Raw genomic sequence first — 57671 nt, forward strand, 5'->3', positions numbered from 1 at the left:
TGGGACAACCGCCGATCGTTCTGGATTCAGCGCGAATACCTGCTTCAGGCGATGAAAGACGTCGGATTCGACCTGGTGTTGGAGGAGTACGCCAACCTGGAGCCCAGCATCGCGGAGTCGTTGCTCGGCGGTTCATACGCGGCGAATCTGCGCGGAACCTTCATCGGCATCAAGACCAGTTGACTTCGCGGATCGTCGCGGCGGCATTAAGGGGGAATTCGGTGACGTCGGCTCCGACCGTCTCGGTGATCACGATCTCCTTCAAAGACCTCGACGGGCTGAAGCGCACTGTCGAAAGCGTGCGGGCCCAGCGCTATGAGGGACGCATCGAGCACATCATCATCGACGGCGGGTCCGGCGACGAGGTGCGCGACTATCTGTCCGGGGTGGAGCCGCCGTTCACGTATTGGCAGTCCGAGCCCGACGGTGGACGCTACGACGCGATGAACCAGGGCATTGCGCGAGCCTCGGGTGATCTGTTGTGGTTCCTGCATTCCGCCGACCGTTTCTCCGAGCCCGACGTGGTCGCATGCGCGGTAGAAGCGCTTTCCGGCAAGGGTCCGGCCCGCGACGTGTGGGGCTTCGGCATGGATCGCCTGATCGGGATGGACCGGGTGCGCGGGCCGATACCTTTCAGCCTCCGCAAGTTCCTGGCCGGCAAGCAGGTGGTCCCGCACCAGGCTTCGTTCTTCGGGTCTGCGCTGGTGGACAAGATCGGCGGCTATGACCTGGATTTCGGAATCGCCGCCGACCAGGAATTCATTCTGCGGGCGGCGTTACAACGCGAGCCCGTCACAATCCAGCGGGTGTTCTGCGAGTTCGACACCACCGGCGTGGGATCGCACCGGGAACCCAGCGCGGTGTTCGGCGACCTGCGCCGCATGGGCGATCTGCATGGCCGCTATCCCTATGGGGGAAAGCTGCTTTCGCGGGCGTACCTGCGCGGTCGCGAGCTTTACGCCTACAACAGCCGATTCTGGGAGAACGCGTTCGGACGGTTGTCGGCGCGTAACACCGGTTAGCGGCGCGCGCGTTCAGGTCAGTCGCTGCCCCGGAAGAAGATGCCGTCGGCCTGCAACATTCGGCCGTTGCGGGGATCTGTGAAGCCGGGCACCAGGCCGGCGAGGGTGAAGCCCAGCGATTCCACCAGCTCGAGCGCTTCCCGGATCAGCATGCCCCCCTCATAGAGGGGCTGGAAGGACAGCTCGAGCTGCATACCGACACAACGGTCGCTCACTGTCGACTTAGCCCCGTCTATCACATGTTTCTCGAAGCCTTGGACGTCGATCTTCAGGAACGCAACATCGTTCGGCCCCAGAATCTCCGGAGCAACGGAGTCAAGGCGATGAATCGGTACCTGTTCGGTGCCAACGTAATTGGCCGGCGGAAACGCGTCCTGGTGCCGCTGCAACATCGGCAGTGCCGAGCTGCTGGCGCCCTCGTTGCCTGCGACGTTGATGGAAATGGTCCCGTCGGTGTCACCCAGTGCGCAGTGCCGGGTGTCCCACTTGGGGTCGGCCGAAGCGCTGCGCTGCATCACGGAATACGGCCCGGAGAGCGGTTCGAACGACACGATGCGGCCGGTGTATCCGGTCTCGCGCAGACCAGTGGCGTACTGGCCGGAGTTGGCTCCCACGTCGAGCACCACATTGACCTGATGCGCGTGCAGTTGACGCAGAAAGTTGAGTTCCCAGTCCAGCTCCGGGAAATAGTGCGAAACCTCGATGCCTCTGCGACGCAGCGTGTTTCGCAGAATGCGCTCCAGCCTGTTCACTGCCGGACCGTGTCCGCATGCTCGCGATACCAGGCCACCGTCGCCTCAACCCCCTCGCGCAGCCCGACTTTCGGCTGCCATCCTGAATTCCGCAGTAGTGAAACGTCAAGCAGCTTGCGCGGTGTCCCATCGGGCTTGGTTGTGTCCCAACGGGTTTCGCCACTGTATCCCACCGCGTCGGCGACCATCTGTGCGATCTCGCTGATGGTGTGGTCGATGCCGGTTCCGACGTTGACCTGGGTGGGCCCGTCGAAGTGCTCGAGCAGGTGCAGACACGCGCCGGCCATGTCGTCGACGTGCAGCAGTTCGCGCCGGGGAGTTCCGGTGCCCCAGTTGGTCACTGCCGGGGCCCCGCTGGCTCTCGCCTCCTCATACCGGCGGATCAGCGCCGGCAGCAGGTGGGAGCCGGACGGTGAGAAGTTGTCGCCGGGCCCGTAGAGGTTGGTGGGCATCGCCGAGATCCACGGCAGGCCGTGCTGCCGGCGCACCGCCTGAACCTGAAGGATCCCGGCGATCTTGGCGATGGCGTACGCGTCGTTGGTCGGCTCCAGCGGGCCGGTGAGCAGGGCGCTCTCCGGGATCGGCTGGGGGCTCAGCTTCGGGTAGATGCACGACGAGCCGAGGAACAGCAATCGGGGAACCCGCGCGGCCACCGCTGCATCGAGCAGGTTGACTTGAATCTGCAGGTTTTCCGATAGGAAGTCGGCGGGATAGGTGTTGTTGGCCATGATGCCGCCGACCCTGGCCGCCGCGTCGATGACCACCTGCGGGCGCGCCTCACGGATGAAGTCGAAGGTGGCCGCGCGGTCGGTCAGATCGAGTTCAGTGCGCGACCGCAGCAGCAGATTGCTGAAGCCCTCCTGTTGAAACCGGCGCAGCAGGGCCGATCCGACGAGGCCGCGATGCCCGGCGATGTAGACCGGGGCCGAGCGGTCCAGCTTGCCGATCGGGCCGGTCACGTAAGGCCCGCCAGCATCGGCTTGTCGATCCAGGGCTTGCCCTCGCACTCGAGCGCGGCGATGTCGGCATCCACCATGATCCTGGCCAATTCGCCGGTGTGCACCGACGCGCGCCAGCCCAGCGAATCAGCAGCCTTGGTCGCGTCGCCGATCAACGAGTCCACCTCGGTGGGCCGCAGATAGCGTTCGTCGAATTTGACATATTGCTGCCAGTCCAGACCGGCGTGCCGGAATGCCGCCTCGGCGAAATCGCGCACGGTGTAACCGCGCCCGGTCGCCAGCACATAATCGTCGGGCTCGGGGGCCTGCAGCATGCGCCACATTCCTTCGACGTACTCGGGCGCGTAGCCCCAGTCCCGGACCGCGTCGAGATTGCCCATGTAAAGCTCGGATTGGACGCCGGCCTTGATCCGCGCCACCGCCCGGGTGATCTTGCGGGTTACGAATGTCTCACCGCGCCGCGGTGATTCGTGATTGAACAGGATGCCGTTGACGGCGAACAAGCCGTAGGCCTCACGGTAATTCCTTGTCGCCCAATAGGAGTAGACCTTGGCCGCGCCATACGGCGACCGCGGGTAGAAAGGGGTCAACTCGTTCTGCGGTGGTGGCGTGGCGCCGAACATCTCCGACGACGACGCTTGATAGAAGCGGCACTGCACGCGAGACAGCCGAACGGCTTCGAGCAGGCGCATGGATCCCATGCCGGTGGTGTCGCCGGTGTGCACCGGTTCGTCGAAGCTGACTCTCACATGTGACTGTGCCGCAAGGTTGTAGACCTCGTCGGGTTCGATGGTGCTCAACAGGGTGACCAGGCGGGTTCCGTCGATGAGGTCGCCGTAGTGCAGGAACAGTCTGGCGTCCGGCTGGTGTGGGTCGACGTAGAGATGATCGATCCGGGATGTGTTGAACGTCGAGGCACGGCGGATGAGCCCGTGCACCTCGTAACCCTTGCTGAGCAGCAGTTCGGCGAGATACGAGCCGTCCTGACCAGTGATTCCGGTGATGAGCGCCCGTTTCATCCGATTGCCTTTTCTGTCGGTGCATGCGCGTCGTCGCATGTCCGGCGATTCATCATTGAGGCCGTCTCACTTCTCGTTGGCTGCCGCGGCACGGCGCCGCTGTGGATTCATAGTAAATGTCGGGGGCGGGCGGCCGTGGAGCGATGAAGAATTGGAAGCCAGACTGCCCGTTGGCTGACCTGACGGCCACCGCTCCTGCTACCGTGTCGCGCAGAACTGGGGAGGAGCATCCAGATGAATCGACCCCTCGAGGTGCTGCGTGGTGCGGCAACCGCGACCCGGGAGCGGATCTCGACGGTCACCTCCCAGTCCGAGCGGACGCTGCTACTCGGCACGATCCTGCTGGTGTCGGCGTTGTCGGCGGCGACGGCCTACGTCCTCACCCAGCTCTATTCGGTCGACGTGTTCTCCACACTCCTGTTGGTCCCCCAGGACTGTTGGATCGATTGGGGCATGCAGATCGGTCGGCACTGTTTCAGCGACTATGCGATGATGGCCGTCGGTGGCACGCAGCCCGACCCCGAACACTATGCAATTGCTTTGCCCCCGAATTACGAACCGACCCCGATCGGGACTTGGGCGCCAGCGCGGATCCCGTACGTGCTGTTCGGGTTTCCCGCACATTGGCTAGGCGCGCCACGCTTGGGATTGGTGATTTATCTTCTCGCATTAACGCTCGCGGTCATTTCTCCTGCCATCTGGGCCGCCCGAGGGACGCACGGCCTTGAGCGAGTTGTGGTCTTTGTCGCGCTTGGCGTCGCAGCTGTGCCTGCGTGGGGAGTGATCGACCGGGGCAACTCGACGGGGTTCCTGGTTCCTATCGCGTTGGCCTTCTTCGTGTCGTTATGCCGACAACGGTGGGGCCTTGTCACACTCATGGTCATCATGGCCGCCCTATTGAAACCACAATTCGCGATCCTATTACTGGTGTTTGTGGCGGCACGCCAATGGCGGTGGGGCGGTATAGCACTTGCCGGCATTGCCGTCTCCAATATCGCCGCTTTTCTGCTGTGGCCTCGAGGTTTTCCGCTTACCATCGTTCAGTCTATTAAGAACATCATCGAATTTAATAGTTCATGGGGCCTTCAAGATCCGCGGAACGTCTCGTTCGGCAAAGCGCTACTTCTCATTCCGGATAGCATCAAAAGTCTTCAAACCGGTGAAGTGCCGAAGGAATTTCTCGCAGGCCCGAGGGCAATGATCGGTTTTGCCGTGTTGGTTATAGTCGGCGTCTGTGTATCGGCCATGGGAAGGCGTATCCCACCCGTGGCAGTTGGTATCGTGCTATTGGGCGTCGCGACGCTCGCTCCCTCTTACGCCGCGTTCTACTATCTAGTATTCGCGCTGCCAATCGCTGCGCTCATCGTGCGCGACCCCAATGGGCCGCCGGGCGTCGGCATTTTCGACGAATTCGCACGGCACCGCGACCGTCGACGTGCGGTAGGGATCGCCGTAAGTCTAGCCGCGGCCGTAAGTATCGCTCACGTGGCAATCCCCGGACAGCCATTTACGGTACCGATCTACGGTCAGCTGGGCGCCAGGGGGATAATCGGCACAGCGCAGTTAGTCCCGACCACGGTCACATGGGCACCGCTTCTGTGGCTGTTTGCCTCCGCTGCGGTCATCATCTCCTACGCGCGGAAACGTTGGTACCCGCAAGACTTTGAAAATAGCCCTATTGAAACCCCCGACCAGGCCAATGCTCTCGATAGCACCTCGCCCGTCTCGAAACTGGTAGCAGACGACGGCCCCCGGAACTAGTTGCCGAAACTTTTAGTGATACGTGAATTACGGCTAAGCCCTCCCTAGCGGCCCAGCAGGGAAGGGCAACCGACCTCATTCGTCGAGACGACGCCGCCTGCCGATCCGGGATGTATGGGGAGAAGACTATTTGAATATCGTCATCATGATTGATCGGCCACTGCGGAGTTCGTGTGAGTGGCTGGGCGCCCCAACGCGGTCAGATGGATGACGGTTCCGACTAGCGGACCGCACAGGAGGGCGATTACCGTGCGTGTTTCTAATTCCGTTGGCAGCATCAATAGCAAAGTCGACACTAGTGTGGCACCGACCCAACCGATCGAATAGGCCCGATGAAGCGCTGCGGCGACGACCGCGTTTCCGGTAAGCGCGAGCAAGGCGAGCGCGACCGCTCCCACGGTCAACCAAGCAAGTAGTTGCCCGCTCGCGTGGTAGTTGGCACTAAAACCGACTTTGAGTAACCAGGGACCTAAAAATCCCGCGATTATTGCTCCGCCCCCGCCTATTACACCGATAACCACTGCCGGTGCAATTAGTGCGCGGAGGCGTTCTGTGGGTCGGTCGACAAAATGCGCGATCAGATTGCTTTGCAGCCCGCCCATCGGCACCAGCAGCGGTGCGCGAGTCAAGGTGACTAATAGAATGAGAACTCCGCCCTCCGCGCCCAACTCGCTAGAGGTCAGCTTGAGCAGAACGGGAAATCCCATCACCAAAACTCCACTTGCCAAGGCGGCGGTAACCGAGTGCGCAGTACCGCGCAAGAATGTCAGAAGTTCCCCGTGCGTCCACACCCGCATGCCTGCGCGCGCCGTGGATGACATCAGCAGAAGGACCAGCCACGCAACAGCACCGGCTGCAGTCGCCCACAAGAATCCTCCCAATCCCCAGCCGATCACTACCGTAAACGCGGCGACCGTTACACGGACCGAAGCGTCGCCTACCATCAACACGCCGTAATGAGTCCATTGGTTGCTGCTGGCAAATGTGCCCATCAGGGCAGAGTGCACACAGAACCCAGCGAATCCGACACTGAGAAGTCCCACGCACAACCAACGATTCTCTGAAAATATCTGTGCGCTCCACAGCGGTGAGCTACCAGCGATCACGCACGCCGCTATGACGCCGACCATCCCCGCTATATAAACCGGATGAATCCGGAGAGTCCGCGACATCTTGATGTTGCGTCGCGCGTAAGTCTCCCGGATCGTTTCCTGCATCAGGCCATTTGAGGCGCTGGTAATGAGCCCGAACGTTCCCCAGAACACCCCGAAGACCGAAAAAGCAGTCGGGGCGAGGTCTCGGGCGGCCAGATACACGACGGAATAACCGCAGAACGCGGTGATAGCAGTGGCAATGCCCACTCGGGCAACGCTGCTCCGTCCAATTGGCCCCGCGGCGGCCGGGTCTGTCACTACAACGACACATCCTTCGCGTCTGACGGTACTCGCCGGGCAGAGAACTTTGCCAATCGCCGATTCACGCGACTCCCGGAATGCCGGACGTCCCTTCCGCTCACTCGCGACACCTTTTCATGCGCCAGAGCCCCAAAAATTGGGCATTGTTGCACCCTTAGCTTCCATTCAGGCGAGATTAGCGTCTTTGCACGATCCGAAAAAATCAACATGTCTTACCAAGGGCCGGCCGACTACACCTCTTAGTGCGTCCCGCCGCAAGGTGGAGTGCACTCCACCATTAGCCAAACGTTCGATGACGTGAAACATCACTTCTCCTCTGTGTACGTGCGCCGCCATCGCTACCGGCGAGGCCGCTCGCTCACGGTTGCCTACCATAAGGGCTCGCGTTGGAGATGGGTCAAGTGAGCGCGAATCACGCTGCAAGGCCGTGGAATCGACCCGTGTGTCGTGTGCGACTGGCGAACGACGCGCACGACTGCACTTGCTTCCCGCAGGTTCACCAACGGCACCGACAGGAGGTTCCCCCGCTCCGTGCTGCCCACGGCGTCTCGGCAGCAGTCGACTGCACCACACCCAAAATCATGGCAGTATCGCAGATCTCCTGCGATGGTCGGCGGTTTGCTGATAGACATAGGACTGATGACCATCCGCATCCCCTTCAACAAGCCGTCCCTTGTGGGCTCTGAGCTGACCTATGTCGGCCAGGCAGTCGCGGGCGGCCACGCGAGCGGGAACGGGCCGTTCACACAACGCGCCGAGGGCATACTGGAGAGAGCTTTTGACGCCAGGCGTGTGTTGCTGACTACGTCGTGCACCTCCGCACTCGAATTGGCCGCGCTTCTATGTGACCTACGACCCGGCGATGAAGTAATTCTCCCCTCCTACACATTCGTATCCACGGCCAACGCGTTTGTACTCCGCGGGGCCACGCCGGTGTTCGTAGATGTCAGACCCGACACTCTCAATATTGACGAACGACTCATTGAGCGAGCTATCACGCCGCGCACGCGCGCCATTGTTCCCGTGCACTACGGCGGCGTTGCCTGCGAAATGGATACCATCATGGACATCGCGGGCCGGCATGATCTGCTTGTCGTCGAGGACGCAGCGCAGGGTGTTTTCGCGACGTATAAGGGCCGATGGCTAGGCACGATCGGCCACCTTGGCTGCTACAGCTTTCACGAGACGAAGAACTTCTCGTGCGGAGAGGGCGGCGCCCTTGTCATAAACGATTCGACCATGGAACATCGCGCGGAAATCCTGCGCGAAAAGGGCACAAACCGTAGCCAATTTCTGCGCGGCCAAGCTGACAAGTACACATGGGTCGATGCGGGCTCGTCGTTCCTGCCGTCCGATATGCTCGCGGCCTTCCTCGTCGGTCAGATTGAAAATATGGAGAAGATCACCAGGCGACGAGGCGAGATATTTCGTCGTTATGCCGAGATGTTGGCACCGCTAGTTGAGCGTGGTTTGGTCCGAACTCCGGCCGAAATGCCTGATTGCGTAACGAACTATCACATGTTTTATCTTTTGACCGCCAACATCGAAGAGCGGACAGCGCTCATTAGATATCTGCGCGAAGCTAGCATTCTCGCCGTATTTCATTATGTCCCCTTGCACTCTTCGCCGTACGCTCAACAACTCGGCCTAGGGCATGTGGACCTCCCGGTGACAGATGAACTAAGCGCTCGACTCGTAAGGTTGCCTATGTATTACGACCTCACCGATCACGAGGTTGAGGAAGTCGCCAACGCTGTCATGGACTTCTACCGGATCCACAACGCCTAGCTTGTCCACCGCAAAATGACATTTGATGTTTGTAGCTTGGCGCCTGACCTTGAACGGCGCGAAGATGGCATATGGTTTGCTCGGCACAAGTCCTCGGTGTCTTATCCTGACGACGGACATGCGGCCTGTCTGCAACTTGAGGACCGCTCGTTCTGGTTCCGTCACAGAAACCGATGCATCGCAAGCGTTGCGCGCCGGTTCCCGCCAGAGGGCGTGCTGCTCGACATCGGCGGCGGCAACGGATACGTCTCCAAGGGACTGACGGACGCTGGGTTTAGCTGCGCACTAGTCGAACCAGGCGTCAATGGCGCGCGAGCAGCGTTTGAGCGGGGCGTCGATCCGGTGATTTGTGCACGACTGGAAGATATCGGTTTGGCCCGCGGGAGCATCAGCGCCGCCGGCATGTTCGACGTGCTCGAGCACATCGAGGACGAGGCCGGTGCTCTCCGACGAATACACTCGTTGCTGCGGCCGGGTGGAAGACTGTTTCTAACCGTGCCAGCCTACGCGTTTCTTTTTTCCACCGATGATGTTGTAGCAGGCCACTTCCGCCGCTATACGCTCCGAAGCCTGAAGCACGCTTTAGCAGGCAGTGGCTTCAGGCCGGAGTACGCCACCTATATATTTGCGCCTCTGCCGCCATTTATTTTCGCGATGCGGACTTTACCGAGTTTGCGAGGGCGACGGCGACCAGAAGATGAGGAGAAACAGACGTTTGAGCATGTGCGTGAGGGTGTTTCAGCACGAGTCGTCGACCGAATACTTGAGGCTGAGGCACAACGCGTCGAAGCGGGCCGCCCTATTCCGTTCGGTTCCAGCTGCCTTGCGGTCTACGTGAGGGATTGAGCTGTGGCAACGGAGCGGTCACGTGGGTTGTATGCTGCCCTCAGGAACCCGATCTTGTACGAAACCGTTCAGCGAGTCATGGGAGCGGACAAGGGGCGACGCGATTTCGCGCTGCAATTCGTCCGCGCCAAACCCGGAGATCGAGTGTTAGATATAGGCTGCGGTCCAGCGGACTTGCTCGGCCATCTGCCAGATGTCGAGTACTTCGGCTGGGAACCCAATGCCGCTTACGTCGAGAAGGCACGAACGACCTACCGCGGGCGAGGCAAGTTCCACGTTGGTTTCTTTGGACCTGAAGAAGCCCGGTCGCTGCCTCCCGTCGATATTGCAATCGTCTCAGCCGTGCTCCACCATATGGACGACGCTCAAGTGAAAGGATTGTTCACGCTGTTGCGAGGGGTTTTAAAGCCAGAAGGGCGAGTGATCACGGCCGATAATGTGTTTATCAAGCGGCAGAATCCGATCGCCCGGCTACTTATAAGTCTGGATCGTGGTCGCCACGTGCGCACGCCGGAAGGCTACGAAACGTTGGCGCGCAGCACATTCGCACGTGTTGAAAGCGTTATCGTGAAAAAAGCGTTTCCACCGTACACTCTTTTCTTTATGACGGCGCAACATTCCGTTCCTGATGACTCACTCGAAACGAGTGCACCCTAGCGAAACACAGAAACCGCTTGAGCCCAGGGCAGGTCACACCAATCATCTCCCAGTTTTCGCACTTTCCTCTTTGCGGCGAGCCTGGACAACGTAATTATCGGCGGAGTTCCACTCTTCCCACTTCACTTCCGGCTTGTCGTAACAGAAAACGCCAGCAATGCGGTTTGTTCCCGGCTCGACCGGCCGCACCCGGTGAAGAGCCAACCAGCCACGCATCATGACGAGGCGACCGGGCTTGGCTTCGATGACTTCGCGGCGGCCACGCACAAGTCTGAGCGCGAGAGGCGTTCGCCAGACAAGGTCAAAGAAACGCTGAAAAGGCTTCACATACCACTTGTAGCGATTCGGTAGTAGGACCCGATAGTGTGGATAACATTCGAGTTCGCCACCAGTGCATCCTTGCAAGTAAAGAACTCCTGTGACTTCGTTGCGATCATAATGAAACGAGATCTGTCCCGAACGCTCAGTAATATTAAGGTTTAACCCGATCGCAGCATCGTTGATGGGCGTGAGGTCAATGCCTGCCAATTCAGTCGAAAGCGCTAAGATGCGCCTGCGCCACAAGTCGGACAACAGCGCGATATTTGCCTCGCAATCCTCACCAACAATCGTCTTGAAGACTTGTGTCGCAATTAGATCTCGGCGTTCCACTTGCAGCATGTCACCGTCACGCTCTTGATACAATCGAATGCTGTCGAGTATCTTGTTCACCTCCGCAGGCGAAAGAAAATCGTCGAAAATTGCGTAACCCTTGTACAGAAAATCTTTCCGCTCAGCCGAAATCTTCATTTATTCACCTAACTAAATCCGTGCTACCCCGACCTATGATACGTGATGCCGGCCGCAGAAACATCAGTCCGCAGGGACTGGCGGACGGAATCATTCGAGCGCGGGCGGCGACGTCCGTAGCCCAGCCACTGCTTCTCTTGCCTTGTCAAACGATTCTTAACAAGAGGGCCGCCCGAGCTTCGTCGATCGCCAGGTCAGCAGCCTGCCGCGTTGGCCCTTGGACGACAATCTCGCCGAATCTGTGCCGGCCGTTCATGAAAGGCACGACCATCTTCCCTGGATCGTGATCGAGGACAATACGCTTAATACCGCTGATGGCCAGAGCGGTGCGCAACCGCGCCGGATCGTACTCGAGTCTCCCTCCCTCTTCGGAATGCAACAGTTCGACTTTCGACGCACCAACGTATGGTGGACGGTCAACGACGGATGTAGTGCCGGTCAGCGCCAAATCGATCGCCATGTCTTCAATGGATATACCGTAGTGAAAGCGGATTAACTGACTTAGCGAATTACCCCCTAAACGAGGCGTGAGTTCTAAAAATATTGGAGCTTCACCGCTCCAAACGAAATCCGCATCGAACACCGAGTTGAAGATTGACAGAGACGTGAGGATATTTCTCACGTCTTTCAGGACTTGCTCGATTTGCGCGGGGGCCAGCCCTGAAGGCACGGAGTGGCCAGCCGTGGCGACCACGGGCGGCGCAGGGAGGTGTCTTTGCGTCACACATGAAAAAATAATCTCGCCGTCGAGCAAGCAACCCTCAACGGTGCCTTGAAAACCGGCTTCGTAGTGCTGCGCAAGCGCTATCCCGGAGCGAGAATGCTCCAACGCCGCTGCAATAGCGGACGCAAAGCTGGCACGATGGCTGACCAAGGTCACACCTTTGCTGCCCGACGAGTCGTCAGGTTTGACAATGCACGGCAACGAAACGGCCGTGGGTGCGCCGCTCGGAGGGTTAGATACGAAAGTTTCGAACGGCGGTACGGGATAGTGGAGCTTTAATAGGTAATCGAAAAATGCGGATTTGCTAGTCAAAAGGCGCGCCGCTTGAGGTGGCGGTCCGCTCAACCCCAACTGCTCCGCTACTACGGCTTGAGTCACGACGCCGACATCAGTTGCCGGTGCAATAATCCCATTTATGTTGGACCGTCGGGCGATCCGCAGGACTGTGGTGATGTCCGTAGTGCTAGCTACGTGTGCTTCCTCTGCGAGAGTGTGACCAGGATTCTCTGCGGACCAGTCAACCACCACAACGCGGACACCCCGTTCTTTGGCGCGCTGGATGACGCTGCATTGATAATTAGACGCACCGAGAACGAGAAGTGTAGGATATTTCGCCACAGGTCATCTATTCTATCTCGGCTAATCGATTGCTAAGCCGGCCGGATACAATCGTCAGGTAAATCCGAGAAAGATAAATTCCAAATACAACGAGCGCTAAGAGAATCAGACCACTCATGAATGACGTCACGACAATCATACTTGCCCAACCCGGAACACCGTTATTTTCGTAGATGGCGCGCCAAACAGTATGAATACCCAGAATGGTTGAGCATCCCAAGGCCAAGGCGCAGAGTGCGCCAACAAATACTATAGGATATGCGGAGTACGAAAAAATTAGGCTCGCGGCGAGGGACAAACTTTTGCCAACAGTGTAGTTCGACGTACCGTGGGCTCGCTGCTCATGAACAACCGGGATATTTACCCGATTGGACGAGTTAGCTAGCAGCATCGCGGTAATATAAGGCCGCTCGCTGACTTGTGTAAGTGCTCCTTCCGCGACTGATCGTTTCATCGCACGAAAGCTGGTCAGCTCAAATGAACGGGGTAGCTGGAAGAGGCGTTTAATTAATTGATCTATGAAAGTGCCCGCGGTGTTGCGCACGGCGCTGTGCTTCTTCTGAGAATAGCTGCCGATAGCAAGGTCGTATCCCGAGAACACCGCATCCACCAAGTTAATGACGTCCTCTGCCCGGTGTTGAAGGTCGTCGTCCATCGTTACCACTATGTCGCCTGTGACGAGCGATAGTCCGGCCTGGATAGCCCGGTGTTGGCCTCCATTCGTAAGCGCTCGAGCAATACGGAGTTTGCCTCCGTAGGCCTCTTTCGCTGCTTTTAGCGTTGCCCACGTATCGTCGGGGCTCGCATCGTCAACCACGACAACCTGCAGATCCCAGTCGGTTGTCGCTTCGATCTCAAAGAGCTGCTGCAGCAGGGTTGGAAGCGATGCGGCAGACTTGTATGCAGGGATGACAATGCTCACCTTTAGCTGCGAGGCGGCAGGGTGCGACTGGGTGGGTTTAACGGTCATAAGCGATTTGGAACCGCGCTGTGGCCTAACCAGTTGCCCGCGGGTCGGGCACCTTCAACAACCCAGAGGTACACGCCCGTGGCTCCAACAGGGCGGACCTCTTGAAGCTCACGCTTACGGTCTGTTGCACTGGTTTCTGTCCTTTAACGTAACCACGATCGCGTGCCGTCAGTAAATCTAGCAGCCGCTGAGGATGGCCCCTGCCCCAGACGCCTGCGGCGACATCGCCGCAGCGATTGTGGTTGAGGTCCGGACCTCAAACAGCCTCGCAGCATACGTGTGTTCGGGCGGCCAGCAGCACCAGGTGTCGTAACAATCCTCTTGGCGGCGTTGCCGGCGAGAATGGCCAACCCCTTCATGCACTCGATGCATCGGAACTCGGGCCTGTCGACCTTGATGAGCGTTCGCAGCCCAGCGAGTTTTTGCACCTCGTCAAGGCCGGTGCGGTCTTGGAGGTAATTTGAGTCGCCGGTAGGTTCCTATTTGTGGCTGAGTGGGTCGGCAGTGGGTCGCGCGGCAAGCGAGTGCCTTACATAGAGCTGGACGCTCTGGTTTGGCGCCTCGAAAATAAGGCCGGGAAGTAACATGAATGCGCTAGAGGCCTCGTCATGATTTCGCGCACGCGGCCGAGCTTCACCGCGCTGGAACTAACGAAGGCGCTGCTCGTAGCCCGCAACGGAAACGCACTAGGGACGCTCAGTCGGGACCTCGCTGCATACTTCGGCGTCGCAGACGTGGTCCTCACGGGTTCAGGTCGTGCCGGGCTATTCGCGGTACTGCGGGCCATGGGCAGGAGGCGCGTAGTCGTGCCCGCCTACACATGTAACGCGGTCGTGGAGGCCGCGTTGCTGGCAGGGTGCGAGATCACCTTTGTTGACTGCGCACCCAACTCTTTTCAGACCGATCCGTCTGACCTGGGGCCGGTCCTCGGAGAAGATTGCGTCTACGTCGCTACCCACCAGTTTGGTATCCCCTGCGCTATCGAAGAAACGGTGCAGGTCTGTCACGACCACGGCGCCTTCGTAGTCGAGGACTGCGCTGCGTCGCTCGGCACTCGCGTGAATGGTCAACTTACGGGCACATTTGGTGACGCCGCCTTCTTCAGCTTCGACATGTCGAAGCTGCTTACAGTTCCGCTTAAGGGAGGCGCAGTGATCACGCCAGATACGCTGCTTCTCGAGGCGATCCGGCACGCTCACCATGCGAGCACCCAAGCGCTGCCGAAGCAACTGGAGTTGCGTTCGTTCGCCATGGGGGCCGCCCTGCTTACGCTGCAGCATCCCAAGCTTTATCGCGCATTTCATCGCAACCGATTTCATGAAGGGGGCACCTTCACTGCCGAGACTCCGCTCGGCGTGGTCGAACGCGGCCCGTTCTATCGCTACACGATGACCAACGCCCAAGCTCAGGTGGTCCTAGCACAATTCGCCCGCATCGAAGCTCTGATCGCTGAAAGGCGATCCCTCTATGCCTTCTATCGTGGCGCCCTTTCCCCCGCGATCGGTTTTTCTCTGCCGCCCGCCGACGAGCACAGCGCGTGGGCGCCGATTCGGTTTCCGATTCGCGTGCACGACGATAAGCTCGCATTTTACCGGGAATCGGCACGTCGTGGAGTTGACTTTGCTTTCAGCTTCACGTTCATCGAAGCGCCGGCCACATGCGCCCGGGCGCACGCGCACGCTCGCCAAGTGCTCGATCTTCCCTTCTACAGCGGCCTCACCGAGGGGCAGCGCCAGCAGGTGGTCGACACCATCCTCGCGGTCGATCGCGACCTGTCTCACGCGCGATGCTAAGGTGCTGTGAAAATGTGGAAAAAGATCACGCAGCGGATTGCGTTTGGGAGCAAGGGTTTCGACCCTGTCGCTTACTGGCGCCAGCGGGCTGATGACCCCGGCACGGTAAGTGTGATGTGGGAGAATCGCGCATTCAACGATCTTGTCGACCGTGACGAATGGGCAGTGATCAAAGCAACACTGCCCGAACGGCGTGGTGCTGTTCTCGACCTCGGCTGCGGCACTGGCCGTGTCGCGCAGCGGCTTGCCTCGGAGTTCGATGATTACACCGGAGTCGATCTTGATACCATGGTGGCCGAGGCCCGCCGCCGGTTGCCAGCGCTAGCGTCGTCGTTTGTCGCCTCAACCGTCGGGGACTACGACTTCCCGTCCGAAAAATTCGACTTCGTCCTTTCTCTTGGATGTGTTGCCACGGCGTGCACCAACTCGACGCTTCCGCAAGTTGCTCGCAAGATCGTTGGATCAATCAGGCCTGGCGGTCGAGTCACGCTTATCGAACCCTTCCATACCAGCCCAGTGCTCACGCGTGGCTGCAAGATGAAGCCCCAAGAGGTCTCCTCGCTCTTCACATCGTTAGGCATGAGGGGAGTGCGGCACGGCGGAATTCTTTGCTTTCCTGCGCGAATGCTGTTGTCCGAGCCCATCTTTGAACGTACGCCACGCTTAACCAAAGGAGTCTACGAATTAAGTGAGCGGCTCGCCCGACGATTTCCATCAGCGCTCGCCGACTACGCCGTGCTTTCGTTCGAAAAGCGCTGATTCGCGCCGCTCGATGCGGGTGACCACGCGCATCTTGCCTGGGGAAACCCAGCCGAATCAAATTGGCCTGTAAGGGCCCGGTGAGTTTTCAGTGGGAGGCATCCGACCCCGCAAGCTCCCTGTAATGACAGGCAGCCGGCGATCCGATATCCAAGGGCTCAGGGCCGTCGCGGTGCTGCTGGTCGCGTGTTTTCACGGTGGACTTCCGGTGCCCGGGGGATTCGTGGGTGTCGACGTATTTTTCGTGATTTCCGGTTTTGTCATCACCGGGATGATTTATCGCGAGCGCTCGGCATCCGGAGGTTTCAGGTTGCGCCACTTCTATTTCAGGCGCTTCAAACGGCTTACACCGGCTCTAGCACTCACCGTCGCGGTGACAATCGTCTTGTCTTTCTGCCTGATGTCACCCTTCGAAGTGCAGCAAAAGGCAGCTCAGGCGGGAGCTGCCGCGATGTTACTAGTCGCTAACTTCGAGATCGCGCGCAACACAGGAGACTATTTCGCGCAACCAGCCAAAGTTAACCCGATGCTGCACACTTGGTCGCTGTCAGTGGAAGAACAGTTTTACCTTGTATTCCCAGCGCTACTCCTGCTTAGCTGGGCGTTATCCAAACACGGACCGCGACGCCCGGGTCGAGCAATCGTGCTGGTCAGTATCGTATCGGCCGTATCTTTTTGGCTTGCGGTGGTGCACCCAGGAGGGCAGAAAGCCGCCCAGATGAACATCACGGGCTTCTACAGCCCTTTCACGCGGGCGTGGGAGTTCGCGGTGGGCGCGCTGCTCGCCCTTTTCCTGACGACCCGATCGCTGCGCTCCGACAAGTTCGCGGAGGTTCTGGCTTGGCTCGGCATAGCGCTAATAGTTCTTTCAGCCGCCGAGATCGATGAGGCGACGCCGTTTCCCAGTACGTGGACTTTACTTCCAGTTGTCGCAACACTGCTGCTGATCGCAGCGGGCACGCATCATGTCACCACGGTCGGCCGTGTTCTCACCCTTGCACCCATTGTGAAGTTGGGCGACTGGTCGTACTCGATATATCTCTGGCACTGGCCGCTGGACGTGTTCGCCATTCAGCTATGGCCGGGGTCCTCGTACGCAACGTTGATTTCCTCGTCACTCGCAATCCCGATCGCCGCAGCCTCGTATCACTGGGTCGAACAGCCCATTCAACGGCTACCTCCGCTTAACCGCGCACGCAGTGCAGCTCTGATCGCCGCTGTCGTCCTACCCCCTGTGCTGTTAGCAGAAATCGGAGTATTCGCCGCGAACGACTTCTGGATACCACGGTACAGATCGGGTGTCGTCCCCACGGCGCACCACGGCAGCACCGATTGGGACGACTTTTACCACTTTTTAAACCGCGTATCGGTCCCCTGCTTCGACCAACCTTCACGAGATAGCGCTGTGCAATGGAAGGGGCTCAGCCATTGTCGGCAGTCCAAAACTGGTTCAAAAGTGGATATTGCCATTATCGGCGATAGTCATGCTGAACACCTATTCCTCGGATTGGCCGAAGCCTTACCCGATAAAAATATCCTCTACTACATGGCAAATGGATTGCCAGTCGCAACTACAAATGGCATGGCTGACGTTATCGCCCATTTCGCCGCAGACCCAATACTTGAAACAGTTGTCATCAACGGCGATTGGCCCAGTCGAGGCGTAGGCGAAAAAGACCAGCTAGCGACAACCTTGAACGCCTTTGCATCGAAGGGCAAATCAGTTTTCGTGACAGACGATGTTCCCTGGTTCCGCTTCGATGCGGTCGTTTGCAAGTACCGCATCGCCCCCATATTGCCGTTCTCGAAATGCACTCAGAGCCGGCAACGTTTCGAGGATGATTACGCTACGTACTTCCCCGCACTGCGATCCACCGTCAACAAGGTGCCGGGAGCAACCCTGCTCGAGACAGCACAGTATTTCTGCGACCGATACTCTTGCCGCATGAACCAAGGCGACGCTCTCTTGTTCCGCGACTCAAACCACCTCAACGAGACGGGCAGCAGATACCTGGCCGGCCGGATGCTCGCCGATAATCCGCAATTCCGGGCTGCCGTCTCACGCTCGTCGAATTAATTACTGCCGATCAGATGCAGAGGCGACCAGACTTTGAGCCGTCCCAACACCGAAGAACAATCCGACGCCGATTGCCAGAACAGCAGGTCCGCCCATCAGTAGGCTGCGAGCAACCGTCGCCGTAGCGGCGGCGGGCGCACCCCGAAGCAGCAGGTGACTGCGCACCACGCGGTTGTCCGCATCGGCAGGCCGGATATCGGGCGGCAGGATTGCCCTCAGATCAGGATCGCCGAGCACCTGTGCCTGTCGTTCTGGATACGGATGGGCAAGTGTGACACCGTGATTGGCGCTCCCGCGCTCCTTGAGCTGTTTCAGGTCTCCGGTCGCCAGATAGGCCCGAACATTGGCGGTCTGTTGATCTGCCGCCTTGCTCCAGTAACTGCAGGCGAGCACCGACACGCAACCTGCCACCGTGAATGCGACGGCAACGGCGACCACCCAGAACACCGGGCCACGTTGGACCCTTTTGCCCGCCTCGGCGCTGCGCGCCCTGTCCGACAGTGCGAACACGCTTACGAACGCCATGGGATACACCATCAGCACCACGTCTAAATAGCGGGGGGGTCTGCTGCACGAATAGGTGACATCTGAGTTGGCTTGCCCAGCATGGGCGGGCTGGAAGGATGTCCCCATGGCAAGGCCCTACCCCCGCGAGTTCCGCGACGACGTCGTCCGGGTCGCTCGCAACCGCGATGACGGTGTAACGATCGAGCAGATCGCCACCGATTTCGGAGTGCACCCGATGACGCTGCAGAAATGGCTCCGTCAGGCCGACATCGACGAAGGCACCAAGCCCGGCAAGAGCGCCAGCGAGTCCGGTGAGCTGCGCGAAGCCCGACGGCGGATCAAACTGCTAGAGCAAGAGAACGAGGTGCTGCGCCGGGCCGCAGCGTATTTATCGCAGGCCAATCTGCCGGGAAAAGGGTCTACCCGCTCGTGAAAGAGCTCGCCGCCGACGGGATCCCCGTCGCGGTGACGTGCCGGGTACTCAAGCTCTCCCGCCAACCGTATTACCGCTGGCTGGCCGACCCCATCACCGAGGCCGAACTCATCGAGGCCTACCGCGCCAATGCGCTGTTCGACGCGCACGCAGACGATCCGGAGTTCGGCTACCGCTACCTCGTGGAGGAGGCGCGCGATGCCGGCGAGCCGATGGCCGAGCGCACCGCATGGCGGATCTGCTCGCAGAATCGACTGTGGAGCGTGTTTGGTAAGAAACGCGGCAAGAACGGCAAAGTCGGGCCGCCGGTGCACGACGATCTTGTCGAGCGTGACTTCACCGCTGAAGGGCCAAATCAGTTGTGGCTCAGTGACATCACTGAGCACCGCACCGGTGAGGGCAAGCTCTACCTCTGTGCGATTAAGGACGTGTTCTCCAACCGGATCGTCGGCTACAGCATCGACTCCCGAATGAAGTCACAACTGGCCATCCGGGCACTACACAGCGCGGTAGCCCGACGCGGAGATGTCGCGGGGTGCATTCTGCACTCGGATCGCGGATCTCAGTTCCGGTCAAGGAAATTCGTACACGCCTTGAATCAACACGAGATGGTCGGCTCTATGGGCCGTGTCGGAGCCGCCGGCGACAACGCCGCCATCGAGAGCTTCTTTAGCCTGCTGCAGAAGAACGTGCTCGACCGCCGCCGCTGGGACACCCGAGAACAACTCCGCATCGCGATCGTCACCTGGATCGAGCGCACCTACCACCGGCGCCGCCGCCAGTCCGGCCTCGGGCGGTTGACCCCGATCGAATTCGAAGCAATCATGACCACACCGGCCAGTCAGGCCGCGTGACCGAAACTGTCACCTGATCGTGCAGCAGACCCGGGCGCTACCACACTTCCGCGTCCGTAGGCGAACAGAACTAGTTGAATGGTGACCCAACCGGAGATTCCGAGGACGACCCAGGCGCCGTCGGAAATACTCGGGCGGGTCTTCAAGGTACGCCGACAGTACAGGGCGATCGGGATTCCTCCGGCAATCGTCAGAGCCGCGAAAATCCCAAGTCCTGCAACGAAACCCGCAGGGGTGGACATTGACTTGGCGCTTTCAGCTCCCCACGCGGTCATCGCGACGGCGATCGACGCCATTACGACGACAGCTGCGATTTCGCGGTTGCTGCGCTTCCTGCTGTTCGTCACGATTTGCAGTGCCACCAGCATCGCAGCGGCCGGCAGGGTGGCGACGCCCGTGGCAAAGGTGAAGTAGCTGAGGATTGCCGCCGATAAACCGGCAAACCAGCGCACCGAGAATGCTGGCGCAGTGGAGAAAGCGGCTAGTGCGATCAGGCCGAAGAGCAACGACAGATAGACCTGCGATTGAAATCCCCACACGGTGTTCTCGAAGTCGATCGGAAACGCGAAAATCAGCGCGACAAAACAGGTCAGGAGCACCTGAAGGTGCGGTGCGACAAGAGGAATCAGCAGGGCGGCGAGCAACGTGACTAAACCGGTGAGGACGGCTGCGCCGAAAATCATTTCGAGGCGGGTGTTCCACTCACCGGCCATCTCGAGGTGAGCCAAGGCAACGAGGCGGGTGATCAGGATGCGGTGGCCATTGTGCGATGCGACGAGATCGGCAAAGGATATGGTGCCTTTGAGGTAAGGCGAATACAGGGCTTGCCCCTCAGCGTCCCATTGATCGAGCAGTGGCACTGATGAGCTGAACGCGGAAACGATGATGAGCCGGCACCCGAACACCGTGCAGGCCAAAGCCGCGAGCAAAGCAGACAAGCGTCGTCGTCCGACCGGCGACCCAGTGTTCGCCTCGGTTGATATCACCTCGTCGTCTCCACGCACTGTCAGTCCCCTGGTCGTCCGGGTGCCAACTCGTCAGGACGAAAGGCTTTTTCGCCGTCGGTATCGCTGTAGCGCATTCACCGCCCCCAGTCCGGCGGCACCGCTTCCGGCCCACCGCATCACCGGACGCCGCATCGCGAGGCCATACCAGCGCAGATACGCAGGCAACCACCCGACCAGATCGAATTTGCTTTCTCCGGCGGTACGGTCCTCCCAGCTGCTCGGGACCTCGTCCACCCGGTAGCCCAGCAGATGCGCCTTCGTCGTGAGCTCCAGACCCACCTCGAATCCGCGCTCGCTTTCGACCGCGACTTCGCTGAGGAGTCGACGGCTGTAGCCGCGGAAATTCGTGGTGGCGTCGTGTGTGGGCAAGCGACCGACGTAGTGCAGACTCAGGCCCGCGGTGCGCGACATGGCAGTCTTCAATCGGGGCCCACCGGCCTGCGAGCCACCCGGCATATAGCGCGAACCGCTCACGACGTCTGCGCCCTCGTCGCGAATCTTGGCCGCCATCAACGGAATCACCGATGGCGGGTCCGACAGATCAGCCATACTGCTGACAATGACATCACCCCGCGCTGCCGCAAAGCCGGCGATCAGAGCATTGGCCACGCCCTTGCCCAGGGAGTTGCGCACCAGACGGACCGTGGCGGGGCGGTCGTCCATCGCGGCCAATGCCGGCAGTGTGGTGTCCTCGTCGAAGTCGTAACAGATCAGCAATTCGTGCGGTGTGTCCGCCAGTGTATTAGCGAGCCGCCTGACGCAGACCTGGATGTTCTCGCCTTCGTTGTAGACCGGTATCACCACGCTGATCAGCCGCTCGTTGTCGGCCGAATCGGACGGCTTGCGGGCGCGAATGACGAACTGCTTGCCGAACACCGGCCAGGCCCACCTGGATCGCACGTACAGCTGGACCAGGATCGGCGCCTTGGGCAAGGGTGAGTATGTCGAGTACGGGAGAAAACGTTGGTGGGTGTCGACCACCTCAAATTCGTTGAGCTGCAACAGTTCGGTCAGGGAGCGATCGCTGATCGGGACCGAATGATCCCAGAAATCCCAGTAGGCGCCGGCAAGAAATCTGATATTGGGCCCCAGGGCGATGAAATGTCCCCCCGGTCGCAGCACACGCCGAACTTCGGCGATGGTGCGCTCTACTTGCGCCTTGTCCTGTAGGTGCTCCAGCATGTTGCTGCTGAAGACGACGTCCACCGAGCCGTCGGCGAGAAAGTCGAGTTCGTCTGCCCGGCTTTCGTGAAATTCGATGTCGGCATTGAGCTTGCTCGCGCTGTCGGGGTTCAGATCGACCCCGATCCGCCGTGCGGCCTTGACCTGGTTCAGGAATTCGCCGTAGCCGCAACCCAGGTCGACGACGGTGTCGCTTCTTCTGATCCACGCCTGGAAGAAGTCGTGTACCAGAACGGTCCATATCTCGGATCGCGCCTCGAGGTCATGACCGAATCGGTTGCGGTACAGCTGCTGTAGATCGGTTTCACCAGCGATTCGCATATTGTCCTCTGGGTCAGCTCGACCGCGCGTCAGATAGTGCCCGCTTCAACGGCGCTGACAACCCAGGGGATGACCTCGTCGAGCATGGCATCGAGGGATGTCGCCGCGGAAAACCCAAGCACCTCCGAAGCCTTCTGAACATCCGGCGAGCGCAACTGGACGTCGTGCTCGAACGGCGGGTCGCTTTCGTAGCGAAAAGGCGTTTCCGGCCGCATCTTGCGCCAGATCACTTCCGCGAGTTCCACGACGGTGGTCGCCTCCGGGGTGGACAGGTTGAAGTCGCCGTTGAGCGCCGCCGGGTGTTCCATACAGGTACGGATACCGCGGGCCAGATCCCCGCCGTAGGTGTAGTGCCGCACCTGCGTGCCGTCGCCGAGTATGTGCAGCGGGTCCTGGCCCTTCGCCACCTTCTGGATAAGGTCCGGGACGACGTGACTCATGGCGAGTTTGACGTTGCCACTGGGTATTTCACGGCCGCCGATGGCCCGCTGCTCACCCGTCCCCACGCAGTTGAAGGGACGGATGATGGTGTACGGCAATCCGTACTGTTCGTAGGCGCCGTGCGCGAAGTACTCGCACGCCAGCTTCTGGAATCCGTAAGTGCTTGTCGGAGGCGGGCATTCGGTGATGTGCTTCTCCGGCGTCGGGAAGATGGTCGCGTTCTCGAACACCATCGACGAGCTGATCACGTTGATCTTCTTCAGCCAGCCCTTCTGGTAGGCGTATATGGCCGTATCGAAATGCGCAGCGGCGATGCGCTCGTTCTCGGCCAGCAGGTCGTACGCGTACTCGTGGAAATAGGTGATACCTCCGATCCGCGCCGCGCTGGCGACCATCTGGTCGCAGCCCTCGACCAGCCGGAACATCAGGTCAACGTCTTTGACGTCACCCTCGACGAACTGATAGTTCGGATGATTGTCATAGCTTTTGGCGACGGGGCCGTACTTCGAGTAGTTGTCGATGCCCACAACTTCGTGACCCGCTCGGAGCAACTCGTCGACGACGTAACCGTTGATGAATCCCGCACTGCCTGTGACAAAGACCCTCACCGGGCTGCAGCTCCCATGCCCAGGGTCGCCAATTCGGCTCCGTTCAAAGCGTTGTCGTCCGCCTCGCTGACGTCCAGGCAACCCCACACGTCCTCGACGATCGTCCCCTCCGGCACCCGCAAGCCCCGATACTCCGAATGCGGAACCCCGACCACTATGACGTCGGCCCGTTCGAGAATGGCATCAAGTGGCAGGTAGTCCGGCCCGTCCAGGAACGGGTCGTGACGGATCACCTCTTTGGCTTCGAGCATCAGCAGGTGCCGCAGCTTGAAGCTGAGCGAATCGCGCGTGTCGTCACAGTCCGCCTTGAAGGTCATGCCCAGGATGCCAACGGTCTTGTCGCGCAGGTCGACTCGGCGCTTGAGCATGTTGACGATGAACTGCGGCTGGCCTTCGTTGATCAGCATGGCCGAGTGGCCGAGCATGAAGTTGTTGTTGCTGAAGGCGGCGAGCTGCATGGTGTCTTTCAACAGGCACGGGCCGGCGGCCAGGCCGGCTCTCGGCAGGCTGTCGACCCGACCGTTCTTATACGTTGCGGCATGGTGGACGCGGTTGTAGTCGAGCCCGGCTTCGCGGCTGAGCAGATAGAACTGGTTGGCGACGGCGAACTGGATGTAGCGATAGCTGTTGCAGAACAACTTCGCCAGTTCGGCTTCTTGCGGCTCCACCTCGATGATCTCGCTGGTGATCCCGGAAAACAGCTCCCGCACCACTCGCAGACCCTCGTCGTCGAATCCGCTGATGATCTGCGGAATGATCCTCAATTCACGCAGCGAGTGTCCCTGTGCGATGCGCTCCGGGCAGAAGGTCACGTGCACGCCGATGCCACGCTCCTGAAAAAGGTCATGCACGCGCTGGGTGAGCCCCGGGTACACCGTGCTTCTGAGCACCAGCGTCTGCTCGTCGTGGAAATACGGGCTGATCTCGTTGATGATCCGAAAGAAGGTGTGCGCCTGCGGAGTCAGGAACTCATCGACCGGTGTGCCGACGACACAGATCACGATGTCTGCATTCCTGACGATCCATGAATCTGTGCTCGCCGAGAGACGTCCGGTTGGCAGCAGACGCTTGAGCAGTTCCTCGGCGCCGTTCTCGATGAAGGGCATGTTGCCGGCCATGATCGTCTTCAACGCCAGCGCGTTCGTATCCAGGATGTCGACCGTGTAGCCCTCGTCGGCCAGGACCAGCGCCAGCGGTAAACCGACGTGCCCCGCACCGCCAACGATGCAGATGCGCTTGTTGTGCTGATTCGCCACGCGAATCGCCCCTCCCTTGCATACCCCGTCCCGTCCGGATCCGGACGCGACCAAACTGTCCCCAACAGTCAGGCGAAAGTGCTGGCCTGAGCGTACGAAATTTCTCGCGAGCAGATGCGGCGTTTGGCGCACATACCGCAGGTATGCCGACGGCGGCCGTTCCGTGCCGAATGCATGCTGTAGGTTCGGATGCTGCCCGTCTGACGTGATGCACCGTGAGGAGACCTCATATGCACTACCTCGTCACCGGGCACACCGGATTCAAGGGCCCGTGGCTTTTGTTGCTGCTCCTCGGCCGCGGCCACCAGGTGTCCGGTCTCGCTCTGGATCCACCCGGCGGCAGCCTTTTCACCCGGGCGGGCCTCGCCGACCAGATGCTGAATGACTACCGGGTTGACATCCGCGACGCCACCGCCACCGCATCAGCGATCCAGGCCGCCGCCCCAGACGTCGTGGTGCACATGGCCGCCCAATCGTTGGTACGCGAGTCCTACCGCGAACCACGCTTCACCTATGAGACCAACGCGATGGGCACGATGAACGTGCTGGAGGCGGTCGGAGCCACCCCCTCGGTCCGCGCGCATGTGGTCATCACCACCGACAAGGTCTACCGTAACGTCGACCAGGAAGCCGGCTATGTCGAAACCGATCCACTCGGCGGTGACGATCCCTACAGCGCTTCCAAAGCGATGGCCGATCTGCTGACCCAGTCCTGGATCCGCAGCTTTCCGGGGTGCCCCACCGCAATTGCCCGGGGCGGCAACGTCATCGGAGGCGGCGACGTCAGCCACGAGCGGTTGATGCCCGACCTGGTGCGTGCCTATGCAAGCGGCCGGGCGCCGCTGTTGCGGTTCCCCAAGGCCGTGCGCCCCTGGCAGCACGTGCTCGACTGCCTCAACGGGTACCTCACCATCGCCGACGCACTGCTAAGCGGTACGGGGTTGGGCCAGTGGAACATCGGGCCCGGCCGGGACAGCTTCGTCGAAGTCGGCCGGGTGGCCGGACTGGCCGCGGACCTGTGGGGCGGCGGCGCCCACTGGGACCGCCAACCCGGCGAGCACCCCCACGAGGCCAATCTCCTCGCCCTCGACGCGACCAAAGCACAGACGGAACTCGGCTGGTGCAACCGACTCGGTTTCCGCGATGCCGTGTCATGGACCATCGAATGGGAACGGCGTGTCCACGACGGCGCCGACCCGCTCAGCGTGACCAGAGAGCAAATCGCCGCGTTCGAAAGCCTTGATTGACCCCCGGCCCGTATATCGTCCCCACGATGAGCAACCACACCTACCGCGTGATCGAGATCGTCGGCACCTCACCCGACGGCATCGACGCAGCGATTCAGAGCGGTCTCACCCGAGCGAAGCAGACCATGCGCAACCTGGACTGGTTCGAGGTCGAGTCCGTTCGTGGCCACCTGGTAGACGGGGAGGTCGCGCACTACCAGGTGACCATGAAAGTCGGCTTCCGCCTGGAAGATTCGTAAGCCGGCCTTAACCCGCGACCTGTCCGGGCTCCGTGTACGGCGCACCCAGCCCGTGCACCGGCCGGTAGCCGCGCTTGCGCGCTCTGCCGGCGGCCTGCCGGATCATCTTGTACAGCGCGAGGAACGCGGCGTGGTCAGTGGCGACGAACGGCGTCAACAACCGGTTGTGCACGACGGAAAAGGCGACCCCGGTCTCCGGGTCGTTCCATCCCACCGAGCCGCCCAGACCCACGTGACCGAATCCGGGCATCACGTTGCCGATCGGCAGGCTGTGGTAGCCGAGGTGGAAAGCCATCGGCACGAAGATGTTGCGGTCGCGCTGGACGACCTTCTCCCCCGTCAGGCCGGCCACCAGCCGCCGCGACAGAAACCGGGTGCCGTCGACCTCTCCGCCGTTGGCGATAGCGCCGTACATCCGCGCCAGCGCGCGGGCCGTCACCACCCCGTTGGCCGCGGGGATCTCGGCGTCCAGCATCGCCATGTTGCCCTGCACCGCCGCGATAACGCCGGGGAAGTACATGGACCGGTATCCGCCGGAGAATGAGTTGGCCACCCGCTGCACCGCACAGGTCAGAAGCCGGTTGGCCGCCATGTCCTGCGGCATGATGATCTCGGCCGCGCGGGTGGGCGAGCCGGCGGGTGGGCGGCCCAGGTGGAAACCGTCGGTGCCCAGCGGTTGGGCCAGCTCCTCCCGGAACAGGACGCGCATGTCCTTGCCGGTGACCGCCCGGGCCAGCCCGGACATCAGCCAGCCGAAGGTCAGCGCGTGGTAGGCCGGCTTGCCCAGCAGCCGTCCCGGTGACGCCGCGGCCAGTCGCTCCTCCATCAGCACGTGATCCAGCAGCTCTTCCTGGGTGGCCCCGCGCAGCCCCGACAGGCCGGCGGTGTGCTTCATGACGTCGCGCACCGTCATCTTCGCTTTGCCGTTGGCCCCGAACGAGTGCCAGTACTCGGCGACCGGTGCGTCGTAGTCGATCAGCCCGCGGTCAGCCAGCCGGTGAATCACCGTGGCGGCCATGCCTTTGGTGGCCGAAAAGACCATCGGGGCGGAGTCCGCCGACCACGGCACCTTGCCGTCGCGGTCGGCCCAGCCCTTCCACACGTCGACGACGGGCTGCCCGTCGAGATAGACCGCCAGTGCCCCGCCGCCGAAGCGGTGACCAGGGAACATGGTGGAGAATGCACGAACGACGCAACCAAAGTGGGAGTCCGCGGCACCGAACACACCATGCCCTGCGTCAGGGGCATCGTGAGAAGGAACAGCGCGGCGATCGACTCCGATGTCTACCGTCACGGCTTTGAATTTACTTCGCTTTCGTAGAGTCCATGGGCGAACCCGGACAAATTTACCGATCCGTTAGGTGGTTGCGACCTCAAGTATTAGCTGGGCGGCTAAGGCCGGGGTGAGCTCGCCGTCGCGCACCTGCCGTTCGACGTCCCGGCGGATCTTGCGCACCTCGGGATTGGACATCACCTTGTCCAGCACCGTGTCGCGCACCATCTGCCAGGTCCAGTCGACCTGCTGCTCGCGCCGCCGCGCCTCGAACTGGCCGGCCCCGGTGAGCACTTCGCGATGCTTCTGAATGGTGTCCCACAGCTCGGCCAAGCCGGTACCCTCCACCGCGCTCATGGTGAGAACCGGTGGCCGCCATAGCGATTCGCGCGGATGGATCAGTCTCATCGCCCCGGCGAGTTCCCGGGCCGCCATCCGCGCGTCCTTGAGATGCTCGCCGTCGGCCTTGTTCACCACCACGATGTCGGCGAGCTCCAGCACGCCTTTCTTGATGCCCTGCAACTGATCCCCGGCGCGCGCCAGGGTCAGCAGCACGAATGTGTCGACCATGTTGGCCACCGCCACCTCGGACTGCCCGACACCGACGGTCTCGATCAGGATCACGTCAAAACCGGCCGCTTCCAACAGCACAACGGTCTCCCTGGTGGCCTTTGCTACCCCACCGAGGGTGCCCGACGTCGGAGACGGCCGGATGTAGGCGTCGGGGTGCGTCGCCAGACGCGCCATCCGGGTCTTGTCACCCAGGATGGAGCCCCCGGTGCGCGTCGAGGAGGGGTCGACGGCCAGCACCGCGACCTTGTGGCCCTGCTCGATCAGGTGCATGCCCAGGGCTTCGATGGTGGTGGACTTGCCCACCCCCGGCACCCCGGTGATGCCCACCCGGTGCGCGTTGCCGGCGTCCGGAAGCAGGGCCAGCAGCAGCTGCTGGGACCGCTCGCGATGATCGGCGCGGGTGGATTCGAGCATGGTGATGGCCCGGGGCAGCGCCGCGCGGTCGCCCGAGCGGATCGCATCGGCGAGCTCTTCGACGGATGTCATCTACGCCGCCTGCCGCGCCGTGGCCGCGACACTGAACCTGCGCACCCGACACGCCGCGCGAAGTGTGCGTCGTTGCAGTCTCGGCGAGAACTCAACGTCGCGCGCGCGAGTACGGCGTGGCTCCTGAGACAGGCGTGAAAGTTGTGGCATTCCGCACACTAGTCCAGGTCATACCCCAGTCGGTCGGCCAGCTTGTGCAGCAGGCCGATCGCGGAGTCGGCGATCACGGTCCCCGGCGGGTAGATGGCGGCGGCACCGGCTTCATACAGCTCGTCGAAGTCGCCGGGCGGAATGACCCCGCCGACCACGATCATGATGTCTGGACGTCCCACCTCGGCCAGCGCGTCGCGCAACGCCGGCACCAGCGTGAGGTGGCCCGCGGCCAGCGAGGACACCCCGACGACGTGCACGTCGTTGTCGGCGGCCTGCCGGGCGACCTCGTCCGGCGTGGAGAACAGCGACCCGACGTCCACGTCGAACCCGATGTCGGCGAACGCCGTCGCGATCACCTTCTGACCGCGGTCGTGTCCGTCCTGGCCCATCTTGGCGATCAGGATCCTGGGACGACGGCCGTCGGCCTCGGCGAATTTCTCGACGAGTTCGGTTGCTTTGGCGATGTTCGGGGCCGTTCCCACCTCGTCACGGTAGACGCCGGCGATGGTGCGGATCTCAGCCTGGTGGCGTCCGTAGACCTTTTCCAGCGCGTCGGAAATCTCCCCCACGGTCGCCTTGGCGCGGGCCGCGTTGATGGCCAGCGCCATCAGGTTGTTGCCCAGCCCGTCATCACCGGCAGGACCTTGTGCGGCGGCTGCACGACTCAGCTCGGCCAGAGCCGCCTCGACGGCCCCCGCGTCCCGGTCTGCCCGCAACTGCTCCAGCTTGGCCAACTGCTCGGCGCGCACCCGGCTGTTCTCGACCTTGAGGACCTCGATCTCTTGGTCCTCGACCACCTGATACTTGTTGACCCCGATCACCGGCTGCTGGCCGGAGTCGATGCGGGCCTGGGTCCGCGCGGCCGCTTCCTCGATGCGCAGCTTCGGGATGCCTTCGCCGATGGCCTGGGCCATGCCGCCGTGCTCGGCGACCTCCTCGATGTGCGCCCGCGCCTTCTGGGCCAGCTGATGAGTCAGCCACTCCACGTAATACGAACCCGCCCAGGGGTCGATCGGCCGGGTGGTGCCCGATTCCTGCTGCAACACCAACTGGGTGTTGCGCGCGATACGGGCGGAGAAGTCGGTGGGCAGCGCCAGCGCCTCGTCGAGTGCGTTGGTGTGCAACGACTGGGTGTGGCCCTGGGTGGCGGCCATCGCCTCGATGCAGGTGCGGGCGACGTTGTTGAACACATCCTGAGCCGTCAGCGACCAGCCCGAGGTTTGCGAATGGGTGCGCAGGGACAGCGATTTGGAGCTCTTGGGATCGAACTTGGCCACCAGCTCGCTCCACAGCAGCCGCCCGGCCCGGAGTTTGGCGACCTCCATGAAGAAGTTCATCCCGATCCCCCAGAAGAAGGACAGTCGCGGGGCGAACTTGTCGATGTCCAGGCCGGCATCCAGGCCCGCCTTGATGTACTCGACACCGTCGGCCAGGGTGTAGGCCAGCTCCAAATCGGCTGTGGCGCCGGCCTCTTGGATGTGGTAGCCGGAGATCGAGATGGAGTTGAACTTCGGCATCTTGGCGCTGGTGTAGGCAAAGATGTCAGAGATGATCCGCATCGACGGCTTGGGCGGGTAGATATAGGTGTTGCGGACCATGAACTCTTTGAGGATGTCGTTCTGGATGGTGCCGGCCAGCTTCTCCGGCGGCACCCCCTGCTCCTCGGCGGCCACCACATACAACGCCAGGATCGGCAGCACCGCGCCGTTCATGGTCATCGACACCGACACCGACGACAGGTCGATGCCGTCGAATAGCTGGCGCATGTCGAGGATGGAATCGATTGCCACACCGGCCATTCCGACGTCACCCTGGACGCGCGGGTGGTCGGAGTCGTAGCCGCGGTGAGTCGCCAGGTCGAAGGCCACCGACAGACCCTTCTGGCCCGCGGCCAGGTTGCGGCGATAGAAAGCGTTGGATTCGGCGGCGGTGGAGAACCCCGCGTACTGCCGGATTGTCCACGGCTGGTTGACATACATGGTCGGGTAGGGCCCGCGAAGGAAGGGCACCTCACCGGGGAACGTGTTGAGTGGATAGCCTTCTTCACCGGCCGCGGCACGGTCTTCGGCGATGTATACCGGCTTGACGTCGATGCCCTCCGGGGTCTGCCACTGCAGCTGGTCGGGGGTGTACCAGTGGGCTTTTGCTGCCGCGGCGACGTGCTCTTCGACCGCCGCCTCGGTGGGCTTCGGCAAGGGCCGGTCGCTGTGCAGCGGAACGTCGGCGAAGCTTCCGATTGAAGGAACTGTAGCCGTCACCGTTATGCCCCCAATCTGGTGAGCAGACTCGAAAGCGCTTCGACTGCATTGATTTTCGCGGTCAAATACTCGTCGGGCCGATATTCGGCATCGCCCACGGCTTTTTCGGGCCCGGCCAGGTACACCCGTTCGATTCCGGCATCGCGGGCGGCCTGCACCACACCGGAAACCTCGTCGGGATAGCGCTTGTCGGTTCCGCAGATCACCGCCGCCGTGGGAGACCCCGCTGCCAGGGCGGCCTGTGCGACGCCCGCGGCGTCGACGGTGCCGGGGTTGATCGCTTCAATACCACCGGATGCCAACAGGTTTGCGGCAAAGGTGGTGCGGATGTTGTGTTCGGCCAGCGGACCCATCGGCAGTAGCAACACCTGCGGCCGGTGGTCGTGCTCCGCGAGGTAGGCGTCGGAGCGGTCGCGCAGCGCCTCGAACTCAGCGGCGTAACGCCGCAGTTGCCCAGCCCTGCCGAGCGAATCACCCTGTGGCAGCGGAGCTTCGCCGAGGTTCGGGAATTCGTTGACGCCGGTGATCGCGATCCGGCGGTGCGCGATGTCGTCGGCGCGCCGGGCGGCCAGCGAACCGATCTCGCCGGCCAGAAAATCGTGGGCGTCGACGAATCCACCTCGGGACTCGATGGCCTGGAAGTGTTCCCACGCCCGCTCGGCCAGCTGCCTGGTGAGGTCCTCGACGAACCACGAGCCGCCGGCCGGGTCGAGCACCCGCCCGACGTGCGACTCCTCGAGCAGCAGCAACTGGGTGTTGCGGGCGATGCGGCGCGCGAAGCTGGTGGCCGTGCCCGGCCAGCCACCGGGGATGGACACGTCGAACGCGTAGACCAGCACGGTGTCGGCGCCGCCCACACCCGCGCCGAAGGCCGCCAGCGTGCAGCGCAGCATGTTCACCCAAGGGTCGCGCTGCGTCATCATCGGCAGCGATGTCTCCGCGTGCACGACCGCTGCGCCGCCGTCGGGATCGCCCGCTACCTCGGCGACGCGGGCCCACAACTGTCGCACGGCGCGCATCTTGGCCAGCGTCATGAACTGGTCGTCGTCGGCGGCGAGCCGGAAGCTGATCTGGCGCAGCGCCTGCCCTACCGGCAACCCGGCTTCGGTGAGCTCCCGCAGATAGGCGACCGCCGCGGCGATCGTCGCGCCGAGTTCCCACGCGGCGGTGGCACCCAGGTTGTGGAAGGCGGGTCCGTCGACGGTGACCGCCCGTACACCCTGCTGATCCGCGGCGCGTTTCGCCACCGCGATCACGTCGTCCAGTGTCGGTGCGGCGCGTTCGCTCAGCGTCGCGGTGAGCGGGTCGGCGCCCAGGTCGACCGACACGGTCGCGCGCTGGTCCGCCTCGACCTGCCCCACCAGCGCCAGCATGGCGTCCGCGGCCGCTACGTAATCGGCTCCGGCGTCGATGATGACCGGGGCCATGCTCAGATAGACGCCTTCGAGCAGCCCTGCCAGCTGGTCGGGAGCCACACCGGACTCCCCCACCCGCAGCAGCAGTCCGCTGACTCCTTCACCCAGCGCGGCCAGCAGCGCGCCATTGGCCTCCGCGACGGGCGCGCCGGGCAGCGGAAACGCTTCGACGACCTTCCAGCCGGACTTCACGTCGCGCGACGGGTCGCCGCCGCGCACGAAGGGCCAGTGGCCCGGCAGTGGCGGCTCGGGCAGTTCGTCGAACGCGGTGTACAGCGGCCGGATGACGAACCCGTCGTAGGTCGGGGTCTCCAAGCGCTCTTCGGGGTGGTCGCCCAACTCGGCCGGGTCGATCCGCGCGCTCTTGGCCAACACACCGGCAACTGCACTGCGCCAGCGCCCGCGAACCTGTTCTAGGTCGGCGAGTTCGGGTACGTCAATGGACACCGATTTGCTCCTGTTTCCGCAGCAATAAGCAGTCTTGTTGAGGCTCACTTCCGGGTTGTCGCTTAGCTAATCAGGCTAATTGATCGGCAGCGGAATCCAGGAATCGAGGTGCCGCCGAGCGGAACACCGCGCCGGCGAAACGCCAGCCCTGGGAAACTCGATATTCATTTTCGCCCCGTACCCTTGGAACCCGTGACGACCGCCGCCATCAGCAAAACCACCGATACGGTGCGCGGCATCGCCATTGCTCTGCTCGCGGCCGCACGACAGGCATCGGTGCCGCGAGTGGTGGCAACCGCGGTGGGAATCACAGTTCTGGTGGCCGTCGCACTGCTGGTTCCGCTACCGACAGCGGTGGAAATGCGTGACTGGGCCCGCTCGCTGGGGCCGTGGTTCCCGCTGGTGTTCTGGCTCGTGCACACCGTCGTCACCGTGCCGCCGTTCCCCCGCACCGCATTCACGCTGGCGGCCGGCCTGCTGTTCGGTCCGGTGGTCGGCGTGCTGATCGCGGTGACCGCGAGCACCGCCAGCGCCGTGCTGGCGACGCTGCTGATCCGCGCGACGGGCTGGCGGCTCAACCGCCTGGTGCAAAGCCGCACGATCGGACGGCTCGACCAGCGACTGCGGGAGCGGGGGTGGCTGGCCATCCTGTCGCTGCGGTTCATTCCTTTCGTGCCGTTCTCGGCGATCAACTACGCCGCCGGCGCCTCGGCCGTGCGGGTGATGCCCTACATGTGGTCCACGATCGCCGGCCTGCTGCCCGGCACCGCGGCCGTCGTCATCCTGGGCAACGCGTTCGCCGGCGACGCCAACCCGCTGATGGTGCTGGTGTCGGTGTGCACCGGCGCGCTCGGGTTGTGCGGGCTGGGTTACGAGATCCACCAGTACCGGCAGCACCACCGGCACACGGCGGAGCCGGCGCCGGTCTCCGAGCCCGAGCAAGAACCGGCGGTGACGCCCTGACGGCTGGGCTGGCCGCGCAGGGTCGGTTCTGATGTCTCAGGCGCAGTTTTTGCGCACGGTGGCACTGCTGGCCGGCGCGTTGGTATCGGCGGTGGTCGCGTTGTGGCCGTTGCTCGCGCGTGGACAGTCGCGCGCCTACAGCTGGCGACTGTCGATCGTCGCGCTGCTGAGCACGGCAGCGTTCGTGGCCGCCATCTTTCTGCCCGGAGTCCGCAGGCCCGTCGCGCAACCCCTCGTCGACCTGCCCCCATTGCCCACGATCGGACCAGGCACCGCGGTCGCTGTCGCCTTCGCCGACGGGACCGGCGGAATGGCCTGTACAGCAGGGTTTCTCGTGCGGACCACCGGCGGCGACACCGGACTGCTCACCGCGGGGCACTGCAACAAGGCCGGTGAGGCCAGCCGGGTGAGCATGAACTCCGGCGCCCGTCCGTACCAGAGCGTCGGGACGTTCACCCAGACCGTCAGCGAGGGCACGCGCGGCGAGGCGCACGACATCGGTCTGATCACCCTCGACTCCGACACCATCCCCCGCAGCGCCTCGATAGCCGGCTCGATGCCGGTCGCCCGCGTTGCCGACGCGGTGCAGGTCGGTCAGCAGCTGTGCAAATTCGGCATGAAGACGGGCCGGGTCGAATGCGGACAGGTCACCGAGGTCACCGAGAGCAAGGTGGTCTTTCTGGCGGCCAGCCAGTGTGGCGACTCCGGCGGACCCGTCTACCTCATCCAGCCCGACGGCGCGGCGGCGGTCGGAATACACATCCGCGGCGGGCGAATGAATGACCCGAACCCTGGATGCTCAATTCCCGCAACGTTTTCCGTTGCCGAATTGGTGCGGCCGTGGCTCGATCAGTGGGGGCTGACGGTGGTGACGGGCTGACGCGCCCCTTTCCTCTGACGGCGAGATTGCCACCACGGTTGTGCGGTTTGCCCAATGCACAGCCGTCACTGCAATCTCGACATGGACCCGGGCAGCCTGCCCAGTGGCAGACTCAGCCGGAACCGGGCGCCGCCGTCGTGCGGTAGGCATACCAGGTCACCGCCGTGCGCCCGGGCCAACGCGCGCGCGATCGGGAGTCCGAGCCCGGCGCCGCCGTGGTCGCGGGCGCGCCCCGCGTCCAGACGCACCAACCGCTCGAAAATGCGGTGCCGCTCGTCGTCGGGTATGCCCGGTCCGGTGTCGGTGACGGTCAGCTGTGCCGCCGCCGCATCCGCACTCACGTCGACCGTCACAGCGCCATCCGCGGGCGTGTGCCGCCGCGCGTTGTCCAGCAGGTTGGACAGGATCTGCGCCACCCGGGTCGGGTCCGCCGGGACCGTCAGCTGCTCGAGGCCGGTCCGCGCGACCGAGAGCTGCGGCGCCAGCATCGCGGCCCGCTGCACCTCGGCGTCGGCGACGGCCGCGACGTCGGTGTCGTGGATATCGAGCGGCAGTCCGGCGTCGATACGGCTCAGGTCCAGCATGTCTGCGACCAGCCGGCCCGCACGCCGGGCATCGGACTGCAGCAGGCTGGCCCGCCGGTACTGCGCACTCGCCTCCGACTCGCTCTCGTGGGCGGCGAGTTGTTCTGCGGCGGCTTGCATACCCGCGATCGGGGTGCGCAACTCGTGCGCGGCGTCGACCAGGAACTGCCGGGTCGCGGCTTCGGCCCGCTGTGCGGCTTCGGCCGCCTGCTGCGCACGCAACTCCGAATCTTCCAGCGCATCCAGCATGCCGTCGAAAGCGGTTGCCGCTCTGCCCAATTCGGTGTCAGCCCGAGACGGGCGCAGCCGCCGGCCACGATCACCGGTGGCAATGTCCCCGGCCAGCGTGGTCAATCGATCCAACGGCCGCAACGCGGCCTTGCTGACGGCGACGAGCAACAGCGCCGCCACCACAAGCGTCACCAACCCGGCGCCGATCATCAACTGTCGCAGCTGCCGGGTCACCTGGGTGGTCTGCGTGGTGTCCGCAACCAGGATCAAGCGGGCGCCGTCGGGCAACGGGTGCACCACCACGGTGGCACTGCCGTCGGGCGGCGGTCCGGGCGGCGGTGGCGGGGGCATCATCGGCGGCCCCGAATCCGGGCCCGACGGCGGGATCGGCAACGGCCCCGGCGGGCGACCGAGTGGGGGTGGAAACCCCGGCGGCGGCACCACCGAACCGGCTTTTGTGTCGGGGCTGATGCCGGGATCGCCGTAGGTGGCTCCGTCGGCCATGACCACCAGGGCGCGCACGGTGCCCCCGTTGAGCTGCGCGGCGAGCAGATCGGGCGGCGTGTTGGCGGCCACCAGTGCATCGGCCCTCGACGTCGCTGCGAGCAACCGGTCGTGCAAGTCGCGGCGGGCCTGCATGCCCAGCGTGACATCGATGGTCACGCCGAGCACCGCCAGCAGCACGCCGAGCAGCGCCACCACCAGCAGCACCACCCGACGCTGCAGCGACGGGGTGGCGGTGGTGGGGTCGGCGGTCATGATCGCTGCGGCTGCAGGCGGTATCCGATGCCGCGCACGGTCTGCAGAATCCGTGGCCCGTGGGTTTCGAGTTTGCGCCGCAGGCTGCTGACGTGGACCTGCACCAGATTCGCGTCGTAGGCGTCGTAACCCCACACCGCGTTCAGGATCTGGTTGGCGCTGACGATCCGGCCGCGCTGTTCGACCAGGAACTGCAGCAGCCGCAATTCGGTGGCGGTGAGGTCCAGCGGGTGTCCGTCGCGCGCCGCCACCCCGGCGTCGGCGTCGAGGATCACGTCGCCGAACTGCACCACTTTCGGCAGGCGTCCCCGTCGCCGCAGTACCGCGCCCACCCGTGACACCAGCTCGGCGAGTTCGAAGGGTTTGACGACGTAATCGTCGGCACCGCCGTCGAGGCCGCGCAGCCGGTCGGGCAGACCGTCACGCGCCGTGATCAACACGATTCCGACGTCACCGTAGTCGCGCACGACGTCGATGAGTTCGAATCCGTCCCGGCCCGGCAGCATCACGTCCAGCACCACCAGATCGGGACGAAGGCCCGCCAGCGCTTCCTCCAATCCCTCACCGTCGCAACGGGTGTCGGTGTGATAGCCGACGTCGGCCAGGGCCTCGCTGACCATTTCGCGGATGGTCTCGGAGTCCTCGACCACCAATACCCGGGGAGTGCCGACACTGAACTGATCCGTCGCCGTTCGGCTGTCCGTCATGCCCCCATTCTTATGCGCGACCACGACGTGGCCGCGAATTTGGCGCCGTTTTCGCGGTGACGGCGCACAATCCACACATGACCTCCGACCGCACCAACCCCCCAGCACCAGCTCGACGGTATTCCACCGGCGCGCTGGTGGGCGCCGGCCTGGCCGGCGTAGCAATCGGCGCGGCTGCCGCATTCGCGGTGACCGGCCTGGTCTTCACGGTTCGCGTCGAACTACCCCCGCCGCCCTACCCCCAGTTCTCGTCTGCTGTACCGACCCCGCCCCCGGCGTTGTCGAGCGTGGTGCCGACATCGACGTCGCCCGGGCTGCTACCCGAGCGGCCCGCGCTGCCCGGACCACCCGGGCCGCCCTGATTTCTTCAGATCCACTTCAAGTTCGGCTTCTACCGTCGCGGTTACCAACTCATCCAACGACGTGAGGAGTCGCATGACCTCCGACGACAACACGACTGATCCCGCTGCCGCCCCGTCTTCAGCACCCGTTGCACCCGTTGCACCCGTCGCTGCGGACAAACGCCGCTTCTCCACCCGCGTGGTGCTCGGCGCGGGGCTGCTCGGCGGGCTTTTCGGCGCAGTCTTCACCGCCGGCGCCGCCTTTCTGATCATGGCGTTCGGTTTCGGGCCTCCCCCGCCACCGCCAGGACCCGGATTCGGCCCGCCCGGGATGTCGCACTACGGCTTCCCGCCGGGCGGCCCAGGCGGACCGGGGGGACCGGGCGGTCCCGGCGGGCCGATGGCCGCACCGAAAGGCCCGCTGGGCATGGCACCGCCGATGGGACCGGGTGGCCCCGGCTTGCGGCCGCCATTCCCCGGCGGACCGCCTCCGATGGGGCCAGGCGGACCGGGTGGACAGCCGCCGCCTGCACCGGGTCAGGTGCCGGCGCCTCCGTCAGCCGGCCCGAGCCCGTCCCCCACGGCCCCGCGGTAGTCAGTCCCCAGACCGGCGAGGGTGCGCACGGTGCGCACCCTCGCCGGTCGCGGGTATGCGCGGCGGCACGACCCTCCCCGCTGGCGCGGCGGTGCGACCCGCCCCGCTGGTGCGACCCTCCCCATTGGCGCGAGCGTGCACACAATGCCACGCCCAACGGCGTGTCGTTGTACCTACCTGCACGCTCGCGGCGTGATGCAGGGCGCGTGGCATCCTCGATTAGAGGGGAGGCTTGCGATGACATCTCACGCATTCGCCCGGACCGGGGCATGGCTGTTGCGCTCGCGCCACCTGGTGCGCGCGCCGATCTGGATCTACCGGGCGCGAGCCGGGGCACTGTTCGGATCCCGCACACTCATGCTCGAGCACATCGGCCGCAAGTCCGGGCGGCCACGCTACGTCGTGCTGGAGGTCGTCGACCGTCCCGCGCCCGGCAGCTACGTAGTCCCCTCGGGATTCGGGCGAAAAGCCCAGTGGTTCCGCAACATTGAAGCCAACCCGCACGTGCGGGTCTTCGTCGGCAGCCATGCGCCGGCACCCGCTACCGCACGGATCCTCAACCCTGACGAGGTGGACCGGGTACTGGCGCGGTACCGCGACCGTCATCCTCGGGCGTGGCAGCAGTTCAAGCATGTGCTGGCGGAGACACTCGGCGCGCCGATCACCGACACCGGCGCCCCGCTGCCGATGGTCGAGCTGCGGCTCGACTAACTGTCCTCGGGGCCCTTCGCCGCCATCGCCGCGAACAGCGCGAGGAACGCCACCGCCGGTGCAGCGTTGGCCACCTTGTCCCGCACCCGGATGTGAGCGCCCACAGCCAGCACGAAATAGAGGGTGAGCATCGCCGTCGTCAGCCGGGCCAACCCCGGGAAGCGGGTGACCGACGCCAGCCCCACCGCGGCGGCGGCCTTGACCACGGGCAGAACGGGCCGCACGTTGTCCGGAACTTCGACGGTGTCCAGCACCTTCTTGATCGGGGGCACCTGGACGGCGCACGCTACCGCGTCGACGGCATGAAAAGTTGCCAGCGCCGCATAGGTTTTCGGTGAAGTCAGAGTGCTCATCCCCTGATCCTATTGACGCAACTCCGGGGGCGCGCCCAGCGGCCGGTCTACCGGCTTGTTCGCGATCGCCTCGGCCTTGGCGACCGCCTGAGCGACGGTCGGGTCGGTTTCAGTGGAGAACCAGTCCGCGACCTCGGCGTCCTCGGCATCAGCGGCATGCCGCGGCGGCTCGTCGACGGGAGACGGTTCGAACCGGAACACCCCGTCCTCACCGGGCTTGCCCAGCATGCGGGTGAAGCCCTGCAACGCCGCATTGAAATCGCTGGGCACCACCCACACCTTGTTCGCGTCGCCGCGGGCCATCTCCGGCAGGGTCTGCAGGTACTGGTAGGCCAGCATCTCGGGTGTGGGCCGACCGGCTTTGATCGCGGCAAACGTCTTCTCGATGGCTTTGGCCTCACCCTGGGCACGCAGATAGGCCGCGGCGCGCTCACCCTGGGCGCGCAGCACCCGGGACTGCCGGTCGGCTTCGGCGGACAGGATCGCGGCCTGCTTGGCGCCCTCAGCGGCCAGGATCTGGGACGCTTTCTGGCCTTCTGCCTGCATGATTGCGGCCTGTCGGGTGCCTTCGGCGGTGAGGATCATCGCGCGCTTCTCACGGTCGGCCTTCATCTGCTTTTCCATCGACGCCTGGATGGACGGCGGCGGGTCGATGCTGCGCAGCTCCACGCGGGCGACTCGCAGGCCCCACCGGCCGGTCGCCTCGTCGAGCACGCCACGCAACTGGGCATTGATCTGGTCGCGCGACGTCAGGGTCTGCTCGAGGGTCATGCCGCCGACCACGTTGCGCAACGTAGTGGTGGTCAGCTGCTCGACCCCGACGATGTAGTTGCTGATCTCGTAGACCGCCGCCTGCGGCACGGTGACCTGGAAGTAGACGACGGTGTCGATGTTGAGGGTCAGGTTGTCCTCGGTAATGACGGGCTGCGGCGGGAAGGAGACCACGCGCTCCCGCAGGTCCACCCGTGCCCGGATGCGGTCGATGAACGGCACCAACAAAGTCAGCTGACCGCTGACCGTGCGGCTATAACGGCCCAGCCGCTCAATGACCGCCGCCTCGGCCTGCGGGATCAACGCCACCGACTTGGCCACCACAATGATCGCGAAGATCACCAGAACGGCCAGCAACACCAGACCAGCTACCGCACCTTCCACCGGGATTCCCTTTCTCGAAAGCCCTACATACTCTGAAACACCACCGCGGTGGCCCCGTCGATCCTCACCACGGTGACCGACTGTCCGGGTTCGTAGACGTCGGTGTCGTTGAGCGGGCGCGCCGTCCACATCTGGCCGTCCAGCTTCACCCGTCCCTCATCCCGGGCGACCCGGTCGAGGACCACCGCATTCTTGCCCTCCAGCGCCTTGATGCCCATTGGCGGAACTTTCGCCGGCAGCAGCCGCCGCCTGAGGGTCGGGCGAACCACGGAAAGCAGCAGCACAGAGACGATCAGAAACACCAGTCCGTCGGCCCACACCGGCCAGTCGGTCAGCCAGCTGGCGCCGGCCGCGGCCAGCGCGCCACCGCCCAGCATCAGCAGAAACATGTCTCCGGTGAGCGCTTCGGCACCGGCCAGCACCAGTGCGGCGATCAACCAGATCAGCGCGGCGGGCATGGGCACAGAATACGCGCGATCCACCTTGATGTCGGTGAACAACTACACTGCGAGGTCATGTGGTGCCCAAGTGTTTCGCTGTCCATGTGGGCCAACGCCTGGCTCGCCGGCAAGGCCGCGCCCGACGACGTCTTGGACGCGTTATCACTTTGGGCGCCAAGGCAATCGGTCGCCGCGTATGATGCGGTCGCGGCGGGTCACACCGGCCTGCCCTGGCCTGATGTCAACGATGCCGGTACGGTGTGTCTGCTGCAGACACTGCGTGGGGCGGTTGGCCGCTCCACGTCTTCGCTCCGCGGCTCGATCAACGTGGTGCTGCCGGTACCCGGTGACGTGCGGGGGCTTTTCGCCGGAACGCAGTTCGCCACCGACGCACTGACCGCCGGTGAGGCCGTGATCATCAGCCATCCGACCGATCCTCAGACGGCGATCGGCCTGGTGCCCGATTTCACCTACAGCGATACCGAAGACGGCCACGAAGTCTCGGAGCCCGAATTGTGTGCGCTCACCTGGATGGTGTACTCGCTGCCCGGCCCTCCGGCCTTCGACTACCACGATCTCGGCGGTGCCGAATACGACCTGCGGTCAGCCGTGCGGTCGGCCGCCGACGCGCTGAGTGCGATGGGACTGGGATCGTCCAGCGGCGTCGACAATCCACGCGAACTGGTCGAACAGTTGATGGAATCCCAACGCCAGCACCGGGTTCCCGATCATGCACCATCACGTGCGCTGCGCGTGCTGGAGAACGCGGCACATGTCGACGCAATCATCGCCGTCAGCGCCGGGCTCAGCCGGCTGCCCGACCGGATGACCGCCGCGCCGGAACTCGTTGGCACCCAATCGTCCTCAGAGGGTCAGATCGCCAACGATGCGTTGCGGCCGTTGACTGCCGTGGTGCGCTCAGCCCGGATGGCCGCGGTCGATGCCATCCTCCACTCGGCGTGGACTGACTAGCCGGCTGCGCAGTGCGGTGGACGGCACGGGGCGCCGTCGACACTGCCCAGACAGCCCGGCACCGGGCCGGGACCGGTGACCCGCACCGGCTCTCGGCCGTCGCGCAGTTCGTCGATCAAATCGATTGCCAGCCTTGCGAATCGAGGATCGGCGTTGGGTGTGCCGGCGCGCGCCAAAGCGACGCCCAATTCGTCGGCCTGCAGGCGCAGTTCATGATCGAGATCCCAGACCACCTCGATGTGGTCGGCGACGAACCCGATGGGACAGACGACGATGGCTTCGGTGCCGGCACCGGCGAGCGCCGCGAGATGGTCGCCGACATCCGGCTCCAGCCACGGCACCTGCGGCGGTCCGGAACGTGACTGCCACACCAGGTCGTGTTCGGCGTACCCGGCCGCCTCGGCGACAAGCCTTGCCGCATAGGCGACTTGGCGACTGTAAAGGTTCGGCCCGCAACGCTGGTCGGCGCCGGTGGGGATGGAATGGGCGGTGAAGACCAGGCGCGCGCCCGGGGGCACCGTCGCGGCGGCCGTGGTGACCGCCTCGGCGAACATCCCGACGAACAGCGGGTGGTCGAAGTAGGTGCGCAGCTTGACCAGCTCCGGTGCCCCGGAACCGGCTGCCGCGCGCGCCCGGGCGATGTCCTCGACGTACTGGGTGCAGCTGGAGTAGCCACTCCACGCCGAGGTGGTGAAGGTGGCCGCACGGCGGATACCGTTGTCCCGCATAGCCGCAACGGTGTCCTCGATGTAAGGCGCCCAGTTCCTGTTGCCGAAGTACACCGGCAGGTCCTGCTGCCTCTGCAACTCGGCTATCAGCGCACGGTTGATGCCGTTGATCGGTGAGACACCGCCGAAATGCAGGTAGTGCTCGGCGACGTCATCGAGGCGTTCCGGCGGCACATTCCTGCCGCGGGTGACGTTCTCGAGGAACGGCCGGACCTGTTCGGGCCCTTCCGGTCCGCCGAACGACAGCAGCAAGACCGCATCGAATTGCATTGTGTGTCAGAGCAACTGAGTGTGGGCGCCGCCGTCGGCGTAGATGATGTCACCCGTGGTCGCCGGGAGCCATTCAGACAGCAGCGCGCACACCGTCTTGGCGACCGGGGTCGGATCCTTCATGTTCCAGCCGATCGGCGCGCGCTGGTCCCAGCCCTCTTCGAGCAGCTGGATCTGGGCACCCGCTTCGTCGCCCAGCGCACCGCCGACGATAGCGGCCATGGCCAGCGTCCGGATCGGCCCTGCCGCAACGAGGTTCGAACGCACGCCGTACTTACCCGCCTCGCGCGCGACGAACCGGTTGACCGATTCCAGTGCGCTCTTGGCAACCGTCATCCAGTTGTAGGCCGGCATCGCGCGGGTGGGGTCGAAGTCCATGCCGACGATGCCGCCGCCCGGATTCATGATCGGCAGCAACGCTTTTGCCAAGGATGCGTACGAGTACGCGGAGATGTGGATGCCCTTGGACACGTCCTCGTAGGGCGCGTCGAAGAACGGGTTGATACCCATCCCGCTCTGCGGCATGAACCCGATCGAGTGCACGACACCGTCGAGCTTGTTGCCCTCGCCGATGACCTCGGTCACCCGGGCAGCCAGACTGTCCAGGTGGTCCTGGTTCTGCACGTCGAGTTCGATCAACGGCGCCTTCTCCGGAAGCCGGTCGCAGATCCGCTGGATCAGCCGCAGCCGGTCGAATCCCGTCAACACCAGCGAAGCGCCCTGCTCCTGAGCGACTTTGGCGATGTGGAACGCGATCGACGAGTCGGTGATGATCCCGGACACCAGGATCCGTTTGCCTTCGAGCAGTCCTGCCATTATTTCGTCCCCTCTTTGCTTCTAGTGGCCCATGCCCATGCCGCCGTCGACCGGGATGACCGCACCGGAGATGTAGCTCGCGTCCTCCGACGCCAGGAAGCTGACCACCCCGGCGACCTCGGCAGCGGTGCCCACCCGTTTCGCCGGGATGAATTGCAATGCGCCCTCCTGGATCCGCTCGTCCAGGGCACGGGTCATGTCCGTGTCGATGTAGCCCGGCGCGACCACATTCGCGGTCACGTTGACCTTCGACAGCTCCCGGGCTATCGAGCGCGCCATCCCGATCACACCGGCCTTGGAAGCCGCGTAGTTGGCCTGGTTGCCGATGCCCCAGCTGCCGGAGACCGACCCGATGTAGATCAGCCGGCCGAACTTCTTGCGCTGCATGCTGCGTGCGGCGCGCTGGGTCACCCGGAAGGCGCCGGTGAGGTTGGCGTCGATGACCTTCTCAAACCGCTCTTCGGTCATCCGGATGAGGAACGCGTCCGCGGACAGACCGGCGTTGGAGACCAGCACCTCGACCGGGCCCTGGTGCTCCTCGACCTCCTTGAAGGCGCGGTCGACGGCGTCGTTGTCGGTGACGTCACACTCGACGGCGAACAGACCCTCGGGCGCGCCCGATCCGCGGTGCGTGACGGCTACCTTGTGGCCGTCGGCGGCCAGCCGCTGCGCGATCGCCAGGCCGATCCCCCGGTTTCCGCCGGTGACCAGGACTGAACGGGATACGAAAGGGGGTCTGCCGCCCTCGGTGGCGGCCTCGCTCGTGGTGTCGGTGGCTGTGTCAGTCACCCCGACAACCTAGCGCCTCGGGGCTTTGCGGCCGAAATTGGGCCTGGGGACGGACGGGCACGTCCGCCGGGGTCACCGACCAGCGGTTCGGCGCACGTTGCACAACACCATGTCCACCGCCGCCTCGATGACGTCGTCGTCGGGCACCGTGCCGAACATCAGCGACGGGCACGCGACCACCCCGGAGAGCATCGAGATCGCCGCTTCCAGTTGCGCACCGCCGAAGGCACCTTCCAGGATGCCGCGGATGGTCCGCTGACCGTCGGTGTTGATTTTGTCGCGGACCTCTTTCATCACGTCGTCCGTCGCCCACTGCGTCATCGCGGACAGCACCTGATCGAGCCGGTGGTCGAGCACCGCCTGCCGGAACGTGGTGAGCTCGCCGATCAGGTCGGTGCGGAGATCTCCCGTGGGAACGTGATGCTCAACCTCGCCGAGGGCCTCCAGGGCGATCGCAGCAAGGTCGAACCGGGTAGGCCAGTGCTTGTAGAGCGTGGTCTTGGAGTAGCCGGCCCGCTGGGCCACGTGAGCGTGAGTCAGCGCGTCGGAGCCTTCCTGAACCAGTACGTCGAACGCGGTGCGCGCGACGTCGGCACGGGTTCGGATGATCCGGGCGTCCTCGCCCTGCTCACCACCCGGGGCGCCGCGGCCAGGTGTCATCGAAACGCGTCCTTCCCGCTGCCAACGTTCGCGAACGATCATGGAGAAAGTTAGCTGATGAACATCCAGGCCAGAAGCGTATTGCCCATTCATTAATGAACGAGTAGTACATTAATGAAAGATCTGTACTGCAATGCTGCCGAGTCAGAAGGTTCGCCGATGAGTCCGAAAATCGATGCCGGCGCGGTGCTGGGCCGCCAGGCCGACGAGATCGATACCCGCTATCACCCGTCCGCGGCGCTCCGGCGTCAGTTGAACAAGGTCTTCCCGACGCACTGGTCGTTCCTGCTGGGCGAGATCGCGCTGTACAGCTTCGTCGTCCTGCTGCTGACTGGCGTCTACCTGACCTTGTTCTTCGACCCGTCGATGAGCGAAGTCACCTACAACGGCGTCTACCAGCCGTTGCGGGGAGTCGAGATGTCGCGAGCCTACGAAACGGCACTCAACATCTCGTTCGAGGTGCGGGGCGGGCTGTTCGTGCGCCAGGTTCACCACTGGGCGGCATTGCTGTTCGCCGCTTCGATCATGGTTCACATGGCGCGCATCTTCTTCACCGGCGCGTTCCGCCGGCCGCGCGAGGCCAACTGGGTGGTCGGGTCGCTGCTGCTGATCCTGGCCATGTTCGAGGGCTTCTTCGGCTACTCGCTGCCCGACGACCTGCTGTCGGGCACCGGACTGCGCGCGGCGCTGTCGTCGATCACCTTGGGAATTCCGGTGGTCGGCACCTGGCTGCACTGGCTGTTGTTCGGCGGCGATTTCCCGGGCAACATCCTGATCCCGCGGCTGTACGCCATCCACATTCTGGTCTTCCCCGGCATCATGCTGGCGCTGATCGGCGTGCACCTGGCGTTGGTGTGGTTCCAGAAGCACACCCAGTTCCCCGGCCCGCGCCGCACCGAACACAACGTCGTCGGCGTGCGGGTGATGCCGGTGTTCGCGATCAAATCGGGAGCCTTCTTCGCCGCGATCGTCGGCGTGCTCGGCCTGATGGGTGGACTGCTGCAGATCAACCCGATCTGGAACCTGGGCCCCTACAAGCCTTCTCAGGTCGCGGCGGGCTCACAACCGGATTTCTACATGATGTGGACCGACGGCCTGGTCCGGCTGTGGCCGGCCTGGGAGTTGTACATCGGCCATTACACCGTTCCGGCCGCCGTCGCCGTAGCCGTGCTGATGGGCGTCATCCTGGGCACGCTCGTGGTGTATCCGTTCCTGGAGAAGCGGTTCACCGGTGACAACGCGCATCACAACCTGTTGCAGCGGCCCCGCGACGTTCCGGTGCGAACTTCGATCGGCGCCATGGCAATCGCGTTCTACATCGTGCTGACCTTCTCGTCGTTCAACGACATCATCGCCTACCAGTTCCACATCTCCTTGAACGCGATGACGTGGATTGGGCGGATCGGCATGGTGATACTGCCGCCGGTTGTGTACTTCGTCAGCTACCGCTGGTGCATCAGCCTGCAGCGCAGTGACCGCGCCGTGCTCGAGCACGGTGTCGAGACGGGCATCATCAGACGCCTGCCGCACGGCGCCTACGTCGAACTGCACCAACCGCTGGGCGCGGTCGACAAGCACGGGCATCCGATCCCGCTGGAATATCAGGGCACGCCAATTCCCAAGCGGATGAACAAACTTGGCCTGGGCGGACGACCCGGCTCGGGCAGCTTCCTGTTCGCCGATCCGCCGGCCGAAGCGGCCGCTCTGCGCGAGGCTGCCCACGCCGGGGAGCAGCGGGCCCTGACCGCGCTACGCGAGCGCCGCAATGGCGCCGGGGCCAATGGCGCCGGGGTCAATGGCGCCGACCTCAATGGCGCCCGGGGCAACGGTCACCACGCGGAGGACAGCGAGTCTTCGGTGGAGACGCCAAGATTGCGCTGAGCGCGCGCAGTGCGGCGCCGGGCCCTGTGCTTCATCGCCAGAGGCGCAGGCTCGCCGCCAGAGGCTCTGGCTTGTAGGCGCAGGCTCACCCGGGGAAGATCAGCCAGACCTTTCCGGCTGCGCAGCTGGACTACGTCGGCAAGCGGCGGTTGATCAGCAACGCAGCCAGACCGGCGATAGCCAGGACCAGAGCGCCGAGCCGCAGCCAACCCACGCTCGCGTCGCCCTTGATGGTCTCGTAGCCGATCTGCTGCTGCAGCGACGAGTACACCGCCTTGAGCTCGGCCAACGTGGCGGCGTTATAGGCGTTACCGCCGGACAGTTGCGCGACCTTCTTCAATGTCTCGTCGTCGACTGGCACGGGCTGACGCTGGTCGTTGATCTCGACGAAGCCGTACGGGGTGCCGAAGGAGATCGTCGAGATCGGCACGCCCTGGTCCTTGGCGGTGCGCGCGGCGGTGAAGGCGCCCTTGGGGTTGTCCGGGTTGGTCGGCATCGTCTCCTTGCCGTCGGAGAACAACACGATGCGCGCCGGCGGCGGCGTGTCGCCGCCACCGATCACCGCGCCGACGGTGGCGATCGCCTGCAGCGCGGTGAAGATGCCCTCCCCGGTAGCGGTCCGGTCGGCGAACTGGAGCTTGTCCAGAGCGTTCTTGGTGGCTTCCCGGTTGGTCGTCGGCGACACCAGCACGGTCGCCGTGCCTGCGTAGGCGATCAGCCCCAGGTTGATTCCGGGAGTCAGCTCGTCGGCGAACTGCTTGGCCGCTTCCTGCGCGGCCACCATCCGGTTGGGTTCGACGTCGGTGGCACGCATCGACTGCGACACGTCGATCACCAGCATCACCACGGCGCGGTTACGCGGAATCCGCACATCGTTCGTCGGCCCCGCCATCGCGATGGTGAAGAGCACCAGCGACGCCGCCAACAGAATCGCCGGAATATGCCGCCACTTCGAAGGCCGTTTCGGCGCAACGCTTTCCAGCAACTCCATGTTGGCGAAGCGCAGCATGCGCCGCTGCCGCGCCAGTTGCAGCACCACATACAGCGCGATCAGCCCGGCGACGACGAGCAGAAACAGGAAGAACCAGGAGTGTTCGAAGCCGGACAGCGACATCGGCCCCAGCAGCGGCAACGTCATAACAGACCCGTCATGTTGTAGAAGTCCGTCACCGGCGTCCCGCCATTGCCCCGCGCCGGCGGGAGGAGATGAAACGGACGATGTCTTCGATCCAGTCGCGGTCGGTGCGCAGCGTCATCACCGGGGCGCCGCAACCACGAATGGTGCGGGCCACGTCGTCACGATGTTTCGCCGCAGCCCGAGCGAAATCCGTCTGCAACTGGGCGTCGATGGTGAATTCGCGTACCGCCCCGGATTCGGCGTCCTGCAGCACCACGTCGCCGATGTCGGGCAGTTCAACGTCGCGAGGGTCGAGGACCTCGATGGCGAGCACCTCGTGACGGGCCGCGATCGCCCGCAGCGGACGCATCCAGTTGATCGGGCCCAGGAAGTCACTGATGACCACCGCCATTCCGCGCCGGCGTTCCGGCCGGCGTAGCGCGTCGATCGCCGCGGCCAGGTCGCCGCGTACCCCGACCGGCGCCTTGGGCGTGGTCGCGATGGAGCGCAACAAATTGTGCACGTGCTCCCGGCCGGACCGGGCCGGAACCCGAATCATGTTGTCGCCGTTGGAAATCAACGCGCCAAGACGATTGCCGCCGCCGACGTTGAGGTAAGCGATCGCCGCCGCGGCGGCCACCGCGAGGTCCCGCTTCTCACACACCGAGGTGCCGAAGTCGAGGCTGGCCGACATGTCGACGACCAGCCAGGTTTCCAGCTCACGGTCGGCGATCATCTGCCGGACGTGCGGATGGGTGGTGCGCGCGGTGACCGCCCAGTCCATCCGTCGCACATCGTCACCGGGCTGGTAGATCCGCGACTCCCCCGGCTCGCTGCCCGGCCCCGGGATCAAACCCAGGTGGTCGCCGTGCAGGATGCCGTCCAGCTTGCGGTTGATCGTCAGCTCGAGGGTGCGCAGCGCCGCCGACAACTTCGGGTCGTCGATGGTGCCGCGCAGCATCGAGGGCGGATGGCGAACCGCCTTTTTATCCGTCACCGACCGCCCGCCGCGGCGCCCTGCATCACCGGTGCCACCGAATGTCCTTGCTGCGGAACGGCATTCACCTGCGGCAAGGCCACCGTCTGCAGGACCCGGTTGATCACCGTCTCGGCGGTGATCTCGTCGGCGAGCGCGTCGTAGGTGAGCACCAGCCGGTGCCGCAGCACGTCGGGGATGACGTCGATGATGTCCTGCGGGATCACATAGTCGCGACCGCGCACCAGGCCAAGCGCCCGGGCCGCGGCGATGATGCCCAGCGAGGCACGGGGCGAGGCGCCGAACGCGATCCAGGTCTTGACGTCGTTCATCCCGAGTTGCTCCGGGTGGCGGGTAGCGGTCACGATGCGGACCACGTAGTCGACCAGCGCGTGGTGGACGAAGCTGTTGGCCGCGACACCCTGCAAACGCAGCAGGTCGCCGGTGTCGAGGATCTGCTTGGGCTGCGGCGGGGTGACGCCCATCCGGTAGATGATCTCGCGCTCTTCTTCGGGCGAGGGGTAGCCGACGTTGATCTTGAACAGGAAGCGGTCGCGCTGCGCCTCAGGCAGCGGGTAGACGCCCTCCTGCTCGATCGGGTTCTGCGTCGCCATCACCAGGAACGGGTTGGGCAGCGGGAACGTCTTACCGCCGATCGAGACGTGGCGCTCGGCCATCACCTCGAGCAACGCCGACTGCACCTTGGCGGGTGCACGGTTGATCTCGTCAGCGAGCAGGAAGTTGACCACCACGGGGCCCAGCTCAGTGTCGAATTCCTCTTTGCCCTGCCGGTAGATGCGGGTACCGACGATGTCGGTGGGCACCAGGTCGGGCGTGAACTGGATGCGCGCGAACGTCCCGCCGACCACGCGCGCGAAGGTCTCTACCGCGAGCGTCTTGGCGACGCCCGGAACGCCTTCCAGAAGCACGTGCCCCTTGGCGAGCAGGCCGACCAGCATCCGCTCCACCAGCTGGTCCTGGCCCACAATGATGCGCTTGACCTCGAAGATGGCCCGCTCCAGAGTGTGCACCTCGGCGGCCAACCCGTCGGCACCGCCGATTGGCGCCTCATGGGTGGGTGGGCCCGAATGAGCACCCTGGCCCGGGTAACCGCCACCTGCCGTTGTCATCAATAACCCTCCAGAGCTCATGCGGGACACAACTGCTGTCACGACCACTGTCGCGGGGCAGCGACGTGCCCGCGTTCAACTATTCCAGGCGTCTGGAATTCCGTCGACGTCGCCGGTTCCCTATTAGGCGACTCTCAGGGTCGCCCCACCGGCTCAGTACTCGATAATCCTAGTCAGATACGGCGTCATTCCCGGCTTGCGCACCGGGCTGACGGTGACTTTGCCCGCCAGGCTCGATGCCTCCAGCATCTGACCGTTACCCAGATACATGGTGACGTGCTGGCCGCCGTTCGGGCCGTAGAAGATGAGGTCTCCGCGCCGTGCCTCGTTCTGCGGAATGTGGCGCCCGGCGTTGTACTGGTCGCCGGAGAACCGCGGGATCAGCACGCCGACCCCGGCGAAGGCGTACCGCATCAAGCCGGAGCAGTCGAAACCGGTGGTGCCAGCACCGTCGTCGACGCCTTTGCTCGGACCATCCAGCGAGCCGCCACCCCAGGAGTACGGAACCCCCATCTGGGATCCGGCGCGCCGGATTACGTGCTCGATGGCCTGCCGCCCGTTGGCCCGCGGGATCCGGCTACCGCTGGTGTTGGCGGCCGCCGGAGCGGCCGAACCGCCCAGGTTGATGCCCAGCCCGGAAAGGAACTGCTGGCCGAGGTTGAGCGTGGTCTGGGTCGCCTGAGCGGTGGCCTGCAGCGAGGCGTTAGCCACGGCCAGCGGGTCGCCGGGAGCGCCCGCGCTGATCGCGGCAGGCAGGGTGGGATCCCACTCACCCGGTTCGGCCGAAGCCGGGGCCGGAGCGGCAACAGCGATCAACAGCCCGGTCACCAAGGCGGTGATCCAGACCAAGGAGAAGCGAAATCGCTTGTGACGCATGGAACCTCGTTAATACTCGATGTAGCGGATCACGAACGGCGTCATGCCGCTGGTGCGGACCGGCGCGGTGCGCACCTTCAAACCGATATCGGGCGCCTCGAGCATCTGGCCGTTGCCCAGGTAGATCGTCACGTGCTGGCTACCGCCGGGGCCGTAGAAGATGACGTCACCACGGCGCATCTGGGCGGTCGGGATCTTGCGGCCCAGGTTGTACTGCGAGCCCGAATAGTGCGGCAGCTTGATTCCCACGCCGGCAAACGAGTAGAGGACCAGTCCAGAACAGTCGAAGCCGGTGATGCCGGCACCCGAGTCGATTCCTTTGCTGGGACCCGCCGCGTTGCCACCACCCCAGGAGTAGGGCACCCCGATCTGTGACATGCCGCGCCGAATGACGTACTCGGAGGCCTGTCGCCCGTAGACCCGCGGGATGCGGCCCGACGTCGCCGCCGCCGGCGCATTGGTGATGCCGGTGTCGTCAGGTTTGAGGATGCCGAGCTGCTGCAGGAAGTTGCGCCCCATCTGGGCGGTCACCTGCGCCGACGTCGCCGAATAGCCCAGCACCTGATTCACCACGGCGATCGGGTCACCGGGGATGTTCGCGCTGGGCACCTGCGGCAGCGTGGGGTCCCAGCCGTCCCAGCGACGCCCGCCACCGGGTCCGTCGGCCGAGTCCCACATGCCTGACGGCGGCGTGCCCTGCCCGCCGGCCGCGTGCCATGCGACCAGTTGCGCGGCCTGCAGCTTGGCTTCGGCCTGCTCACGCTCAGCGGCGGCGCGGTTGACCTCTTCGCGCTGCTCGTCGAACTTGCGCCGGGTGTCACCGAGCGCCGCGACCGCCGCGTCTTGGCTGGACTTGGCGTCGGCGGCGGCTTTGTCGGCCTTCTGCTTGGCCTGGCGCGCAACGGATTCCTTATTCACCTGCTCGGTGCGCGCCCGCTGAAGCCTGGCCATCACCGCCTGCGAACTGGTGGTCATGGTCTGGGCCGCCGACGCGGCGGCGATCATGTCTTCGGGACTGCGAGCAGTGAGGAAGCCGTCCGACGGTCCGTTCATGTAGGTGGCCGCGGCGAAGGAGTTGAATCGCTGCTGGGCCGCGGCGATTGCCGCATTCGCGTCCTTGACCGATTGCTGGCTGGTTTCCAGCTCCCGCCCGGCGACCTCAGCCTGTTCCCGTGCTTCTTCGACGGCCACCAGCGCCTTGTTGACGCCCTCTTGCTCCATCTCGACGGCGTTGGCCAGGTCTTCCAGACGCTGGCTCGCCTTGGCGACGTTGGCGATGAGCACCGCCATCGAGTCAGCCGCCGGGTCCGCCCTGGCCATTCCGAGCTCGGGCGTGCCGAACAGCAGCGCGACGCTGAGCACGGTCGGCACAGCTGGCCTGACCAACCTGGCGGCGGTTCGCGAAGCAGAGCCCGGGCGTGTCCGTCTCATGCGACTTGGGTCTCCTATGGGCAAATCGGGTGTACGACGCGGGTTTTCACCTAGAGAGCAATTGGCATCAAGAGCATCAATCGCACCGTACGTCACACTTGTCGCTAAAGAAACGCAAGTCACAAATCGCACTCTGGAAGTGCGTTTACTGTGACCGAACAGTGACCTGTGGGGTTTGCCGCGATGAGCGGAGCAGGCGTCGTATCAACGAAGACGAATAGGTGAAAGCCAGGTTAAGTGCCCTGGCCACCCTCTACCGAGGCAGTCTCGCTCGGCGCCTCCGAGGTTGCTGGCTGGCGGTTACCGAGCTGCAGCAACCTGGTTCCTACGGCTGCCGCAAACACCCCGATCAGCAAAACAATCGTCAGAGCCGTCCAGGGGAACTCAGGCGTGTTGAGTTCGTTGAGGAAATTCTGCGCAGACTGCACGGGATTGCCGGTTTTCGAGTGGTCCTCGCCGGCTTCGAGGGTCACCCGCGGGTAGTGGCTGCTGTAGCTGCCGACGTAGCTCGGACTGAGCACCAACACCGTGGAATCCGGGTAGTCGGCGCCGACAACGGTCGCGATATCGCGCAGTGGCGTGTCATTGGGCGGGTTGTGGTCGAGCAGGACGATCTTGAGGTTGATGCCATCACCGCGGGCCTGGCTGACCACTTCTTGCAGACCGGGTTCGACGTTCGGCGTGGCCGCGACACCGTCGGCGGCGACTTGCGCCTTGATCGAGTTGATGTCGACGTCCTGCGGGATGTATTCGGGCAGGAACGGGATCGTCTGCGGCAAATAGGTCTGCGGCAAATAAGTCAAAGTCGTCGCTCCTCCCACGGTGCTAGGAGCACCGTACCGGCTCCGCTTCGGGCGGCCGCGCCCCCCGCACCGCGACACTGCAACCACGCCCACGACACGCCGCCGACGGTGTGCGTGTGTTCAGTTTCGATGAACAGGGCAGCCGCCCTTTCCCCGCGAAGCCCACTGGACAAGACTGGGGGCTACGGGCAGCCCCCCGCATTGCAGGACAAGCGTACTGTTAAAGTTGCACGGCACCGTCGACACGGCCCGTCGGCGGCACAAACTGAATTTTCGGGAGTTGATGTGAGCAGCAAGAATTCGTTCGGAGCCCGCGACACACTCAAGGTCGGCGACAACAGTTACGAGATTTATCGCCTCGACGCCGTTGAGGGCACCAAGAAACTCCCCTACAGCCTCAAAGTTCTGGCCGAGAACCTGTTGCGCACCGAAGACGGCGCCAATATCACCAAAGAACACATCGAGGCGATCGCCAACTGGGACCCCGACGCCAACCCGAGCATCGAGATCCAGTTCACCCCCGCCCGGGTGGTCATGCAGGACTTCACCGGCGTCCCGTGCATCGTCGACCTGGCCACCATGCGTGAGGCCGTCGCAGATCTGGGTGGCGACCCGGAGAAGGTGAACCCGCTGGCCCCCGCCGAGCTGGTGATCGACCACTCGGTGATCCTCGACGTGTTCGGCCGCGCGGACGCCTTCGAGCGCAACGTCGAGCTGGAATACGAGCGCAACGGCGAGCGCTACCAGTTCCTGCGTTGGGGCCAAGGAGCTTTCGACGACTTCAAGGTGGTGCCCCCGGGCACCGGCATCGTGCACCAGGTCAACATCGAGTACCTGGCCCGTACGGTCATGGTCCGCGACGGCGTGGCCTACCCGGACACCTGCGTAGGCACCGACAGCCACACCACCATGGTCAACGGCCTAGGCGTGCTGGGCTGGGGTGTCGGAGGCATCGAGGCCGAGGCCGCCATGCTGGGCCAGCCCGTGTCGATGCTGATTCCGCGGGTTGTCGGCTTCAAGCTGACCGGTGAAATCAAGCCCGGCGTCACCGCCACCGACGTGGTGCTCACCGTCACCGACATGCTGCGCAAGCACGGCGTCGTCGGCAAGTTCGTCGAGTTCTACGGCAACGGCGTGGCCGAGGTGCCGTTGGCCAACCGCGCCACCCTAGGCAACATGAGCCCCGAATTCGGTTCTACCGCAGCGATTTTCCCGATCGACGAAGAGACCATCAAGTACCTGACCCTGACCGGCCGGTCCGAGGAGCAGCTCGCGCTCGTCGAGGCCTACGCCAAGGCGCAGGGCATGTGGCACGACCCCGACCATGAGCCGAAGTACTCCGAGTACCTCGAACTCGACTTGTCCACGGTGGTGCCCTCGATCGCCGGACCGAAGCGTCCGCAGGACCGGATCCCGTTGTCGGAGGCCAAGGTTGCCTTCCGCAAAGACATTCACAACTACGTGGAGGAGAACCACCCGGCGCCGGAGACCAAGCTCGACGAGGCAGTCGAGGAGTCCTTCCCGGCCAGCGACTCGGCAACGCTGTCCTTCGCCGACGACGGCGAGGGCGACCGGGTTCCCTCCGCCGCGAACGGCCACTCCGGTCGGCCCTCCAAGCCGGTCGACGTGAAGTCGGCCGACCGCGGCGAGTTCGTGCTCGACCATGGCGCCGTCGTTGTCGCGGGCATCACGTCGTGCACCAACACCTCCAACCCGTCGGTGATGCTGGGGGCCGCGCTGCTGGCCCGCAATGCCGTCGAGAAGGGCCTGACGTCCAAGCCGTGGGTGAAGACCAACATGGCTCCCGGCTCGCAGGTGGTGACCGACTACTACAACAAGGCCGGTCTGTGGCCCTACCTGGAGAAGCTGGGCTTCTACCTGGGCGGCTACGGGTGCACCACATGCATCGGCAACACCGGCCCGCTGCCCGACGAGATCTCCCAGGCGATCAACGACAACGACCTGTCGGTGACCGCGGTGCTCTCCGGTAACCGCAATTTCGAGGGCCGCATCTCCCCCGACGTCAAGATGAACTACCTGGCCTCGCCGCCGCTGGTCATCGCCTACGCCATCGCCGGCACCATGGACTTCGACTTCGAAACGGACCCGCTCGGGGTCGACAAGGATGGCACCGAGGTCTATCTCAAGGACATCTGGCCCACCACCCAGGAGATCGAGGAGACGATCGCCTCCTCGATCAACCGGGACATGTTCACCGAGTCCTACGCCGACGTCTTCAAGGGCGACGATCGCTGGCGGTCGCTGCCAACCCCGGAGGGCAACACCTTCGAATGGTCCGACGACTCGACCTACGTCCGCAAGGCGCCGTACTTCGACGGCATGCCCGCCGAGCCGGAGCCGGTCAAGGACATCAAGGGCGCCAGAGTCCTTGCACTGCTGGGTGATTCGGTGACCACCGACCACATCTCGCCGGCCGGCGCGATCAAGAAGGGCACCCCTGCGGCGCAGTACCTCGAGGAGCACGGGGTGCAGCCGAAGGACTTCAACTCCCTCGGCTCGCGACGCGGCAACCACGAGGTGATGATCCGCGGCACGTTCGCCAACATCCGGCTAAGCAACCAGGTGCTTGCCGGATTAGGGGAAGTTGTCTCCGGCGGCTACACCCGCGACTTCACCCAGGACGGCGGTCCGCAGGCGTTCATCTTCGACGCGGCGCAGAACTACGCGGCGCAGAAGATTCCGCTGGTGGTGCTGGGCGGCAAGGAGTACGGATCCGGATCGTCGCGAGACTGGGCGGCCAAGGGCACCTTGCTGCTGGGCGTGCGTGCGGTGATCACCGAATCGTTCGAGCGCATCCACCGGTCCAACCTGATCGGCATGGGCGTCATCCCGCTGCAGTTCCCCGAGGGCGAGTCGGCTAAGTCCCTGAAGCTGGACGGCACCGAGACCTACGACATCACCGGCATCGAGGCGCTCAACGAGGGCAAAACGCCGAAGACGGTGAAGGTGACCGCCACCAAGGAAGACGGCAACAAGGTCGAGTTCGACGCGGTGGTCCGCATCGACACACCTGGTGAAGCCGACTACTACCGCAACGGCGGCATCCTGCAGTACGTGCTGCGCAACATGCTCAAGTCCAGCAAGTCCGGCTAACCGAGCGCTCACACCCGCCAGTGCCGAAGGTCAGCGAGGACCATCTGGAGGCTCGGCGCCGTCAGATCCTCGACGGTGCACGCCGCTGTTTCGCCGAGTACGGCTACGAGCAAGCCACGGTGCGACGGCTGGAGCAAGAGATCGGGATGTCGCGCGGCGCGATCTTCCACCATTACCGGGACAAGGACGCCCTGTTCTTCGCGCTGGCGCGCGAGGACACCCAGCGAATGGCGGAGGTCGCGTCGCGCTCTGGTCTCATCCAGGTGATGCGCGAGATGCTCGCCGCACCCGAGCAGTTCGACTGGCTGGCAACCCGACTGGAGATCGCCCGCAAGCTGCGCCATGACCCCGAGTTCAGTCGCGGCTGGGAAGAACGGTCAGCGGAACTGGCGGCGGCGACCACCGATCGGCTGCACCGGCAAAAGCAGGCGGGCCGGGTGCGCGAGGACGTCCCCGCCGACGTGCTGCACTGCTACCTGGATCTAGTGCTGGACGGACTGGTGGCCCGGTTGGCCTCAGGCGAGGATCCGCAGCGCCTGGCAGCGGTGCTCGATCTCGTCGAGAACTCGGTGCGTAGTTCCCGGTCTTGACGGTCAGGCCGGGGGTTTGACTGCGCGGTGATTGGGACCGCCACGGCTGCGCATTGTGGTTCCCGACTCGCGCAGCAAGCTGTGTACCGAGCCGTACGACCGCCCGGTCGAAGCGGCCAGTTTACGGATGCTGGCGCCCTTCTCGTAGGCGTTGCGCAACTCATGCAACAGCTGATCGCGGGTCTCCTTTGACTTCCGCATGGCAACAGGGTAGGAATCCGCGACCCTTGGCGTGCCGCTTTGACGCAATTCGGGTGAGCGGACGCTCAGGCCAGCTCAATGAGGTCCCGATACTCCTCTGACCAGTAATCCTCGGTGCCGTCGGGCAAGAGCACGACGCGTTGCGGGTCGAGCGCCTCGGCCGCGCCCGGGTCGTGGGTGACCAGCACCACCGCGCCCTGGTAGCTGCGCAGCGCGTCGAGCACCTGCTCGCGGGAGGCGGGGTCGAGGTTGTTGGTCGGTTCGTCGAGCAGCAGGACGTTGGCCGTCGAGGCGACCAAGCCGGCCAGTGCGAGGCGGGTTTTTTCGCCGCCGGACAACGTGCCCGCGGGCTGGTCGAGTTGCGGTCCGGTGAACATGAAGGCGCCGAGCAGACCGCGCAGGTCCTGTTCGCCGGATTCGGGCGCGGCGTGCCGGATGTTCTGCCAGACGGTCGCGTCGTTGTCGAGGGTGTCGTGCTCCTGGGCGAAATAGCCGATCCGCAACCCGTGACCGGGCTCTAGGCCGCCGGTGTCCGGGGTCTCTACACCGGCCAGCAAACGCAGCAGCGTGGTCTTGCCGGCACCGTTGAGCCCGAGCACCACCACGCGCGAGCCGCGGTCGATGGCCAGGTCGAGGCCGGTGAAGACCTCAAGCGAGCCGTACGTCCGGCTCAGCCCCTTGACCACCAACGGCGTCCGCCCGCAGGGGGCCGGCGTGGGGAATTTGATGCGGGCCACCTTGTCGGCGACGCGCTCTTCGTCGAGGGCCGCCATCATGCGGTCGGCACGACGCAACATATTCTGTGCCGCAACAGCTTTCGTCGCTTTCGCACCCAGCTTCGCAGCCTGGTTGCGCAGCGCCGTGGCCTTGCGTTCGGCATTCGCCCGTTCCCGTCGGCGGCGCTGCTCGTCGGTGGCGCGCGCGTCGAGGTACTTCTGCCAGGTCATGT

At 64.0% G+C, this 57671-nt stretch carries 53 protein-coding genes and 1 pseudogene (2 of these 54 only partly in view); 21 read left to right on the forward strand and 33 right to left on the reverse strand.

What is annotated here, in order from left to right; genetic code table 11:
* On the forward strand, positions 1–183 hold the end of the coding sequence (locus QXH22_RS00965) for a class I SAM-dependent methyltransferase (protein ID WP_371934143.1). Its footprint begins 762 nt before the window's first position; only the last 183 of its 945 coding nucleotides appear in the window; its start codon lies beyond the left edge, outside the window; it ends in the stop codon at positions 181–183.
* A 38-nt stretch (positions 184–221) separates the two neighbouring features.
* Entirely contained in the window at positions 222–1022 is an 801-nt protein-coding gene (locus QXH22_RS00970) for a glycosyltransferase family 2 protein (RefSeq protein ID WP_306240898.1), read from the forward strand.
* Between the two features lie 17 nt (positions 1023–1039).
* On the opposite strand, the gene QXH22_RS00975 is transcribed toward QXH22_RS00970, so the two are convergent.
* From QXH22_RS00975 to gmd, 3 genes are read right to left on the reverse strand one after another with little or no spacing between them, the layout of a single operon-like run.
* Positions 1040–1774 (reverse strand): FkbM family methyltransferase, encoded by a 735-nt coding sequence (locus tag QXH22_RS00975; protein WP_306274732.1) that lies wholly within the window; start codon positions 1772–1774, stop codon positions 1040–1042.
* Positions 1771–2733 carry a GDP-L-fucose synthase gene (locus tag QXH22_RS00980; RefSeq protein WP_306274733.1) on the reverse strand — a complete coding sequence of 321 codons (963 nt, stop codon included), beginning with the start codon at positions 2731–2733 and terminating at the stop codon, positions 1771–1773. Before QXH22_RS00980 ends, QXH22_RS00975 begins: the two co-directional genes overlap by 4 nt.
* Positions 2730–3752, reverse strand: coding sequence for a GDP-mannose 4,6-dehydratase (gmd, locus tag QXH22_RS00985; RefSeq protein WP_306240902.1), 1023 nt, complete (start codon positions 3750–3752; stop codon positions 2730–2732). The genes QXH22_RS00980 and gmd overlap by 4 nt, the downstream gene beginning before the upstream one ends.
* A 234-nt stretch (positions 3753–3986) precedes the next feature.
* Here gmd and QXH22_RS00990 point away from each other — a divergent pair, with 234 nt between their 5' ends.
* Positions 3987–5513 (forward strand): hypothetical protein, encoded by a 1527-nt coding sequence (locus QXH22_RS00990; protein WP_306274734.1) that lies wholly within the window; start codon positions 3987–3989, stop codon positions 5511–5513.
* A gap of 143 nt (positions 5514–5656) precedes the next feature.
* On the opposite strand, the gene QXH22_RS00995 is transcribed toward QXH22_RS00990, so the two are convergent.
* Entirely contained in the window at positions 5657–6925 is a 1269-nt protein-coding gene (locus QXH22_RS00995; RefSeq protein WP_306274735.1) for a hypothetical protein, read from the reverse strand.
* A gap of 642 nt (positions 6926–7567) precedes the next feature.
* Between QXH22_RS00995 and rffA the strand changes: the two genes are divergently transcribed.
* The 3 genes from rffA to QXH22_RS01010 all read left to right on the forward strand — a co-directional run bounded on the left by rffA (position 7568) and on the right by QXH22_RS01010 (position 10219).
* Positions 7568–8716, forward strand: a complete 1149-nt coding sequence (gene rffA, locus QXH22_RS01000) for a dTDP-4-amino-4,6-dideoxygalactose transaminase (protein ID WP_306274736.1) — start codon at positions 7568–7570, stop codon at positions 8714–8716.
* Positions 8717–8812: 96 nt separating this feature from the next.
* Positions 8813–9562 carry a class I SAM-dependent methyltransferase gene (locus QXH22_RS01005; RefSeq protein ID WP_306274737.1) on the forward strand — a complete coding sequence of 250 codons (750 nt, stop codon included), beginning with the start codon at positions 8813–8815 and terminating at the stop codon, positions 9560–9562.
* A 54-nt stretch (positions 9563–9616) separates the two neighbouring features.
* Entirely contained in the window at positions 9617–10219 is a 603-nt protein-coding gene (locus tag QXH22_RS01010) for a trans-aconitate 2-methyltransferase (protein ID WP_306274738.1), read from the forward strand.
* Positions 10220–10261: 42 nt separating this feature from the next.
* Here the strand turns inward: QXH22_RS01010 and QXH22_RS01015 are convergent, their stop codons facing one another.
* The 3 genes from QXH22_RS01015 to QXH22_RS01025 all read right to left on the reverse strand — a co-directional run bounded on the left by QXH22_RS01015 (position 10262) and on the right by QXH22_RS01025 (position 13272).
* On the reverse strand, positions 10262–11008 hold the full coding sequence (locus QXH22_RS01015) for a 2OG-Fe(II) oxygenase (RefSeq protein WP_306274739.1): 747 nt from the start codon (positions 11006–11008) through the stop codon (positions 10262–10264).
* 145 nt (positions 11009–11153) lie between these two features.
* Complete coding sequence (locus tag QXH22_RS01020) at positions 11154–12350, reverse strand: ATP-grasp domain-containing protein (RefSeq protein ID WP_306274740.1); 1197 nt, start codon at positions 12348–12350, stop codon at positions 11154–11156.
* A gap of 7 nt (positions 12351–12357) precedes the next feature.
* Positions 12358–13272: a glycosyltransferase gene (locus QXH22_RS01025; protein ID WP_306274741.1), complete on the reverse strand. Its 915-nt coding sequence runs from the start codon at positions 13270–13272 to the stop codon at positions 12358–12360.
* Positions 13273–13928: 656 nt separating this feature from the next.
* On the opposite strand from QXH22_RS01025, the gene QXH22_RS01030 reads away from it, so the two are divergent.
* The 3 genes from QXH22_RS01030 (at position 13929) to QXH22_RS01040 (ending at position 17949) form a co-directional block, all read left to right on the forward strand.
* On the forward strand, positions 13929–15113 hold the full coding sequence (locus QXH22_RS01030; RefSeq protein WP_306274742.1) for a DegT/DnrJ/EryC1/StrS aminotransferase family protein: 1185 nt from the start codon (positions 13929–13931) through the stop codon (positions 15111–15113).
* Positions 15114–15125: 12 nt separating this feature from the next.
* Positions 15126–15872, forward strand: coding sequence for a bifunctional 2-polyprenyl-6-hydroxyphenol methylase/3-demethylubiquinol 3-O-methyltransferase UbiG (locus QXH22_RS01035; RefSeq protein WP_306274743.1), 747 nt, complete (start codon positions 15126–15128; stop codon positions 15870–15872).
* A 124-nt stretch (positions 15873–15996) separates the two neighbouring features.
* A complete protein-coding gene (locus QXH22_RS01040; RefSeq protein ID WP_306274744.1) occupies positions 15997–17949 on the forward strand; it encodes an acyltransferase family protein in 1953 nt (650 codons plus the stop codon).
* On the opposite strand, the gene QXH22_RS01045 is transcribed toward QXH22_RS01040, so the two are convergent.
* Entirely contained in the window at positions 17950–18495 is a 546-nt protein-coding gene (locus tag QXH22_RS01045; protein WP_306274745.1) for a hypothetical protein, read from the reverse strand.
* 85 nt (positions 18496–18580) lie between these two features.
* Here QXH22_RS01045 and QXH22_RS01050 point away from each other — a divergent pair.
* Positions 18581–19743, forward strand: a protein-coding gene (locus QXH22_RS01050) for an IS3 family transposase (protein WP_142283724.1) whose coding sequence is annotated in 2 segments (ribosomal slippage) — positions 18581–18865 and positions 18868–19743 — 1161 coding nt in all. Because the reading frame shifts where the segments join, the coding sequence is not laid out codon by codon here.
* Here QXH22_RS01050 and QXH22_RS01055 read toward each other — a convergent pair.
* From QXH22_RS01055 to QXH22_RS01070, 4 genes are all read right to left on the reverse strand, one after another.
* Complete coding sequence (locus QXH22_RS01055; protein ID WP_306274746.1) at positions 19731–20681, reverse strand: hypothetical protein; 951 nt, start codon at positions 20679–20681, stop codon at positions 19731–19733. The genes QXH22_RS01050 and QXH22_RS01055 overlap by 13 nt on opposite strands.
* A gap of 99 nt (positions 20682–20780) precedes the next feature.
* Positions 20781–22253, reverse strand: coding sequence for a glycosyltransferase (locus QXH22_RS01060; RefSeq protein ID WP_306274747.1), 1473 nt, complete (start codon positions 22251–22253; stop codon positions 20781–20783).
* 29 nt (positions 22254–22282) lie between these two features.
* Complete coding sequence (locus QXH22_RS01065; protein ID WP_306274748.1) at positions 22283–23302, reverse strand: NAD(P)-dependent oxidoreductase; 1020 nt, start codon at positions 23300–23302, stop codon at positions 22283–22285.
* Positions 23299–24558 carry a nucleotide sugar dehydrogenase gene (locus QXH22_RS01070; RefSeq protein WP_306274749.1) on the reverse strand — a complete coding sequence of 420 codons (1260 nt, stop codon included), beginning with the start codon at positions 24556–24558 and terminating at the stop codon, positions 23299–23301. The genes QXH22_RS01065 and QXH22_RS01070 overlap by 4 nt, the downstream gene beginning before the upstream one ends.
* Before the next feature lie 230 nt (positions 24559–24788).
* Between QXH22_RS01070 and rfbG the strand changes: the two genes are divergently transcribed.
* The gene (rfbG, locus tag QXH22_RS01075) at positions 24789–25805 is read left to right on the forward strand and encodes a CDP-glucose 4,6-dehydratase (RefSeq protein WP_306274750.1); all 1017 of its coding nucleotides are present in this window, start codon (positions 24789–24791) and stop codon (positions 25803–25805) included.
* Between the two features lie 26 nt (positions 25806–25831).
* Positions 25832–26044 (forward strand): dodecin, encoded by a 213-nt coding sequence (locus tag QXH22_RS01080; protein WP_055579412.1) that lies wholly within the window; start codon positions 25832–25834, stop codon positions 26042–26044.
* 7 nt (positions 26045–26051) lie between these two features.
* Here the strand turns inward: QXH22_RS01080 and QXH22_RS01085 are convergent, their stop codons facing one another.
* The 4 genes and pseudogenes from QXH22_RS01085 to mutA form a co-directional block, all read right to left on the reverse strand.
* Positions 26052–27338 (reverse strand): serine hydrolase domain-containing protein, encoded by a 1287-nt coding sequence (locus QXH22_RS01085; RefSeq protein WP_306240923.1) that lies wholly within the window; start codon positions 27336–27338, stop codon positions 26052–26054.
* 52 nt (positions 27339–27390) lie between these two features.
* Positions 27391–28376, reverse strand: a pseudogene (gene meaB / locus QXH22_RS01090) (methylmalonyl Co-A mutase-associated GTPase MeaB).
* Positions 28377–28534: 158 nt separating this feature from the next.
* The gene (gene scpA, locus QXH22_RS01095) at positions 28535–30787 is read right to left on the reverse strand and encodes a methylmalonyl-CoA mutase (RefSeq protein ID WP_306274752.1); all 2253 of its coding nucleotides are present in this window, start codon (positions 30785–30787) and stop codon (positions 28535–28537) included.
* Positions 30788–30789: 2 nt separating this feature from the next.
* Entirely contained in the window at positions 30790–32649 is a 1860-nt protein-coding gene (gene mutA, locus QXH22_RS01100) for a methylmalonyl-CoA mutase small subunit (RefSeq protein WP_306274753.1), read from the reverse strand.
* A gap of 192 nt (positions 32650–32841) precedes the next feature.
* Between mutA and QXH22_RS01105 the strand changes: the two genes are divergently transcribed.
* Positions 32842–33612, forward strand: a complete 771-nt coding sequence (locus QXH22_RS01105; protein WP_306274754.1) for a TVP38/TMEM64 family protein — start codon at positions 32842–32844, stop codon at positions 33610–33612.
* 31 nt (positions 33613–33643) lie between these two features.
* The gene (locus tag QXH22_RS01110; RefSeq protein WP_306240929.1) at positions 33644–34492 is read left to right on the forward strand and encodes a S1 family peptidase; all 849 of its coding nucleotides are present in this window, start codon (positions 33644–33646) and stop codon (positions 34490–34492) included.
* A 65-nt stretch (positions 34493–34557) separates the two neighbouring features.
* On the opposite strand, the gene QXH22_RS01115 is transcribed toward QXH22_RS01110, so the two are convergent.
* Both QXH22_RS01115 and QXH22_RS01120 read right to left on the reverse strand, forming a co-directional pair.
* A complete protein-coding gene (locus QXH22_RS01115; protein ID WP_306240930.1) occupies positions 34558–36066 on the reverse strand; it encodes a HAMP domain-containing sensor histidine kinase in 1509 nt (502 codons plus the stop codon).
* A complete protein-coding gene (locus QXH22_RS01120) occupies positions 36063–36773 on the reverse strand; it encodes a response regulator transcription factor (protein WP_306240931.1) in 711 nt (236 codons plus the stop codon). The genes QXH22_RS01115 and QXH22_RS01120 overlap by 4 nt, the downstream gene beginning before the upstream one ends.
* 77 nt (positions 36774–36850) lie before the next feature.
* Here QXH22_RS01120 and QXH22_RS01125 point away from each other — a divergent pair, with 77 nt between their 5' ends.
* The 3 genes from QXH22_RS01125 to QXH22_RS01135 all read left to right on the forward strand — a co-directional run bounded on the left by QXH22_RS01125 (position 36851) and on the right by QXH22_RS01135 (position 38420).
* Complete coding sequence (locus tag QXH22_RS01125) at positions 36851–37135, forward strand: hypothetical protein (protein ID WP_306240932.1); 285 nt, start codon at positions 36851–36853, stop codon at positions 37133–37135.
* A gap of 73 nt (positions 37136–37208) precedes the next feature.
* Positions 37209–37709: a hypothetical protein gene (locus QXH22_RS01130; RefSeq protein ID WP_306240933.1), complete on the forward strand. Its 501-nt coding sequence runs from the start codon at positions 37209–37211 to the stop codon at positions 37707–37709.
* 237 nt (positions 37710–37946) lie between these two features.
* Entirely contained in the window at positions 37947–38420 is a 474-nt protein-coding gene (locus QXH22_RS01135) for a nitroreductase family deazaflavin-dependent oxidoreductase (RefSeq protein WP_306274755.1), read from the forward strand.
* Here the strand turns inward: QXH22_RS01135 and QXH22_RS01140 are convergent.
* Genes QXH22_RS01140 through QXH22_RS01150 form a run of 3 tightly spaced genes read right to left on the reverse strand, consistent with a single transcriptional unit; the run spans position 38417 to position 40386 of the window.
* The gene (locus tag QXH22_RS01140; protein ID WP_306274756.1) at positions 38417–38773 is read right to left on the reverse strand and encodes a DoxX family protein; all 357 of its coding nucleotides are present in this window, start codon (positions 38771–38773) and stop codon (positions 38417–38419) included. The two genes, QXH22_RS01135 and QXH22_RS01140, sit on opposite strands and share 4 nt — an antisense overlap.
* 9 nt (positions 38774–38782) lie before the next feature.
* Complete coding sequence (locus QXH22_RS01145; RefSeq protein WP_306274757.1) at positions 38783–39928, reverse strand: SPFH domain-containing protein; 1146 nt, start codon at positions 39926–39928, stop codon at positions 38783–38785.
* Positions 39929–39951: 23 nt separating this feature from the next.
* Positions 39952–40386 (reverse strand): NfeD family protein, encoded by a 435-nt coding sequence (locus QXH22_RS01150; protein WP_306240938.1) that lies wholly within the window; start codon positions 40384–40386, stop codon positions 39952–39954.
* 57 nt (positions 40387–40443) lie between these two features.
* Between QXH22_RS01150 and QXH22_RS01155 the strand changes: the two genes are divergently transcribed.
* On the forward strand, positions 40444–41340 hold the full coding sequence (locus tag QXH22_RS01155) for a hypothetical protein (protein ID WP_306274758.1): 897 nt from the start codon (positions 40444–40446) through the stop codon (positions 41338–41340).
* Here the strand turns inward: QXH22_RS01155 and QXH22_RS01160 are convergent.
* The 4 genes from QXH22_RS01160 to QXH22_RS01175 all read right to left on the reverse strand — a co-directional run bounded on the left by QXH22_RS01160 (position 41337) and on the right by QXH22_RS01175 (position 44603).
* Positions 41337–42338, reverse strand: a complete 1002-nt coding sequence (locus tag QXH22_RS01160) for a ferrochelatase (RefSeq protein WP_306274759.1) — start codon at positions 42336–42338, stop codon at positions 41337–41339. The two genes, QXH22_RS01155 and QXH22_RS01160, sit on opposite strands and share 4 nt — an antisense overlap.
* Positions 42339–42344: 6 nt before the next feature.
* Positions 42345–43154 carry an NADH-dependent enoyl-ACP reductase InhA gene (gene inhA / locus QXH22_RS01165; RefSeq protein WP_306240943.1) on the reverse strand — a complete coding sequence of 270 codons (810 nt, stop codon included), beginning with the start codon at positions 43152–43154 and terminating at the stop codon, positions 42345–42347.
* A 21-nt stretch (positions 43155–43175) separates the two neighbouring features.
* A complete protein-coding gene (gene fabG1 / locus QXH22_RS01170; RefSeq protein ID WP_306240945.1) occupies positions 43176–43943 on the reverse strand; it encodes a 3-oxoacyl-ACP reductase FabG1 in 768 nt (255 codons plus the stop codon).
* A gap of 72 nt (positions 43944–44015) precedes the next feature.
* On the reverse strand, positions 44016–44603 hold the full coding sequence (locus QXH22_RS01175) for a TetR/AcrR family transcriptional regulator (RefSeq protein WP_306274760.1): 588 nt from the start codon (positions 44601–44603) through the stop codon (positions 44016–44018).
* Between the two features lie 159 nt (positions 44604–44762).
* Here QXH22_RS01175 and QXH22_RS01180 point away from each other — a divergent pair, with 159 nt between their 5' ends.
* On the forward strand, positions 44763–46484 hold the full coding sequence (locus QXH22_RS01180) for a cytochrome bc complex cytochrome b subunit (protein ID WP_306274761.1): 1722 nt from the start codon (positions 44763–44765) through the stop codon (positions 46482–46484).
* Between the two features lie 130 nt (positions 46485–46614).
* On the opposite strand, the gene QXH22_RS01185 is transcribed toward QXH22_RS01180, so the two are convergent.
* From QXH22_RS01185 to QXH22_RS01210, 6 genes are all read right to left on the reverse strand, one after another.
* On the reverse strand, positions 46615–47622 hold the full coding sequence (locus tag QXH22_RS01185) for a VWA domain-containing protein (protein WP_306240948.1): 1008 nt from the start codon (positions 47620–47622) through the stop codon (positions 46615–46617).
* A 28-nt stretch (positions 47623–47650) separates the two neighbouring features.
* Positions 47651–48562, reverse strand: coding sequence for a DUF58 domain-containing protein (locus QXH22_RS01190; protein ID WP_371934195.1), 912 nt, complete (start codon positions 48560–48562; stop codon positions 47651–47653).
* Between the two features lie 32 nt (positions 48563–48594).
* Entirely contained in the window at positions 48595–49707 is a 1113-nt protein-coding gene (locus QXH22_RS01195) for a MoxR family ATPase (protein WP_306240950.1), read from the reverse strand.
* Between the two features lie 153 nt (positions 49708–49860).
* The gene (gene ripB, locus QXH22_RS01200; protein ID WP_306240951.1) at positions 49861–50583 is read right to left on the reverse strand and encodes an NlpC/P60 family peptidoglycan endopeptidase RipB; all 723 of its coding nucleotides are present in this window, start codon (positions 50581–50583) and stop codon (positions 49861–49863) included.
* Positions 50584–50592: 9 nt separating this feature from the next.
* Positions 50593–52014, reverse strand: coding sequence for an NlpC/P60 family peptidoglycan endopeptidase RipA (gene ripA / locus QXH22_RS01205; protein ID WP_306240952.1), 1422 nt, complete (start codon positions 52012–52014; stop codon positions 50593–50595).
* A gap of 233 nt (positions 52015–52247) precedes the next feature.
* The gene (locus tag QXH22_RS01210; protein WP_306275926.1) at positions 52248–52808 is read right to left on the reverse strand and encodes a DUF6676 family protein; all 561 of its coding nucleotides are present in this window, start codon (positions 52806–52808) and stop codon (positions 52248–52250) included.
* Positions 52809–53102: 294 nt separating this feature from the next.
* On the opposite strand from QXH22_RS01210, the gene QXH22_RS01215 reads away from it, so the two are divergent.
* Together QXH22_RS01215 and QXH22_RS01220 are read left to right on the forward strand one after the other, a co-directional pair.
* Complete coding sequence (locus tag QXH22_RS01215; RefSeq protein ID WP_306274762.1) at positions 53103–55931, forward strand: aconitate hydratase; 2829 nt, start codon at positions 53103–53105, stop codon at positions 55929–55931.
* Positions 55932–55951: 20 nt separating this feature from the next.
* Entirely contained in the window at positions 55952–56521 is a 570-nt protein-coding gene (locus QXH22_RS01220) for a TetR/AcrR family transcriptional regulator (protein WP_306274763.1), read from the forward strand.
* Positions 56522–56524: 3 nt separating this feature from the next.
* On the opposite strand, the gene QXH22_RS01225 is transcribed toward QXH22_RS01220, so the two are convergent.
* Together QXH22_RS01225 and QXH22_RS01230 are read right to left on the reverse strand one after the other, a co-directional pair.
* Positions 56525–56722 carry a helix-turn-helix domain-containing protein gene (locus QXH22_RS01225; RefSeq protein WP_306240956.1) on the reverse strand — a complete coding sequence of 66 codons (198 nt, stop codon included), beginning with the start codon at positions 56720–56722 and terminating at the stop codon, positions 56525–56527.
* A 65-nt stretch (positions 56723–56787) separates the two neighbouring features.
* A protein-coding gene (locus QXH22_RS01230; protein ID WP_306274764.1) for an ABC-F family ATP-binding cassette domain-containing protein crosses the window boundary here: on the reverse strand, positions 56788–57671 show its 3' portion. 745 nt of this gene lie beyond the right edge of the window; 884 of the gene's 1629 nt are visible here — the last part of the coding sequence; the start codon falls outside the window, past its right edge — the gene reads right to left on this strand; its stop codon occupies positions 56788–56790.

This window comes from Mycobacterium sp. TY814, assembly GCF_030755175.1.
Lineage (GTDB): Bacteria > Actinomycetota > Actinomycetes > Mycobacteriales > Mycobacteriaceae > Mycobacterium.

Bases quoted from the DNA above. Each gene is read 5' to 3' on its own strand.
- gmd (WP_306240902.1), bottom strand. From the start codon at position 3,752: ATGAAACGGGCGCTCATCACCGGAATCACTGGTCAGGACGGCTCGTAT.
- QXH22_RS00990 (WP_306274734.1), top strand. From the start codon at position 3,987: ATGAATCGACCCCTCGAGGTGCTGCGTGGTGCGGCAACCGCGACCCGG.
- rffA (WP_306274736.1), top strand. From the start codon at position 7,568: ATGACCATCCGCATCCCCTTCAACAAGCCGTCCCTTGTGGGCTCTGAG.
- QXH22_RS01015 (WP_306274739.1), bottom strand. From the start codon at position 11,008: ATGAAGATTTCGGCTGAGCGGAAAGATTTTCTGTACAAGGGTTACGCA.
- QXH22_RS01030 (WP_306274742.1), top strand. From the start codon at position 13,929: ATGATTTCGCGCACGCGGCCGAGCTTCACCGCGCTGGAACTAACGAAG.
- QXH22_RS01035 (WP_306274743.1), top strand. From the start codon at position 15,126: ATGTGGAAAAAGATCACGCAGCGGATTGCGTTTGGGAGCAAGGGTTTC.
- QXH22_RS01040 (WP_306274744.1), top strand. From the start codon at position 15,997: ATGACAGGCAGCCGGCGATCCGATATCCAAGGGCTCAGGGCCGTCGCG.
- QXH22_RS01060 (WP_306274747.1), bottom strand. From the start codon at position 22,253: ATGCGAATCGCTGGTGAAACCGATCTACAGCAGCTGTACCGCAACCGA.
- rfbG (WP_306274750.1), top strand. From the start codon at position 24,789: ATGCACTACCTCGTCACCGGGCACACCGGATTCAAGGGCCCGTGGCTT.
- QXH22_RS01080 (WP_055579412.1), top strand. From the start codon at position 25,832: ATGAGCAACCACACCTACCGCGTGATCGAGATCGTCGGCACCTCACCC.
- QXH22_RS01110 (WP_306240929.1), top strand. From the start codon at position 33,644: ATGTCTCAGGCGCAGTTTTTGCGCACGGTGGCACTGCTGGCCGGCGCG.
- QXH22_RS01115 (WP_306240930.1), bottom strand. From the start codon at position 36,066: ATGACCGCCGACCCCACCACCGCCACCCCGTCGCTGCAGCGTCGGGTG.
- QXH22_RS01120 (WP_306240931.1), bottom strand. From the start codon at position 36,773: ATGACGGACAGCCGAACGGCGACGGATCAGTTCAGTGTCGGCACTCCC.
- QXH22_RS01125 (WP_306240932.1), top strand. From the start codon at position 36,851: ATGACCTCCGACCGCACCAACCCCCCAGCACCAGCTCGACGGTATTCC.
- QXH22_RS01130 (WP_306240933.1), top strand. From the start codon at position 37,209: ATGACCTCCGACGACAACACGACTGATCCCGCTGCCGCCCCGTCTTCA.
- QXH22_RS01135 (WP_306274755.1), top strand. From the start codon at position 37,947: ATGACATCTCACGCATTCGCCCGGACCGGGGCATGGCTGTTGCGCTCG.
- QXH22_RS01140 (WP_306274756.1), bottom strand. From the start codon at position 38,773: ATGAGCACTCTGACTTCACCGAAAACCTATGCGGCGCTGGCAACTTTT.
- QXH22_RS01150 (WP_306240938.1), bottom strand. From the start codon at position 40,386: ATGCCCGCCGCGCTGATCTGGTTGATCGCCGCACTGGTGCTGGCCGGT.
- QXH22_RS01155 (WP_306274758.1), top strand. From the start codon at position 40,444: ATGTGGTGCCCAAGTGTTTCGCTGTCCATGTGGGCCAACGCCTGGCTC.
- QXH22_RS01160 (WP_306274759.1), bottom strand. From the start codon at position 42,338: ATGCAATTCGATGCGGTCTTGCTGCTGTCGTTCGGCGGACCGGAAGGG.
- inhA (WP_306240943.1), bottom strand. From the start codon at position 43,154: ATGGCAGGACTGCTCGAAGGCAAACGGATCCTGGTGTCCGGGATCATC.
- QXH22_RS01175 (WP_306274760.1), bottom strand. From the start codon at position 44,603: ATGACACCTGGCCGCGGCGCCCCGGGTGGTGAGCAGGGCGAGGACGCC.
- QXH22_RS01180 (WP_306274761.1), top strand. From the start codon at position 44,763: ATGAGTCCGAAAATCGATGCCGGCGCGGTGCTGGGCCGCCAGGCCGAC.
- QXH22_RS01185 (WP_306240948.1), bottom strand. From the start codon at position 47,622: ATGACGTTGCCGCTGCTGGGGCCGATGTCGCTGTCCGGCTTCGAACAC.
- QXH22_RS01190 (WP_371934195.1), bottom strand. From the start codon at position 48,562: ATGCTGCGCGGCACCATCGACGACCCGAAGTTGTCGGCGGCGCTGCGC.
- QXH22_RS01195 (WP_306240950.1), bottom strand. From the start codon at position 49,707: ATGACAACGGCAGGTGGCGGTTACCCGGGCCAGGGTGCTCATTCGGGC.
- ripB (WP_306240951.1), bottom strand. From the start codon at position 50,583: ATGCGTCACAAGCGATTTCGCTTCTCCTTGGTCTGGATCACCGCCTTG.
- ripA (WP_306240952.1), bottom strand. From the start codon at position 52,014: ATGAGACGGACACGCCCGGGCTCTGCTTCGCGAACCGCCGCCAGGTTG.
- QXH22_RS01225 (WP_306240956.1), bottom strand. From the start codon at position 56,722: ATGCGGAAGTCAAAGGAGACCCGCGATCAGCTGTTGCATGAGTTGCGC.